The 57177-nt window shown below is 59.3% G+C and carries 51 protein-coding genes and 2 riboswitches; of the genes, 27 read left to right on the top strand and 24 right to left on the bottom strand.

Translation table 11 applies throughout. The features are described 5' to 3' along the window. The first annotated feature begins 126 nt into the window (after window positions 1-126). From dnaQ to GIR22_RS21030, 3 genes are all read left to right on the top strand, one after another. Window positions 127-873, top strand: coding sequence for a DNA polymerase III subunit epsilon (dnaQ, locus tag GIR22_RS21040; RefSeq protein WP_154745195.1), 747 nt, complete (start codon window positions 127-129; stop codon window positions 871-873). Between the two features lie 124 nt (window positions 874-997). After that, window positions 998-3253 (top strand): Orn/Lys/Arg family decarboxylase, encoded by a 2256-nt coding sequence (locus tag GIR22_RS21035; RefSeq protein ID WP_154745194.1) that lies wholly within the window; start codon window positions 998-1000, stop codon window positions 3251-3253. Window positions 3254-3261: 8 nt separating this feature from the next. Continuing rightward, a complete protein-coding gene (locus GIR22_RS21030; protein ID WP_154745193.1) occupies window positions 3262-3843 on the top strand; it encodes a GNAT family N-acetyltransferase in 582 nt (193 codons plus the stop codon). On the opposite strand, the gene GIR22_RS21025 is transcribed toward GIR22_RS21030, so the two are convergent. Continuing rightward, window positions 3844-4737, bottom strand: coding sequence for a LysR substrate-binding domain-containing protein (locus GIR22_RS21025; RefSeq protein WP_154745192.1), 894 nt, complete (start codon window positions 4735-4737; stop codon window positions 3844-3846). Between the two features lie 88 nt (window positions 4738-4825). After that, window positions 4826-5062: a hypothetical protein gene (locus tag GIR22_RS21020; RefSeq protein ID WP_154745191.1), complete on the bottom strand. Its 237-nt coding sequence runs from the start codon at window positions 5060-5062 to the stop codon at window positions 4826-4828. Window positions 5063-5289: 227 nt separating this feature from the next. Between GIR22_RS21020 and GIR22_RS21015 the strand changes: the two genes are divergently transcribed. Continuing rightward, window positions 5290-5847, top strand: coding sequence for an NADPH-dependent FMN reductase (locus GIR22_RS21015; RefSeq protein WP_154745190.1), 558 nt, complete (start codon window positions 5290-5292; stop codon window positions 5845-5847). Window positions 5848-5960: 113 nt separating this feature from the next. On the opposite strand, the gene GIR22_RS21010 is transcribed toward GIR22_RS21015, so the two are convergent. The 4 genes from GIR22_RS21010 to metH all read right to left on the bottom strand — a co-directional run bounded on the left by GIR22_RS21010 (window position 5961) and on the right by metH (window position 12601). Then, window positions 5961-6455, bottom strand: a complete 495-nt coding sequence (locus GIR22_RS21010; RefSeq protein WP_154745189.1) for a DUF934 domain-containing protein — start codon at window positions 6453-6455, stop codon at window positions 5961-5963. Continuing rightward, window positions 6439-8097, bottom strand: a complete 1659-nt coding sequence (locus tag GIR22_RS21005; protein WP_154745188.1) for a nitrite/sulfite reductase — start codon at window positions 8095-8097, stop codon at window positions 6439-6441. The genes GIR22_RS21010 and GIR22_RS21005 overlap by 17 nt, the downstream gene beginning before the upstream one ends. Window positions 8098-8512: 415 nt before the next feature. Next, window positions 8513-8731, bottom strand: a complete 219-nt coding sequence (locus tag GIR22_RS21000) for a DUF2970 domain-containing protein (RefSeq protein ID WP_154745187.1) — start codon at window positions 8729-8731, stop codon at window positions 8513-8515. A 159-nt stretch (window positions 8732-8890) separates the two neighbouring features. After that, window positions 8891-12601, bottom strand: a complete 3711-nt coding sequence (gene metH / locus GIR22_RS20995) for a methionine synthase (RefSeq protein WP_154745186.1) — start codon at window positions 12599-12601, stop codon at window positions 8891-8893. A gap of 162 nt (window positions 12602-12763) precedes the next feature. Between metH and GIR22_RS20990 the strand changes: the two genes are divergently transcribed. Both GIR22_RS20990 and nfuA read left to right on the top strand, forming a co-directional pair. Continuing rightward, window positions 12764-15055 (top strand): fatty acid cis/trans isomerase, encoded by a 2292-nt coding sequence (locus GIR22_RS20990; protein WP_154745185.1) that lies wholly within the window; start codon window positions 12764-12766, stop codon window positions 15053-15055. A gap of 789 nt (window positions 15056-15844) precedes the next feature. Continuing rightward, window positions 15845-16429: a Fe-S biogenesis protein NfuA gene (nfuA, locus tag GIR22_RS20985; protein ID WP_003190728.1), complete on the top strand. Its 585-nt coding sequence runs from the start codon at window positions 15845-15847 to the stop codon at window positions 16427-16429. 126 nt (window positions 16430-16555) lie between these two features. Here the strand turns inward: nfuA and cobM are convergent, their stop codons facing one another. The 4 genes from cobM to GIR22_RS20965 all read right to left on the bottom strand — a co-directional run bounded on the left by cobM (window position 16556) and on the right by GIR22_RS20965 (window position 18686). Then, the gene (gene cobM, locus GIR22_RS20980; RefSeq protein ID WP_154745184.1) at window positions 16556-17302 is read right to left on the bottom strand and encodes a precorrin-4 C(11)-methyltransferase; all 747 of its coding nucleotides are present in this window, start codon (window positions 17300-17302) and stop codon (window positions 16556-16558) included. A gap of 81 nt (window positions 17303-17383) precedes the next feature. Next, the gene (locus GIR22_RS20975; protein ID WP_154745183.1) at window positions 17384-17788 is read right to left on the bottom strand and encodes a cobalamin biosynthesis protein; all 405 of its coding nucleotides are present in this window, start codon (window positions 17786-17788) and stop codon (window positions 17384-17386) included. After that, complete coding sequence (locus GIR22_RS20970; protein WP_154745182.1) at window positions 17785-18486, bottom strand: CbtA family protein; 702 nt, start codon at window positions 18484-18486, stop codon at window positions 17785-17787. The genes GIR22_RS20975 and GIR22_RS20970 overlap by 4 nt, the downstream gene beginning before the upstream one ends. Before the next feature lie 11 nt (window positions 18487-18497). Next, a complete protein-coding gene (locus tag GIR22_RS20965; RefSeq protein ID WP_154745181.1) occupies window positions 18498-18686 on the bottom strand; it encodes a CbtB domain-containing protein in 189 nt (62 codons plus the stop codon). Between the two features lie 96 nt (window positions 18687-18782). Next, a riboswitch (cobalamin riboswitch) is annotated at window positions 18783-18996 on the bottom strand. Between the two features lie 42 nt (window positions 18997-19038). Then, window positions 19039-19240, top strand: a riboswitch (cobalamin riboswitch). A 94-nt stretch (window positions 19241-19334) separates the two neighbouring features. Between GIR22_RS20965 and cobW the strand changes: the two genes are divergently transcribed. The 4 genes from cobW (at window position 19335) to GIR22_RS20945 (ending at window position 25962) form a co-directional block, all read left to right on the top strand. Further along, window positions 19335-20402, top strand: a complete 1068-nt coding sequence (cobW, locus tag GIR22_RS20960) for a cobalamin biosynthesis protein CobW (protein ID WP_154745180.1) — start codon at window positions 19335-19337, stop codon at window positions 20400-20402. Window positions 20403-20405: 3 nt separating this feature from the next. After that, the gene (gene cobN / locus GIR22_RS20955) at window positions 20406-24179 is read left to right on the top strand and encodes a cobaltochelatase subunit CobN (RefSeq protein WP_154745179.1); all 3774 of its coding nucleotides are present in this window, start codon (window positions 20406-20408) and stop codon (window positions 24177-24179) included. A gap of 128 nt (window positions 24180-24307) precedes the next feature. Beyond that, a complete protein-coding gene (locus GIR22_RS20950) occupies window positions 24308-25306 on the top strand; it encodes a magnesium chelatase ATPase subunit I (protein WP_154745178.1) in 999 nt (332 codons plus the stop codon). A 53-nt stretch (window positions 25307-25359) separates the two neighbouring features. Continuing rightward, window positions 25360-25962 (top strand): vWA domain-containing protein, encoded by a 603-nt coding sequence (locus GIR22_RS20945; RefSeq protein ID WP_154745177.1) that lies wholly within the window; start codon window positions 25360-25362, stop codon window positions 25960-25962. Between the two features lie 732 nt (window positions 25963-26694). Here the strand turns inward: GIR22_RS20945 and GIR22_RS20940 are convergent. Further along, window positions 26695-27642 carry a DUF1853 family protein gene (locus GIR22_RS20940; RefSeq protein ID WP_154745176.1) on the bottom strand — a complete coding sequence of 316 codons (948 nt, stop codon included), beginning with the start codon at window positions 27640-27642 and terminating at the stop codon, window positions 26695-26697. 214 nt (window positions 27643-27856) lie between these two features. On the opposite strand from GIR22_RS20940, the gene GIR22_RS20935 reads away from it, so the two are divergent. From GIR22_RS20935 to chrA, 11 genes are all read left to right on the top strand, one after another. Then, window positions 27857-28747 (top strand): NAD(+) kinase, encoded by an 891-nt coding sequence (locus GIR22_RS20935; protein WP_003217892.1) that lies wholly within the window; start codon window positions 27857-27859, stop codon window positions 28745-28747. Beyond that, window positions 28744-29718 carry a metallophosphoesterase gene (locus GIR22_RS20930; protein ID WP_178122388.1) on the top strand — a complete coding sequence of 325 codons (975 nt, stop codon included), beginning with the start codon at window positions 28744-28746 and terminating at the stop codon, window positions 29716-29718. The genes GIR22_RS20935 and GIR22_RS20930 overlap by 4 nt, the downstream gene beginning before the upstream one ends. After that, complete coding sequence (locus tag GIR22_RS20925; protein ID WP_154745174.1) at window positions 29715-30584, top strand: rhomboid family intramembrane serine protease; 870 nt, start codon at window positions 29715-29717, stop codon at window positions 30582-30584. The genes GIR22_RS20930 and GIR22_RS20925 overlap by 4 nt, the downstream gene beginning before the upstream one ends. 27 nt (window positions 30585-30611) lie before the next feature. Continuing rightward, window positions 30612-30872 carry a YeaC family protein gene (locus GIR22_RS20920; protein WP_124367263.1) on the top strand — a complete coding sequence of 87 codons (261 nt, stop codon included), beginning with the start codon at window positions 30612-30614 and terminating at the stop codon, window positions 30870-30872. After that, window positions 30869-31699, top strand: a complete 831-nt coding sequence (locus GIR22_RS20915) for a DUF2797 domain-containing protein (RefSeq protein WP_154745173.1) — start codon at window positions 30869-30871, stop codon at window positions 31697-31699. Before GIR22_RS20920 ends, GIR22_RS20915 begins: the two co-directional genes overlap by 4 nt. A gap of 13 nt (window positions 31700-31712) precedes the next feature. Beyond that, window positions 31713-34370 carry an aminopeptidase N gene (pepN, locus tag GIR22_RS20910; RefSeq protein ID WP_154745172.1) on the top strand — a complete coding sequence of 886 codons (2658 nt, stop codon included), beginning with the start codon at window positions 31713-31715 and terminating at the stop codon, window positions 34368-34370. Between the two features lie 71 nt (window positions 34371-34441). Then, on the top strand, window positions 34442-35158 hold the full coding sequence (locus GIR22_RS20905; protein ID WP_178122385.1) for an HTH domain-containing protein: 717 nt from the start codon (window positions 34442-34444) through the stop codon (window positions 35156-35158). A gap of 53 nt (window positions 35159-35211) precedes the next feature. Continuing rightward, window positions 35212-35553: a nuclear transport factor 2 family protein gene (locus GIR22_RS20900; RefSeq protein WP_154745170.1), complete on the top strand. Its 342-nt coding sequence runs from the start codon at window positions 35212-35214 to the stop codon at window positions 35551-35553. 299 nt (window positions 35554-35852) lie between these two features. Then, complete coding sequence (gene zapE / locus GIR22_RS20895; protein WP_154745169.1) at window positions 35853-36965, top strand: cell division protein ZapE; 1113 nt, start codon at window positions 35853-35855, stop codon at window positions 36963-36965. Between the two features lie 164 nt (window positions 36966-37129). Next, window positions 37130-37618, top strand: coding sequence for a GNAT family N-acetyltransferase (locus GIR22_RS20890; RefSeq protein WP_154745168.1), 489 nt, complete (start codon window positions 37130-37132; stop codon window positions 37616-37618). A gap of 12 nt (window positions 37619-37630) precedes the next feature. Continuing rightward, window positions 37631-38830, top strand: a complete 1200-nt coding sequence (gene chrA, locus GIR22_RS20885; RefSeq protein ID WP_343039661.1) for a chromate efflux transporter — start codon at window positions 37631-37633, stop codon at window positions 38828-38830. Here the strand turns inward: chrA and GIR22_RS20880 are convergent. The 6 genes from GIR22_RS20880 to GIR22_RS26020 all read right to left on the bottom strand — a co-directional run bounded on the left by GIR22_RS20880 (window position 38820) and on the right by GIR22_RS26020 (window position 44898). Continuing rightward, the gene (locus tag GIR22_RS20880; protein WP_154745167.1) at window positions 38820-38987 is read right to left on the bottom strand and encodes an ATP-binding protein; all 168 of its coding nucleotides are present in this window, start codon (window positions 38985-38987) and stop codon (window positions 38820-38822) included. The two genes, chrA and GIR22_RS20880, sit on opposite strands and share 11 nt — an antisense overlap. Further along, window positions 38984-39658 carry a heavy metal response regulator transcription factor gene (locus GIR22_RS20875; RefSeq protein ID WP_154745166.1) on the bottom strand — a complete coding sequence of 225 codons (675 nt, stop codon included), beginning with the start codon at window positions 39656-39658 and terminating at the stop codon, window positions 38984-38986. The genes GIR22_RS20880 and GIR22_RS20875 overlap by 4 nt, the downstream gene beginning before the upstream one ends. A gap of 427 nt (window positions 39659-40085) precedes the next feature. Continuing rightward, on the bottom strand, window positions 40086-40307 hold the full coding sequence (locus GIR22_RS20870; protein ID WP_154745165.1) for a hypothetical protein: 222 nt from the start codon (window positions 40305-40307) through the stop codon (window positions 40086-40088). Window positions 40308-40450: 143 nt separating this feature from the next. Further along, window positions 40451-42694, bottom strand: coding sequence for a TonB-dependent siderophore receptor (locus GIR22_RS20865; protein WP_154745164.1), 2244 nt, complete (start codon window positions 42692-42694; stop codon window positions 40451-40453). 157 nt (window positions 42695-42851) lie between these two features. Beyond that, window positions 42852-44594: a phosphoethanolamine transferase CptA gene (locus GIR22_RS20860; protein WP_154745163.1), complete on the bottom strand. Its 1743-nt coding sequence runs from the start codon at window positions 44592-44594 to the stop codon at window positions 42852-42854. Between the two features lie 163 nt (window positions 44595-44757). Further along, window positions 44758-44898: a DUF6026 family protein gene (locus GIR22_RS26020; RefSeq protein ID WP_178122384.1), complete on the bottom strand. Its 141-nt coding sequence runs from the start codon at window positions 44896-44898 to the stop codon at window positions 44758-44760. Between the two features lie 90 nt (window positions 44899-44988). On the opposite strand from GIR22_RS26020, the gene gnd reads away from it, so the two are divergent. From gnd to GIR22_RS20845, 3 genes are read left to right on the top strand one after another with little or no spacing between them, the layout of a single operon-like run. Beyond that, entirely contained in the window at window positions 44989-45993 is a 1005-nt protein-coding gene (gene gnd / locus GIR22_RS20855) for a phosphogluconate dehydrogenase (NAD(+)-dependent, decarboxylating) (RefSeq protein WP_154745162.1), read from the top strand. Beyond that, window positions 45990-47513, top strand: coding sequence for a glucose-6-phosphate dehydrogenase (gene zwf / locus GIR22_RS20850; RefSeq protein WP_154745161.1), 1524 nt, complete (start codon window positions 45990-45992; stop codon window positions 47511-47513). The genes gnd and zwf overlap by 4 nt, the downstream gene beginning before the upstream one ends. After that, on the top strand, window positions 47510-48334 hold the full coding sequence (locus GIR22_RS20845; protein WP_154745160.1) for an HAD family hydrolase: 825 nt from the start codon (window positions 47510-47512) through the stop codon (window positions 48332-48334). Before zwf ends, GIR22_RS20845 begins: the two co-directional genes overlap by 4 nt. A gap of 36 nt (window positions 48335-48370) precedes the next feature. On the opposite strand, the gene nhaB is transcribed toward GIR22_RS20845, so the two are convergent. The 3 genes from nhaB to GIR22_RS20830 form a co-directional block, all read right to left on the bottom strand. Further along, the gene (nhaB, locus tag GIR22_RS20840) at window positions 48371-49873 is read right to left on the bottom strand and encodes a sodium/proton antiporter NhaB (RefSeq protein WP_154745159.1); all 1503 of its coding nucleotides are present in this window, start codon (window positions 49871-49873) and stop codon (window positions 48371-48373) included. 316 nt (window positions 49874-50189) lie between these two features. After that, window positions 50190-50453: a hypothetical protein gene (locus tag GIR22_RS20835; RefSeq protein WP_154745158.1), complete on the bottom strand. Its 264-nt coding sequence runs from the start codon at window positions 50451-50453 to the stop codon at window positions 50190-50192. Window positions 50454-50800: 347 nt separating this feature from the next. Then, on the bottom strand, window positions 50801-51802 hold the full coding sequence (locus GIR22_RS20830) for a FecR family protein (protein ID WP_154745157.1): 1002 nt from the start codon (window positions 51800-51802) through the stop codon (window positions 50801-50803). A gap of 231 nt (window positions 51803-52033) precedes the next feature. Between GIR22_RS20830 and GIR22_RS20825 the strand changes: the two genes are divergently transcribed. Next, a complete protein-coding gene (locus GIR22_RS20825) occupies window positions 52034-52303 on the top strand; it encodes a PepSY domain-containing protein (protein ID WP_154745156.1) in 270 nt (89 codons plus the stop codon). A 223-nt stretch (window positions 52304-52526) separates the two neighbouring features. Then, a complete protein-coding gene (locus tag GIR22_RS20820) occupies window positions 52527-53564 on the top strand; it encodes an Ldh family oxidoreductase (RefSeq protein ID WP_154745155.1) in 1038 nt (345 codons plus the stop codon). 33 nt (window positions 53565-53597) lie between these two features. Here the strand turns inward: GIR22_RS20820 and GIR22_RS20815 are convergent, their stop codons facing one another. Further along, complete coding sequence (locus GIR22_RS20815) at window positions 53598-53918, bottom strand: ElaB/YgaM/YqjD family protein (protein WP_154745154.1); 321 nt, start codon at window positions 53916-53918, stop codon at window positions 53598-53600. 164 nt (window positions 53919-54082) lie between these two features. Between GIR22_RS20815 and GIR22_RS20810 the strand changes: the two genes are divergently transcribed. Then, a complete protein-coding gene (locus GIR22_RS20810) occupies window positions 54083-54334 on the top strand; it encodes a hypothetical protein (protein ID WP_154745153.1) in 252 nt (83 codons plus the stop codon). 108 nt (window positions 54335-54442) lie between these two features. Here the strand turns inward: GIR22_RS20810 and GIR22_RS20805 are convergent, their stop codons facing one another. From GIR22_RS20805 to GIR22_RS20795, 3 genes are read right to left on the bottom strand one after another with little or no spacing between them, the layout of a single operon-like run. Next, window positions 54443-54991 (bottom strand): GNAT family N-acetyltransferase, encoded by a 549-nt coding sequence (locus GIR22_RS20805; RefSeq protein ID WP_154745152.1) that lies wholly within the window; start codon window positions 54989-54991, stop codon window positions 54443-54445. A 20-nt stretch (window positions 54992-55011) separates the two neighbouring features. After that, window positions 55012-55482: an LEA/WHy family protein gene (locus tag GIR22_RS20800; RefSeq protein ID WP_154745151.1), complete on the bottom strand. Its 471-nt coding sequence runs from the start codon at window positions 55480-55482 to the stop codon at window positions 55012-55014. A gap of 8 nt (window positions 55483-55490) precedes the next feature. Then, complete coding sequence (locus tag GIR22_RS20795; protein ID WP_154745150.1) at window positions 55491-56918, bottom strand: nucleobase:cation symporter-2 family protein; 1428 nt, start codon at window positions 56916-56918, stop codon at window positions 55491-55493. Window positions 56919-57177: the final 259 nt, after the last annotated feature.

The raw sequence follows: 57177 nt of genomic DNA, 5'->3' as shown, positions 1-57177 counted from the left end.
TGCGTAGTGGAGGGGATGTCAATTGCTGCTTGCAGGCCATCGCCATTTGTTGCGGTGTTTTTTTGACGATATGTTAAGATTTGGCGCGTATTTACAGATGACTTAGTGATGACGGGTTACAAAAATATGGCTGACAGGAAGGTAGTACTCGATACCGAAACCACCGGCATGCCGGTGACCGACGGCCACCGGATCATTGAAATCGGTTGTGTCGAATTGCTGGGTCGCCGCCTCACCGGTCGCCACTTCCACGTGTACCTGCAACCGGACCGGGAAAGTGACGAAGGCGCCATTGGCGTCCACGGTATTACCAACGAATTCCTGGTGGGCAAGCCGCGTTTTGCCGAAGTGGCCGATGAGTTCTTCGAATTCATCAACGGCGCGCAACTGATCATCCATAACGCCGCGTTCGACGTCGGTTTCATCAATAACGAATTCGCCCTGATGGGGCAGACGGACCGTGCTGATATCACCCAGCATTGCACGATCCTCGACACCCTGATGATGGCGCGTGGGCGTCACCCGGGCCAGCGCAACAGCCTCGATGCGTTGTGCAAGCGCTATGGTGTCGACAACTCCGGCCGTGAGTTGCACGGCGCCTTGCTCGACTCCGAGATTCTGGCTGACGTCTACCTGACCATGACCGGCGGCCAGACCAGCCTGTCCCTGGCGGGTAACGCTTCGGATGGCAACGGTTCGGCGGAAAGCTCGGGTAATCGCGCTTCGGAAATTCGTCGCCTGCCGGCTGATCGCAAGCCCACCACTATCATTCGCGCCAGCGAGCAGGACCTGCTGGAGCATGCGGCGCGCCTGGAAGCCATTGCCAAGTCAGCCGGGGCTCCCGCGCTATGGACACAATTGACCGAGCAATAGGTCTATTGAGTCGATTAAATTTAAATGCAGGGGCGTGGCACTCCTAACTCGCACATTCGCGCCAAGCTTCTACCCTGAGTGTATTGGCGGACAGCCTTCCGCCGCCTCAGGACAACCTGCCCTCATGTACAAAGACCTGAAGTTCCCCGTCCTTATCGTGCACCGCGACATCAAGGCCGATACCGTCGCCGGTGACCGGGTTCGGGGTATCGCCCGGGAGTTGGAGCAGGAGGGCTTCAGTATCTTTTCTGCGGTGGACTACGCCGAAGGCCGCCTGGTTGCCTCGACCCATCACGGCCTCGCCTGCATGTTGATCGCCGCTGAGGGCGCTGGAGAAAACACTCATCTGCTGCAAAACATGGTGGAGCTGATTCGCCTGGCGCGAGTGCGAGCACCCAACCTGCCGATCTTTGCCCTGGGTGAGCAAGTTACCCTGGAAAACGCTCCGGCCGATGCCATGAGTGAACTCAACCAACTGCGGGGCATTCTCTACTTGTTCGAAGACACGGTGCCCTTCCTTGCCCGGCAAGTGGCCCGCGCCGCGCGCAGCTACCTCGATGGCCTGCTGCCGCCATTTTTCAAGGCCCTGGTGCAGCACACCGCCGACTCCAACTATTCCTGGCATACCCCCGGCCATGGTGGTGGCGTGGCCTATCGAAAGAGCCCGGTGGGGCAGGCATTTCATCAGTTTTTCGGAGAAAACACCCTGCGCTCGGACCTGTCGGTGTCGGTACCGGAACTGGGGTCGCTGCTGGACCACACCGGGCCCTTGGCCGAAGCTGAAGCGCGGGCGGCGCGTAATTTCGGCGCTGACCACACCTTCTTCGTGATCAATGGCACGTCCACCGCCAACAAGATTGTCTGGCACTCCATGGTCGGGCGTGATGACTTGGTGCTGGTAGATCGCAACTGTCACAAGTCGGTGTTGCACTCGATCATCATGACCGGCGCCATTCCGCTGTACCTGTGCCCGGAGCGCAATGAACTAGGGATCATCGGGCCGATTCCCCTGAGCGAGTTCAGCCCCGAATCCATCCGCGCCAAGATCGATGCCAGCCCGTTGACCCGTGGCCGTCCCGCAAAGGTCAAGATGGCGGTGGTCACCAACTCCACCTACGATGGCCTGTGTTACAACGCCGAGCTGATCAAGCAGCAACTGGGGAATAGCGTCGAGGTACTGCACTTCGATGAAGCCTGGTACGCCTATGCGGCATTTCATGAGTTTTTTTCCGGTCGCTATGGCATGGGCACGTCGCGTACGCCGGACAGCCCGCTGGTGTTCACGACGCACTCCACCCATAAACTGTTGGCGGCTTTCAGCCAGGCATCGATGATCCATGTGCAGGATGGTGGTGCCCGGCAACTGGATCGTGACCGTTTTAACGAAGCGTTCATGATGCATATTTCCACTTCGCCCCAGTACAGCATCATCGCTTCCCTGGACGTGGCATCAGCGATGATGGAAGGGCCCGCAGGGCGTTCGCTGCTGCAGGAAATGTTCGATGAAGCGTTGAGCTTTCGTCGCGCCCTGGCCAACTTGCGCCAGCACATTGACGCCCAAGACTGGTGGTTTTCCATTTGGCAGCCACCGCTGGTGGCCGGCATTGATCGGGTAGCCACGGCCGACTGGCTGCTGCAACCTGAAGCCGACTGGCACGGTTTTGGGGACATTGCAGAAGACTACGTGTTGCTCGACCCGATCAAGGTGACGCTGGTGATGCCGGGGCTGAGCGCCGGCGGGGTCTTGAGCGAATGCGGAATTCCCGCCGCGGTGGTCAGTAAATTTCTCTGGGAGCGCGGATTGGTGGTGGAAAAGACCGGGTTGTATTCTTTCCTGGTGCTGTTTTCCATGGGCATTACCAAAGGCAAGTGGAGCACCCTGCTTACGGAGTTGCTGGAATTCAAACGCAACTACGACGCCAATGTCAGTCTCGCAAGCTGTTTGCCTTCGGTGTATCAACAGAGCCCGGGACGGTATCAGGGCTTGGGTCTGCGGGACTTGTGCGATCAATTGCATGGCTGTTATCGCAGCAATGCCACGGCCAGGCACCTCAAGCGGATGTATACGGTGTTACCCGAGATTGCGATGAAGCCCGCGGATGCCTACGACCAATTGGTACGAGGTGAGGTCGAGGCGGTGCCCATCGATGCCTTGCCAGGACGTATCGCAGCGGTGATGCTGGTGCCTTATCCGCCGGGCATTCCGTTGATCATGCCTGGGGAGCGCTTTACTGAGGCGACTCGCTCTATCATCGACTACCTGGCCTTTGCGCGGGAGTTCGATAGCAGTTTCCCAGGTTTTATTGCTGATGTTCACGGGTTGCAACATGAAGACGACGGCAAGGTTCGTTGTTACACCGTCGATTGCATCAAGGTTTAGGGATAGCTATGCAAGTTGTGATGAATCCGAAGTACCCGGGGCTCAGTGTGCGAGTCGCCGACGAGGGGTTTGAAGCTTACGTGTGGGGCAATGATTTCAGCTTTGAAGTCAGCGCCTACGGTGTGCCGCAGATGGGCGCGCAGGTCGAACAGTGGGCACTCGAGCAGGTCTTGCCGTATCGCAAGTGCTATGGCATCGACCCGCAAGAGTTCGCCAGTTACCGGGGCGCGGTCGACAGTGCGGTGTTTATGGCCTACCTGGATGACCGGCCTGTGGGGCATGTCGTGGTCAGCACCAACTGGAACGGTTTTGCCCATGTGGATGAGTTGGCAGTGGTGTTGCCCGCGCGTCGCCATGGCGTGGCCAAGGCGCTGCTGGATGTGGCGCAGTTCTGGAGTCGCAAGAAAAACCTGCCGGGCATCATGCTGGAGACCCAGAACAACAACCTCGGCGCGTGTCGCTTGTATGAGCGTTGCGGGTATGTGATGGGGGGGATTGATCACTTGCGCTATCGTGGGATTGATCCGCAGACCAGGGAAGTGGCGATCTTTTGGTATCGGCTGTTCAAGTCTGAGCTGGAAGCGGCCTGATCAGAGAGTCAGCAGGTTTTCGGCTTTTTCCGTGACAATCTCCAGCAAGGCATTCAAGGCAGGGGAGGTCGTGCCTCCCTTCAGCGTCAACGCATACAACGTCACCAGGATCGGTGGTGATAAGGGGCAGGCATCCAGCCCGGCCTCCCGTGCGCCCGTGGCTGTGAACGGGTCGACAATCGCCAGGCCTTCCCCGGCCTCCACCATGCTGCGCATCATCTGATAGGTCTGCACGCGTGTCTGAATCACCGGCAGTGGGCGCAGGGCCTGCAACTTGCTGTCCAGCAGGCTGCTCAATGGGTCCTGGCCTTCCAGGCCAATCATTGATTGCCCGGCCAACTCTTGCAGCGCGATATATTTCTGCCGAGGCTTGAGCCAGCCATGGGGTGCCAGCAGTTGCAGCTTGCCCTGGGCCAGCGCGGCGCTGTGGATTTGTGGGTGTTCGGGGTCGTGCAGGCTCAGGCCCAGATCGGCTTCGTGCAACAGCAGGCTTTTGACGATCTCACGGGTTGGCTGGCTCGACAGGTTGCATGGCGTGTCCTGGAAACGACGGCGCAGCAGGGCCATGCTTTGCGGCAACAGTTGATTGGCCAGCGGCGCTGTGCAAAGCGTGCGAAGGGGTGGGGCGTGATGATGTTTCAAGCTGCTGGCCAGGCGTTGCACCGGCTCCAGGGCTTCATAAAGATGAGCGATTTGGCCTTGCAGTTCGAGGGTTTCGCGGGTGGCTTGCAGCCTTCCCCGGACGCTGGCGAACAGCATGAACCCCAGCTGTTGCTCAGCATCCTTGAGGGTAGTGTCAACATCAGCCACCGACAGTTGCAGCCACTCGGCAGCGGTGCCGAGATGACCGGTCTGCAAGATGGCCTGAATCACTTCGATATGACGTAGACGCATGTGTGAAGTCCATGTTCAGCGGGTAAAAGATTCAACACTTGAATCCTAACCCAAGTCCGTCCATATGACGTCTGCCTGGAGCATAAGGTTATGACGCGTAGGATGTTTGCGATTCGCGGACGATAATGGTCCCTGACTGAATCAACCGGAACTCGTCGCCGTCCATTTTTTCTACGCGGTCGCCAATGGCCAACTTGTAAGTGGTGGTAGGCGCCGATCCAGCCAGGTCGCTTTGCGCCGGGTTGGATTCCTGGAACTCATGCACGGAATAAATGCGGCCTTCCGCATCTCTGGCATGGAACTGTCCGACAAGTACTGCTGCCATCTGTTTAAAACCTCTGGGGATAAACACTCAATTTGCGGTGCTGTAGACCGTCATGGAGCGGGGTAGTTTGCCTACGCAAAAAAAATACTATTCGTTGACTTTTTCAGATGTTGCTTACGCTGCATGGCATACCTTGAATGCCATGGGTGTTGTAAAAACCTGTTGGCGGCAGGGCCGCGAAAACTCTATAACTACAAGCTCCTTTGGTTAGAAGTCAGGAAATCCCAATGAGCAAGGTCTACACGGTCGCCGTCCTGGTCGGCAGCTTGAGAAAAGAGTCGATCAACCGCAAGGTTGCCTTGGCATTGGCCGAGTTGGCGCCTGCCAATCTCAAGTTGAACATTGTCGAAATCGGCGATTTGCCGCTCTACAACGAAGACCTCGACGGCCCTGTCCCGCCGGCAGCCTACAGTACTTTCCGTCAGCATGTGGGTTCATCCGACGCGGTGTTGTTCGTGACTCCCGAATACAACCGCTCCATGCCCGCTGCGTTGAAGAACGCGATTGACGTAGGTTCCCGCCCGTATGGCCAGAGTGTCTGGGGTGGCAAGCCGGGTGCGGTGATCAGTGTGTCCCCTGGCGCTATCGGCGGTTTTGGCGCGAATCACCAGTTGCGCCAGTCCCTGGTATTTCTCGATGTACCGTGCATGCAGCAGCCGGAAGCTTACCTGGGTAACGCCGGCAGCGCATTTGATGAGTCGGGCAAGGTGTCACAAAGAACCCGGACGTTCTTGCAGGCGTTTATCGATGCGTATGGCAAGTGGGTGGAAAAGCAGAAGGCGTAATGTCCACGCACTGACGTGCCCCGGCTTCTGCACAGCCTGATCAGTGCCCCATGAAAAAGCCCCGACTCTGTGAACCAGATGTCGGGGCTTTCATTTGCCGCTCAACCTCAGTCTCAGCGTCGGCGGAACAGTGGCAACGGCTCGTCGGTTGCTGCCTGGTAGGTCACCGAGAAATCCTTGAGGCTTTCCAGGGCTTCATAGGGGTCTTTGTCGGCGCGCAAGGCGTAGGCATCGAACCCGCAGCGGCGCAGGTAGAACAACTGGTCGCGCAATACATCGCCAATGGCCCGCAATTCACCCTTGTAACCGTAACGGTCACGCAACAGGCGGGCGTTGGAGTAGTTGCGGCCGTCGGTAAAGGCCGGGAAGTTCAGGGCGATAACCTGGAAGTGCTCAACAAAGTCACCGATTTCTTCGGCTTCTTCATCGGCGTCCAGCCACACCCCCAAGCCACCGTCGCGGGCCTTGAGGGCGTGAGCGTGGTCGCGCCACAAGGCCAGTGGCACGATCAGGTCGTCGCAGTTGGAAATGCCATCGAAGCTCGCGTCCTTGGGCAGCAGGTGCCAGGTTTCGTCGATGACCTCGTTGTGTTTAATGATTCGCTGCATAGACACGCTCCTTGAACAGGTCGATGCCGATGCGCTGGTAGGTGTCGATGAAACGCTCATCTTCGGTGCGCTGTTCAACGTAGACGTCGATCAACTTACCGATCACCTCCGGCATGGCTTCCTGGGCGAAGGACGGGCCGAGGATCTTGCCCAGGCTCGCGTCGCGGCTGGCGCTGCCGCCCAGGGACACTTGATAGAATTCTTGGCCTTTCTTGTCCACCCCAAGAATGCCGATATGGCCAACGTGGTGATGACCACAGGCGTTCATGCAGCCGGAGATGTTCAGGTCCAGTTCGCCGATGTCGAACAGGTAGTCCAGGTCGTCGAAGCGGCGCTGGATCGATTCGGCAATCGGGATCGACTTGGCGTTGGCCAGGGAACAGAAATCGCCACCCGGGCAGCAGATGATGTCGGTCAACAGGCCAATGTTTGGCGTGGCGAAACCTTGTTCGCGCAGTTCGCCCCACAGGGTGAACAGTTGGGCTTGCTCGACGTCCGCCAGGATAATGTTCTGCTCGTGGGAGGTACGCAACTGGCCGAAGCTGTAACGCTCGGCCAGGTCGGCGATGCCGTCCAGTTGTTTGTCAGTGACATCACCCGGCGCCACACCGGTAGGTTTGAGCGACAGGGTCACGGCAACATAACCCGGTTTCTTGTGGGCTAGGGTATTGCGCACACGCCAGCGGGCGAAACCCGGGTGCTGTTGGTCGAGCTCGGCGAGTTCGGCGTCCAGCTTGCTCAGGGCCTTGTAGTCCGGATCGACGAAGTGCTTGGCGACACGGTGCACTTCGGCTTCGGTCAGCGTGGTTTGGCCGCCGCGCAGGTGTTCCATCTCGGCGTCGACTTTTTGGGCGAAGACCTCGGGGGTGAGGGCCTTGACCAGGATCTTGATCCGCGCCTTGTACTTGTTGTCACGACGACCATAGCGGTTGTACACACGCAGGATGGCGTCGAGGTAGCTCAACAGGTCCTGCCACGGCAGGAACTCATTGATAAAGGCGCCGACCACCGGGGTACGCCCCAGGCCGCCACCTACGAGTACACGAAAGCCCAGTTCGCCTGCGGCGTTATGCACCGGCTCCAGGCCGATATCGTGGACTTCAATTGCCGCACGGTCCGAGGTCGAGCCATTGATGGCGATCTTGAACTTGCGTGGCAGGTAAGCGAACTCGGGGTGGAACGTCGTCCATTGACGCACGATTTCACACCAGGGGCGCGGGTCGATCAGCTCATCGGCGGCAACACCGGCGAACTGGTCGGTGGTGACGTTACGCAGGCAGTTACCACTGGTCTGAATCGCGTGCATCTGCACGGTGGCCAATTCAGCCAGGATGTCCGGCACGTCTTCCAGGGCCGGCCAGTTGAACTGAACATTCTGGCGGGTGCTGATGTGGGCGTAGCCCTTGTCGAAGTCGCGGGCAATCCTGGCCATCATTCGCGTCTGGCGCGAGGTCAGTTGGCCATAGGGCACGGCCACCCGGAGCATCGGCGCAAAGCGCTGAATATAAAGGCCATTTTGCAGGCGCAGAGGGCGGAACTCTTCTTCGCTCAGTTCACCTGCCAGATAGCGTCGGGTCTGATCACGGAACTGCTTGACGCGGTCCTCGATGATGCGCTGATCGTATTCGTCGTATACGTACATATAGGTCCTGTTCTCGGCAAATCTGCGCGCACGGCCGCGCACTCCCAACGGAGCCGGCGCACGATACCAGTTTGCGTTTATGCGCAAAAGTGATGTTTGAGTATATGCAAAGAACCAAATCGACTAATGAGACTGGTTATCGTATTACCCACATTTGTCATGCGGGCAATCATGGACTTTACTGTGGTCGAGTCTTGATGCAATCACCTATAAAACCGACAAGAGGCGATGCGATGAGCAATCCAACCAAAGCCCGCAAAAGCGACAGTGCCGTGGACGCGTGGGCGATTCTTTTCCTGATTATCCTGGTGGTTTCAACCGCTGTGTTCTGGGTCAGTCATCAGTAGGACGAGGGTGAGATCTTGAGGTAAGGCAAATGAGGGAGCCGCGGGGCTGCTCCCTCATCCTGCATGGGCTACACCCCCGCCAGGTGCAACACCAGCTTGACGATGCCAAACAGCGTTAGCGCGAACACCGCCGTGAACAGGATGCCCAGGATCACAAAATGGCTGGGCTTGCCGTGGGTGAAGTCGCGGGCGCGGTTCTTGCCGCTTTGCACGCCAAAGGCGGCAGCCACCACGCTGTGAAGCATTTGCCAGAAGGTTGGCGGCTTGTTGTCGGCTGGATCGTCCATGCATCCCTCACTACAAGGTGTGTGAGGACAGCATAGTCAACTTCTCCTCTCATTGTAGGTGCGGGCTTGCCCGCTAAGGACGTCAACGATAATGCGTGCTACCTGAATACACGCGGGGTCCTTGAGTCCTTCGCGGGCAAGCCCGCTCCTACAAGGGGATCAGTTGTCGTAACCCAGGTTCGGCGCCAGCCACCGCTCGCTTACGGCCAAGTCCTGACCTTTACGGGCGGTGTAGCTCGTCACCTGATCCTTGTCGACCTTGCCCACGGCAAAGTACTGCGCCTGTGGGTGGGCGAAATACCAGCCACTGACTGCTGCCGCCGGGAACATCGCATAATGCTCGGTGAGGAACACGCCGCTGCGTCCGGCCTGCATTTCGCTGGCCTCGGGGTCCAGGAGCTTGAACAGCGCGCTTTTCTCGGTGTGATCCGGGCACGCCGGGTAGCCGGGGGCAGGGCGGATGCCGCTGTATTGCTCCTTGATCAGCGCATCGTTGTCCAATTGCTCGTCTTTGGCGTAGCCCCAGTAGTCCTTGCGAACCTGCTGGTGCAGCCACTCGGCGCAGGCCTCGGCCAGGCGGTCGGCCAGGGCCTTGACCATGATCGAGTTGTAATCGTCCCCTGCGTCCTGATAAGCCTTGGCCACTTCTTCGGCACCGATGCCGGCGGTGGTGATGAAGCCGCCGATGTAGTCGGCCACGCCGCTGTCCTTGGGGGCCACGAAGTCGGCCAGGGAAAAGTTCGGCTTGCCGTCGGTCTTGATGATCTGTTGGCGCAAGTGGTGCAGGCGAGCCAGCGGCTGGCCGTCGTCGCCGTAGACTTCCAGGTCATCGTCCTGCACCTGGTTGGTCGGCCAGAAGCCAAACACGGCGCGGGCACTGATGAGCTTTTCGTCGATCAGTTTTTTCAGCATTTCCCGGGCGTCGGCGTACAACGCGGTGGCGGCTTCACCGACGACTTCATCGTCAAGGATGCGTGGGAATTTGCCGGCCAGGTCCCAAGAGATAAAGAACGGCGTCCAGTCGATGTACTCGGCCAGGACGTTGAGGTCGATATTGTCCAGTACCTTGGCGCCTGTGAACGTCGGCTTGACCGGCGTGTAGTGGCTCCAATCGAACTGCGGCTTCTTGGCGATGGCCGCCGGATAACTCAAGCGCTCGGTACGGGCGCTGCGGTTGGCGGTGCGCTCGCGTACGTCGATGTATTCCAGGCGGGTTTTCTCGACAAAACCGGCTTTCAGCTCCTTGGACAGCAACTGCGTGGCCACGCCCACCGCGCGGGAAGCGTCGGTGACGTAGATCACAGCGTCATTGCTGTACTTGGGTTCGATCTTCACTGCCGTGTGCGCCTTGGACGTCGTAGCGCCACCGATCATCAACGGCAGGTGGAAATCCTGGCGTTGCATCTCGCGGGCCACGTGGACCATTTCATCCAGGGATGGGGTGATCAGGCCGGACAGGCCGATGATGTCGCATTTTTGTTCCTTGGCCACTTGGAGGATCTTCTCTGCCGGTACCATCACGCCCAAGTCGACGATGTCATAGCCGTTGCAGCCGAGCACCACGCCGACAATGTTCTTGCCGATGTCATGCACGTCGCCTTTCACGGTAGCCATCAGGATCTTGCCCTTGGCTTCAGGCTTGTCGCCTTTTTCCAGCTCGATAAACGGAATCAAGTGGGCCACGGCCTGTTTCATCACCCGGGCGGATTTCACCACCTGGGGCAGGAACATTTTGCCGGCGCCGAACAGGTCGCCGACGATGTTCATGCCAGACATCAGTGGGCCTTCGATCACCTCGATCGGGCGGGCGAAGGACTGCCGGGATTCCTCGGTGTCTTCCACGATGTGGGTGGTGATGCCCTTGACCAGCGCGTGTTCCAGGCGCTTGTTGACGTGCCAGCCGCGCCATTCCTCGGTCTCGGCTTCCTTGACGCTGCCATCGCCCTTGTATTTGTCGGCGATGGCGAGGAGGGCGTCGGTGCCTTCCGGGGTGCGATTGAGGATCACGTCTTCAACGGTGTCACGCAGTTCCGCCGGGATCTGGTCGTAGATCTCCAACTGGCCGGCGTTGACGATACCCATGGTCAGGCCATTGCGGATCGCGTACAGCAGGAACACCGAGTGGATCGCCTCACGTACCGGGTTGTTGCCGCGGAACGAGAACGACACGTTGGACACGCCGCCCGAGGTCAGGGCGTAAGGCAGTTCGTCACGGATATAGGCACAGGCGTTGATGAAGTCGACGGCATAGTTATTGTGCTCTTCGATACCGGTGGCGATGGCAAAGATGTTCGGGTCGAAAATGATGTCTTCCGGTGGGAAGCCCACGTCATTGACCAGGATGTCGTAGGAGCGTTTGCAGATTTCCTTTTTACGCGCCTCGGTGTCGGCCTGGCCGGACTCGTCGAACGCCATCACCACCACCGCGGCGCCGTAGCGCTTGCACAGTTTGGCGTGGTGAATGAACTGCTCTACGCCTTCCTTCATACTGATGGAGTTGACGATGCCCTTGCCCTGGATGCACTTCAGGCCGGCCTCGATCACTTCCCACTTGGAGGAGTCGATCATGATTGGCACGCGGGAGATGTCCGGCTCGCCGGCAATCAGATTGAGGAAGGTCACCATGGCCTTCTTCGAATCGAGCATGCCTTCGTCCATGTTGATGTCGATCACCTGGGCGCCGGCTTCCACCTGTTGCAGGGCGACTTCCAGGGCTTCGGTGTAGTTGTCTTCACGGATCAGCCGGGCGAATTTGGCGGAACCGGTGATGTTGGTCCGCTCGCCGACGTTGACGAACAACGAGCTGCGATCAATGGTGAACGGCTCCAGGCCCGACAAGCGACAGGCCTTGGGAATGTCCGGAATCTGGCGCGGGGCATAGCCGGCCACAGCGTTGGCAATGGCTTCGATATGCCCCGGTGTGGTACCGCAGCAACCGCCGACAATGTTGAGGAAGCCGCTCTGGGCGAATTCCTCGATGACCTTGGCGGTTTCGGCTGGCAGTTCGTCGTACTCGCCGAATTCGTTGGGCAGGCCGGCGTTCGGGTGGGCGGAAACGTAGGTGCTGGCCTTGTTCGACAGCTCTTCCAGGTACGGTCGCAGTTCACTGGCCCCAAGGGCACAGTTCAGGCCTACGGAAATCGGCTTGGCGTGGCTGATGGAGTTCCAGAACGCTTCAGTGGTCTGGCCCGACAGGGTGCGGCCGGAGGCGTCGGTGATGGTGCCGGAAATCATGATTGGCAATTCGACGCCCAACTCCTCGTACACGCCCTGCACGGCGAAGATCGCGGCCTTGGCGTTGAGGGTGTCGAAGATGGTTTCGATGAGGATCATGTCCGCACCGCCTTCGATCAGGCCTTTGGTGGCCTCGGTGTAGTTCTCCACCAGTTCATCGAAGGTCACGTTGCGGTAGCCGGGGTTGTTCACGTCAGGCGACAGTGAGCAGGTACGGCTGGTAGGGCCGAGGACGCCGGCGACGAAACGCGGGCGATCCGGGGTCTCGAGGGTTTTTGCGTCAGCGACCTTACGCGCCAGGCGGGCACCCTCTACGTTCAATTCGTAGGCCAGCTCTTGCATGCCGTAGTCGGCCTGGGACACCTGGGTGGCGTTGAACGTGTTGGTTTCGAGAATGTCGGCGCCGGCATCCAGGTAGGCCTTTTCGATCCCGCCGATCACGTCCGGACGGGTGATGATCAACAGGTCGTTGTTGCCCTTGACGTCGCTCGGCCAGTCAGCGAAGCGTTGGCCACGGTAATCTCCTTCTTCCAGTTTGTAGCTCTGGATCATCGTGCCCATACCGCCATCCAGGATCAGGATGCGTTCCTTGAGAGCTTGGTGGAGGGCTTGCAGACGAACGCTACGATCGGACATGGGACTACTCTGGTCAGGCGATTACGAAGGGTATGGATCATAACAAACCTGTGCGCTTTTTGAGTATGTTCGGGGTTTGCATGAATATCGCTCATGTTGGTGGTGGCAGTACCTCGGTAGAATCGCCCGGTTTATCACACGCATTGAATCGGGACCGGGAACATGTCGCATCGCCTCATCATCAGCACTTTCCTATTGCTGATTGCCAGCAGCACCCAGGCCCAGGGTCCTGCCCCGGCGATTTCCTATGCCCGGGACATTCAACCGATCTTTACCCAGAAGTGCGTGGCTTGCCACGCCTGCTACGATTCGGCCTGTCAGCTCAACCTGGGCAGCGGTGAAGGGGTTGCGCGAGGGGCCACCAAGGTTCCGGTCTACGACGGCGAGCGCGGCAAGGCAACGCAGCCCACCCGTTTGTTCTATGACGCTTTCGGCAAGGCCGCCTGGCAGCGCCAGGGCTTTGGCTCGGTGCTCGACGCCCAGGGTAGCCAGGCGGCGTTGATGGCGCGGATGCTGGAGTTGGGGCATAAGGTGCCCCTGCAGCCCAATGCCAAGTTGCCAGACGACATCGTCCTGGGCCTGAATCGCGAGAATATGTGCCCATTGCCTGGAGAGTTCGAGGCCTATGCCGGCGCTCACCCCAGGGAAGGCATGCCCCTGGCCGTCACCGGGCTGACCGACCAGCAGTACCAGACCCTGCAACGCTGGCTGGCCTCCGGAGCCCCGATCGACGAACAAGGCCTGGCACCCAGCGCGAAGGAAGCGCTGCAGGTCCAGCAGTGGGAAAACCTGTTCAACCAACCTGGCGCCCGGGAAAGCTTGGTGGCGCGCTGGCTGTACGAGCATCTGTTCCTGGCGCATATCTATTTTGAAGGCAGCGAGCCGGGGCATTTTTTCCAGTGGGTACGCTCCAGAACCCCCAGTGGCCAGCCGATTGACTTGATCAACACCCGTCGCCCCAATGATGATCCGGGGACTCAGGTGTACTATCGCCTGTGGCCGGTTCAAGGGGTGATCGTGCACAAGACGCACATCACCTATCCGTTTAGTGCCGAGAAAATGGCCCGGGTCAAGTCGTTGTTCTACGCCGGCGACTGGCAGGTCAATGCACTGCCGGGCTACGGGCCAGGGCGCCGGGCCAATCCCTTCGAGACCTTCGAAGCCATCCCGGCCAAGGCCCGTTACCAGTTCATGCTGGATAACGCCGAATACTTCGTGCGCACCTTTATTCGCGGCCCCGTGTGCCGCGGACAGATTGCCACGGATGTTATTCGCGACAACTTCTGGACCCTGTTCCAGGATCCTGAGCATGACCTGTACATCACCGATGCGCGCTACCGTGGCCAAGCCACGCCATTGCTGGCGATGCCGGGGCAGAACGATGACGTGGGCAGTGTACTGAGCCTGTGGCTGGCTTACCGCGACAAGCGCAACGCCTATGAGGCTCTGCGCCGCGACAGCTACACGGACTTATCGCCGCCCGGCTGGTCAACCTTGTGGGCGGGTAACGATAATGCGTTGTTATCGATCTTCCGTCACTTCGACAGCGCTGCGGTGAACAAGGGGCTGATCGGCGAAGTCCCGCAAACGATGTGGCTTTTCGACTACCCGTTGCTGGAGCGCACTTATTACCAGTTGGCGGTCAACTTCGATGTCTTTGGCAACGTCTCCCATCAGGCGCAGACTCGGCTGTATTTCGACCTGATCCGTAACGGTGCCGAACAGAATTTCCTGCGCCTGATGCCCGCCGACACCCGGGAGGGTTTCCTCGACGATTGGTATCAGAATAGTGGCAAGGTCAAGCTGTGGCTGGACTATGAAGCCATCGACGATAACAAGCCCACTGGCCTGGCGCTGGATGAAAAGGACCCCAAGCGCGACTTTGCCAACCAACTGCTGGCCCGTTATGGCGAGCTGAACGTCAGCCCGGACCCGATCAACCGGTGTGTCAGTGCCTATTGTTCACGTCCAGGTATTGATCCGGTGCTGCGGGATGCTGAACAGGCCTTGAGCCGATTGACCTCGCGACCGGCGGCTGGGCTCAAGGTGATTGAGCAACTGCCGGAGGCTACGATGCTACGGATCGAGACTCGCAGTGGTAAGCGTGAGGTCTATAGCCTGTTGCGTAACCGGGCGCACAGTAATGTGGCGTTTATGTTGGGTGAGGCTTATCGCTATCAGCCGGGGCTGGATACGGTGACGATTTATCCGGGGGTGCTGAGTAGCTATCCGAATTTCATGTTCAATATTCCGGCTGAGGAAGTGCCGGAGTTTGTGGCGGCGATGGAAAATGCCAAGGATGCGAAGCGGTTTGAGGCAATTGTGGATCGGTGGGGGATTCGCCGTAGTCATCCGCAGTTTTGGCAGTATTTTCATGACTTGTCGCGGTACATCCGGGAGTCCACGCCGGTGGAAGAGGGGGTGTTGGATATGAATCGGTATGAGAATTTGTAGGTGGTTGTTGGGGGTGGGATTGGGGGCATATCCGTTGCTGCGGTCACGGCGGCTATTGGTTTCGCTTTTACAGCGACTCACTTTGGAAAAGCCCCAAAGTAAGCAAAGGGCTCTTGCCCCACCACTTGGTGCCTCGCTGTGGCTCGGCATGCCCGCAGTCCGACATTGATCCGGGGGGCCGCCGCAATGGGCCATCCCTGGCCCAGTGCGGCTAAACCGGCGTCCTGCCGGTTTACCCCCCGAATCAATGCCGGACTCCGGCCATCGTGGTTTAACGGGGCGCCTAGATCAAGATCAACAGCCAGATCAAGAGAGTGCTGACTTCGTCAGCGAATAAGGACGTCAGGGCAAGAGCAACAGCGCGTACGCTTCAGAGGATAGGTCGGCTGTCAGGCCGCCTCGCTTTTGCTCTGTTTTTGATCTAGGCGCCCCGTTAAACCACGCTGGCCGAACGCAGGTATTACGCAGTGGGCAAACCGGCAGGACGCCGGTTTAGCCGTGTTGGGCCATGGATGGCCCGTCGCGGCGGCCCACGGAGTAATGCCTGCGTTCGGGCATGCCGAGCCTAGGCGAGGCACCGAGTGTTGGGGCAAGAGCGCTTTGGTTACTTTCGCGCTTTTCGAAAGTGACCCGCCGTAAGGGCGGAACCATACGCAGCCGTAACCGCAGCAACGGATATGCCCCCCCAACCCCACCCCCCAAAAAAACCGTATCCCGACAAAAACACTAGGACTTTGTACCTCCGTAATAATTTGGCGTAAACTGCGGGCAAGCCTGTGAGGAGTTTCCATGACTGCCATAACCATTACTGACGCCGCCCACGATTACCTGGCTGATCTGCTGTCCAAGCAGAACACCCCGGGCATCGGGATTCGCGTCTTTATCACCCAGCCCGGCACCCAGTACGCCGAGACGTGCATTGCCTACTGCAAGCCGGGGGAAGAAAAGCCCGAAGACACCGCCCTGGGGCTGAAAAGCTTCACCGCGTACATCGACGCCTTCAGCGAGGCCTTCCTGGACGATGCCGTAGTCGACTACGCCACCGACCGCATGGGCGGCCAACTGACCATCAAGGCGCCGAACGCCAAAGTGCCGAACGTCAACGCCGACAGCCCGGTCAACGAGCGCATCAACTACTACCTGCAAACCGAAATCAACCCGGGGCTGGCCAGCCACGGCGGTCAGGTCAGCCTGATTGATGTGGTTGATGACGGCATCGCGGTGCTGAAGTTCGGTGGTGGCTGCCAGGGCTGCGGCCAGGCGGACGTGACCTTGCGCGAAGGCATCGAGCGCACCCTGCTGGAGCGGATTCCCGAGCTCAAGGGTGTACGTGACGTGACCGACCACACGCAGAAAGAAAACGCCTACTACTAAGTAAGGTGTTCGCTGCGGACAAAAAAACGGCGCCCGTGAGCGCCGTTTTTTATGCCTGGATGATCGTGGATGATCGTTCCCACGCTCTGCGTGGGAACGCATCCCTGGACGCTCTGCGTCCGCTTTTCAAGGTCGATAAAGGTGGGCATGTCCTGCACGATACAGCGATGACTCGCTGAAGCTGTCGCTGGCCAACACCCGGCCCACGACGATCAACGCGGTACGCCTGAAGCCCTTGGCAGCAACCTTCTGGGCAATATCCGCCAACGTCCCGATAGCCCAATCCTGATCCGGCCATGTGGCTCGATGCACCACGGCGATCGGGCAGTCTGCGCCATAGTGCGGCAGCAGTTCGGTGACGATCCTTTCCAGGTGATTGACCCCCAGATGAATCGCCATGGTGGTGCCATGCTGCGCCAGGCTGTTGAAGGCTTCACCCGCTGGCATTGTGGTTTTATCGGCATAACGGGTCAGGATCACGCTCTGGGCGATGTCCGGCAGGGTCAGCTCAGTTTCCAGCAGTGCCGCGCAAGCAGCCACCGCTGTCACGCCCGGGATGATCTGGAATGGAATGCCTCGCGCCCTCAAGCAGCGGATTTGCTCGCCAATCGCGCCATACAGGCTCGGGTCGCCGGAATGCACCCGCGCTACATCCTGGCCTTTTTCATGGGCGGCCCGCATCAGCTCGATGATCTGTTCCAGGTGCAGCTCAGCGCTGTTAACCACCTGTTCAGCTTGATGGCCTTCCAGTACGGCTGCCGGGACAAGGGAGCCGGCATAGATGATCACCGGGCAGCGATGAATCAGCCGTTGACCCTTGACGGTGATCAGTTCCGGGTCGCCGGGGCCGGCACCGATGAAAAAGACAGTCATGGTTACTTTCCTGTGCAAACGCGTGCGAGCAAGGCTTCAGATGAAGATCGCTCATGATCAAGGGGCACGATTATCGGGGGTTTAGCCGGTGCACGCCAATGCGAAGGTCGCCCGGGCGATTTTTTGGCGGGTGATCAGCAGTGTGGCGGGGAGTTGGCCCAATTGCTCGGCCAGGGCCAGGGCAGCGCTTTCGGCGACTCCATGGCAACCGGTATGGGCGTAGGCGGCAGCCGATTTATGGCTCAGTCGCGACGTATAAGCCATCAATTGCTCGGCACTGAAAAACCGCAGTGGCAGGTTCAGGAGCTTGGCCAGCGCCAGTAATCCTGGCTCAGCTTGCTTGCGGTCGATACTGGCAAGTGCGCTGATACGCTGGCGATCGATCCCATGGGCCTTGAGGGTGGTATTGAACAGGTCCAGCAGGGTGTCGACGTCGCACCCCCGCTGGCACCCCAGGCCGACCACCAGGGCCGGCGCGGTATTCATGCCGAGTACTGCTCGTCGCGGTTGCGGCGAAACAGCCAGGCGCTGATCAAGCCCAGCGCCAGCCAGAACGCCACGTTAGTCAGTTGCGAGGCAATCTTGAACTGCGCTTCCAGGGCTTCAGGCGCGAGCATCGAGTGGACTTCCGGCTGCGGCGCGCCAATTACGTGAGGTACCACCAGAATCGCCACGCCGAACACTTTCAGCAACCAGTTGCGACCGAACACAACCAACGCAATACCGGCAGCGGTGGAGGCCGCAGTGCCGACCCACCAGATTTGCCGTTGCGCCAGGTCAGCCGCAGCGGTACCCGGAAGCTCAGGAGGCAAGCCAAGGGTTGGCGCCAATACGAAGGTGGCATAGCCAGCCAAGCCCCACAACAGGCCCTGGGCAGTACGGGTCGGGGCACGCAAGGTGTAGAGCCCGGCCAGCATCAGGGCAAAACCTACCGCGACCACCAGGTTGCCGCCGGTGGTGGACAGCACGCGCTGCCAGCCGTCTTCGGGCTCCCATGCTTCCGCGTCGTGGCTGTGAGCGGCGGCCGCGCCATCGGCATGTTCATGCACTTGGGTGGCCGGGGCCTTTTCGAAGGCTTCCGCCTGGAGAATCAGTGGCGCGACCCAGAAGCTTTGCAGCAGGGTCAGCAACAAGGCTGCCAGCAGGCCGGTAAAACCTGCGGTTTGCACAATACGCTTGATCATGTCGGCAGGTCTCAATGGCATGGAAACGCGGCGCTATGACGGGTGTCGTGGGCGGCATTGTGCACCGCTTCGATATGGGAAAAACCGGCGAAATACACAAGGCTGGCACCCAGGATCGATGCACCGATGGCGCCAATCAGGCGTTGGCTCAAGGTGGCGGTGTTGCTGGCGGTGTGTGAGGTGCTGCTGATGATTGACATGGCGCGTCCCTTTCGAGTGTCAGGGTGAAACGAGCGCATGAAAGCCCTGCGAGCCGGGCACGCAGAGTCTTAACAGCGCCCGCCCACCGCGGGTTTGTTATCTGGTTTTTTCGGGCCGGTCTCCGGGCTTGCGAGGGGCTGCTTGTAGAAAAAGCATCCAAAAAGCATCGCCTTCCCATGCCGTAGGCACAGTGGCTCTGATGCTTCGCTCGCTTACCGTTGCGGGGGCAGCACCGGACTGATCATGCGCGCATGACTCACCGGTTTCCCGTTTCACCCTGTGAAGGGCACCCGAAACAAGATGTGTAGGAGAGCATGGGCGAGGGACGGTAGTCAAATTGACTGAGCCCCTGTAGCCTTGCACCCTCGAGGTTCTTCGGCCCAGGCCGAAGCTAAGAAGGGAACGCGGTCGATGCCGCGGCTGCCCCCGCAACTGTAAAGGGTTTATCTGACTGCCACGCCACTGCCTGAACAAGGCGGGAAGGCGCAGTCAGCGCCGGTCCCTGGACCTGCACGCCCTAAGCCAGGAGACCTGCCTCGCAACTGTTTCTCAACTTTCAACCGGGCGGGGTGATCCGGTGGCGAAATGGGCTGCTGCGCACCGTCGCAGGGCCTGTCGTCCCGTATGCCCGCCTCCAAGGGCATCCGATGAAAACACTGGCCAAACTCCCCGTCACCATCGTTACCGGCTTCCTCGGTTCGGGCAAGACCACCTTGCTGCGCCACATGCTCGACAATGCCCAGGGTCGCCGCATTGCGGTGATCGTCAACGAGTTTGGCGAGTTGGGCATTGACGGTGAAATCCTCAAGCAATGCGCAATCGGCTGTACGGAAGAAGAAGCCCGCGGCCGCGTCTACGAGTTGGCCAACGGTTGCCTGTGCTGCACGGTCCAGGAAGAGTTCTTCCCGGTAATGCGCGAATTGGTGGCCCGTCGCGGCGATCTCGACCACATCCTTATCGAAACCTCGGGCCTGGCCTTGCCAAAGCCTTTGGTCCAGGCCTTCCAGTGGCCGGAAATTCGCAGCGCCTGCACCGTTGACGCGGTGATCACTGTGGTCGACAGCCCGGCCGTGGCCGCAGGTACGTTCGCTGCGTTTCCGGATCAGGTGGACGCCATGCGTAAACTCGATCCGAACCTGGACCACGAGTCACCGCTGCACGAGCTGTTCGCCGATCAACTGGCCAGCGCCGACCTGGTGATTCTCAACAAAACCGACCTGATCAGCCCCGAATACCTGGCCCGGGTGCGCCTGGAAGTCACCGAGGAACTGCCGCCAGCGGTGAAAGTCATCGAAGCCAGCAGTGGTCGTTTGCCCCTGGATGTGTTGATTGGCCTGGGTGCCGGTTCCGAAGAGCACATCGATGGCCGCCACAGCCATCATGATCATCATCATGAAGGTGAAGATGACCATGATCACGACCACGATGCCTTCGATTCGATCTCCATCGAACTGCCCCAGGCCGACGAAAGCCTGTTGCTCGATGCCCTGACCCAATTGGTGGTCCAGCACGGCATCCTGCGGGTCAAGGGTTTTGCGGCGATCCCCAACAAACCGATGCGCCTGCTGATCCAGGGCGTGGGCAGCCGTTTCGACAAACACTTCGACCGCGCATGGCGTGCCGATGAACCGCGCGCGACCCACCTGGTGCTAATTGGCCAGGAGCTGGATGCCGGCCTGCTTGAAGCGCAACTGCGCGCCGCGCTCAGCGTTTAAGCCATGCACCTGCTCAGGACTCAACCCGGCGGTTTTGTTTCGGATGACAACATTGCCGACCTTGGGCAAACCCCGGCCGACCTGGTGGTCCTGTGCAGTGGCGACTCCAGCCTGGCGTTGCTGGCCCAAGCGCTCCAGCAGTTGCCTGAGAACTACCCGAGCCTGCGCCTGGCCAACCCGATGCAGGTGCAGAACCACGCCTCTGTCGATTTGTATGTCGATGAAGTGCTGCGCCATGCCAAAGTCATCTTGATCTCGCTGCACGGCGGGATCGGTTATTGGCGTTATGGCATCGAACGTTTGGTGGAGTTGGCAGGGCGGGGCGTGCAACTGATTCTGGTGCCGGGTGATGATCGCCCAGACCCGGAACTCAGCGGCCTGAGCACGGTTGGCATCGAAGAACGCGACCGCCTCTGGCACTTCCTGCGCCAAGGCGGCCTGGGCAACGCCCTGAACTTTTACCGTTGCCTGGCCACGCGCTACCTGGGACGCGACTACCCCTGGGGCGAGCCACAGAGCTTGCCGCGCACGGCGATTTATCATCCACATAAAGCCAATGCCAGCCTGGGTGATTGGCAGGCCGACTGGCAGGCTGAAAATCCGGTGGCAGCCGTGCTGTTCTACCGCTCTCACTTGCAGGCGGCCAACACGGCGTTTATCGATGTGTTCTGCCAGCGCTTGCAGGCCGCAGGGCTCAACCCACTGCCCATTGCGGTGGCCAGCCTGAAAGAGCCCGGCTGCCTGATGTTGGTCGAGGATTGGCTGGACGAGGTGCAAGCCTCGGTGATTCTCAACACCACCGGCTTTGCCCAATCCAGTCCTGAAGCGCCGCACCTGCGACCATTTCGCCGCAATGTCCCGGTGATCCAGGCCATCTGCGCCCAGGATAACGAGTCGGGCTGGCAAGCCAGCGAGCAAGGCCTTGGCCCGCGCGATCTGGCGATGCACATTGCCTTGCCGGAGCTGGACGGGCGGATCATCAGCCGCCCGATCAGCTTCAAGGACTTGGCCTGGCGCAGTGAGCGCAGCCAGTCTGACGTGGTGTGCTACCGGGCTCAACCCGAGCGCATGGGCTTTGTCGCCGAACTGGCGCGACGCTGGGTAGACCTGGCGCGGTTACCCAATGGCGAAAAGCGCGTTGCACTGATTCTCGCCAACTACCCGACACGAGACGGTCGCATCGGCAACGGCGTTGGGCTTGACACCCCGGCAACCGCGCTGAATATCCTGCGGGCGTTAAAAGCTGAAGGCTACCCGCTGGCTGACGCGTTGCCGGACAGCGGCACGGCCTTGATCCAAGAGCTGTTAGGTGGCGTCACGAATGATCCGGATGGCCTCGACCTGCGCCCCTGCCATCAAAGCCTGGGGCTGGACGATTACGAGGCAATGTTCAAACGCTTGCCCGAAGCCAACCGCCAAGCGGTGCTGGAGCGTTGGGGCGCGCCTCACAGCGACCCGATGTGCCGTGACGGTCGCATGATGATCGCCGGTTTGCGCTTTGGCCTGACCTTTGTCGGCATCCAGCCGGCCCGGGGTTATCAGGTGGATGCCAGCGCCGTGTACCACGACCCGGATTTGGTGCCGCCCCACGGTTACCTGGCGTTCTACTTCTGGCTGCGCCAGACCTATGGCGCGCACGCGGTGATCCACGTTGGCAAGCACGGTAATCTGGAGTGGCTGCCAGGCAAAGGGGTTGGGCTTTCCGAAAACTGCTGGCCCGACGTGCTGCTGGGGCCGCTGCCGAATATCTATCCATTTATCGTCAACGATCCAGGCGAAGGTGCCCAAGCCAAGCGTCGCACCCAGGCGGTGATCATCGACCACCTGATGCCGCCACTGACCCGTGCCGAAACCTACGGGCCGCTGCGCAACCTGGAACTGCTGGCGGACGAGTATTACGAAGCGCAGTTGCTTGATCCACGGCGTGCCCAAGAGCTGCAAAAGGATATTCTCAAGTTGGTGCGGGAAACCCGTATCGACCAGGAACTGGCGCTGGACGCCAACCTCGACAGCGCCGCCGATGCCGCCATCTGGCTGCCGCGCCTCGATACTTATCTGTGCGACTTGAAGGAATCGCAGATCCGCGACGGCCTGCATATCTTCGGTGAGTCGCCGGTGGGCCGCTTGCGTATCGACACCTTGCTGGCTTTGCTGCGCATCCCTCGAGGCGATGGCCGTGGGCCGCAGTCGAGCCTGCTGCGGGTGCTGGCCAAGGCCTTCGAACTGGGTTTCGACCCGCTGGATTGCGCCCTGGCCGAGCCTTGGGCTGGGCGCCGTCCGAGGGTGCTGCAGAAGATCGACCCACAATTGTGGCGCACGGCGGGCGACACCCGTGAACGCCTGGAACTCTACGCCACACGTTTGATCGAGCAGTCCCTGGAGGGCGCGGTCGAACAGCTTGAAGAGCCGGGTTGGCAGGACGTCAAGGGCGTGATCGAGAGTTTGCGGATGGTCGTCGCTCCGCGCCTGGATGCCTGCGGCCCGGCGGAGATGCGCGGTTTGCTGGATGCCGTGTGCGGGCGTTTCGTGCCAGCCGGTCCCAGTGGGGCGCCCAGCCGTGGGCGCCTGGATGTGTTGCCTACCGGGCGCAATTTTTTCTCGGTGGATGTGCGCAATCTGCCCACCACCACCGCTTGGCGTATTGGTTTCCAGTCGGCGAACCTGATTCTTGAGCGGCATCTGCAGGACCACGGCGACCACCTGCGCCAGCTTGGCTTGTCGGTGTGGGGCACCGCCACCATGCGTACCGGTGGTGACGATATTGCCCAGGCCATGGCGCTGATGGGCGTACGCCCGGTGTGGGCCACTGGCAGCCAGCGGGTGGATGACTTTGAAATCCTGCCCCTGAGCCTGCTGGATCGCCCGCGTGTGGATGTGACGCTACGGGTATCGGGGTTTTTCCGGGATGCCTTTGCCAACCTGATCCGTTTGTTCGATGCTGCCGTACACGCTGTGGCCGCGCTGGATGAACCAGCCGATATGAACCCGTTGGCCGCCAAAGTGCGCAGCGAATGCGAAGCCCTGCGCCAGTCCGGCTTGAACGAGGAAGACGCCGCGAAGCAGGCGGGCTGGAGGATCTTCGGTGCCAAGCCCGGGGCCTATGGCGCGGGTGTGCAAGGTGCGATTGACGGTCGCCTGTGGCAGAGCCGCGAAGACCTGGCCGAGGTCTACCTCAACTGGGGCGGCTATGCCTATGGCGGCGGTGATGAAGGCACCGCTGCCCGTGAACAGTTTGCGCAGCGTTTGAGCCAGGTCCAGGCGGTGTTGCAGAACCAGGACAACCGCGAGCATGACCTGCTCGATTCCAACGATTACTACCAGTTCCAGGGCGGCATGCTCGCTGCCGTGGAAACCCTGAGTGGCGATAAAGTCGCCAGTTATCACGGCGATCACAGCCAGCCAGACCTGCCGAAAATCCGCACCTTGAAGGAAGAGCTGAACCGGGTGATCCGTGCCCGGGCGGCCAACCCCAAGTGGATCGAAGGCGTCAAGCGTCACGGCTACAAAGGCGCGTTCGAGATGGCCGCTACAGTGGACAACCTGTTTGCCTTCGACGCCACCACGGCGCTGATCGATGATCATCAGTATGCGTTGCTGGCCGATGCTTATTTACTGGATCCTGACACCCGCGAGTTTGTGCAACAGCATAACCCGGCCGCCTTGCGGGATATGGCTGAACGCATGCTGGAAGCTCAGCAGCGCGGCCTGTGGCAGGAGCCAGGGACGTATCGCGAGGCATTAGAAAATTTGTTGCTGGACATAGAAGAAGAGGGCTGAGCGATCATCCCCGCGCTCTGCGTGGGGATGCAGCCGTGACGCTCGCGTCACAACAGCGGACGCCGAGCGCCCAGTGTGGCATTCCCACGCGGGAGCGTGGGAACGATCAATATGGAAGAAGACAGTTGATGAACGATACCCCCCATTTCCCGTTGTCCGCGATCGTCGGTGCCGATGCGCTGAAACTGGCCCTGTGCCTGACCGCCATCGACCCGAAAATCGGCGGTGTGCTGATTGAAGGCCCTCGTGGCATGGCCAAGTCCACCCTGGCCCGCGGCCTGGCGGACGTGTTGGCCAGCGGGCAGTTCGTCACGCTGCCCCTGGGCGCCACCGAAGAGCGCCTGGTGGGCACTCTCGATCTGGACGCCGCGCTGGGCGAGGGCCGGGCGCAGTTTTCCCCCGGTGTGTTGGCCAAGGCCGATGGCGGCGTGCTGTATGTCGATGAAGTCAACCTGCTGGCGGACCACCTGGTGGACCTGCTGCTGGATGTGGCCGCCAGCGGCACCAACCTGATTGAGCGCGACGGTATTTCCCACCGGCATTCGGCGCGTTTTGTGCTGATCGGCACCATGAACCCGGAAGAGGGCGAGCTGCGCCCGCAACTGCTCGACCGTTTTGGTTTCAACGTTGTGCTGAGTGGGCAGACGCTGCCTGCCGAGCGTGTGCAGATCATTCGTCGCCGGCTGGATTTTGACAGCGACCCTCAGGGTTTCTGCTCACAATGGGCCGATCCGCAGAGTGCGTTGCGCGAGCGCTGCACCGAGGCACGCGCACTGCTGGAAAGCATCCCGCTGGATGACCAGGCTTTGGCGCAGATCACCGAGCGTTGCTTTGCCGCCGGCGTCGACGGCTTGCGTGCCGACCTGGTCTGGCTGCGGGGCGCCAGGGCGCATGCGGCATGGCGTGGGGCAAGGGCCATCAGTGAAGAAGATATCGACGCGGTGGCGGAGTTCGCCCTGCGGCATCGGCGTCAGGAACATTCCCCACCGGTCACTCCGCACAGTGGCGGCCAATCAACAAAACCGCTTGACCCCTCGCCGGGCCAGGGCCAGTGGGGTGATATGCCTGCGCCAGCGATGCCGGTGGGCGCTCGGCGAGAACTTCCCACCTGGCCAAAAAAGCCCTAGGCATTCGCCCTCGACCTGACGCGGGGGCGGATGCCCGGCCCAAGGCGGGCCGACTGGACAAGGGCAGGCAAGGGCAGGCATACGCCGCCGCCGAAGGTACGGTCAACTGGCCCGGCACCTTGTTGGGCGGGCGGCCACAGCGCCGTGAAGACTTGCTGTATCGACTGCGCAGCCGTTCGCCCCACGAATTGTGGCTGGTGGTGGTCGATGCGTCGGCGTCTACTCGGCGGCATCAGGCGCTGAGGGATGCCAAGGGCTTGCTGGCACAGCTGTTTGATGATGCCTACCGGCAGCGGGCGCGGATGGCGTTGTTGACGGCCAGCGGGCAGTCACCCAAGTGGCAGGTGCAAGGCCTGAAGGCGGCGAAAGGCTTGGTCACTTGGCTCGATGGGCTCGGAGCTGGCGGTGGTACGCCATTATTGGCGGCGTTGAGCGAGGCGAGGCATTGGCTGGTAGCGCGACGCAAAGGCTATCCGGCGGAGCAGCAGCGGTTGCTGGTGATCACGGATGGACGACTTAAGGATGTAGCTGGGCTGCCACTGCTGGACTGCCCGGGGTTATTGGTGGATATCGAACGCGGGCCGATTCGATTGGGTCGAGCGCGGGAGCTGGCTGCCGGGTTACAGGTTGATTATCGGCATATCGATGACTTGTAGCCGCTGGCGCAGCCTGCGATCGGCTGCGCAGCAGTCGTTTGGGGCTTTGAGATTGTTGAAGGTCCTGCGGCCCTTATCGCAGCCTCGTGCCTCGACAGCGGCTACAAAAGCCGATCAGTGATCACTTGTAGCCGCTGGCGCAGCCTGCGATCGACTGCGTAGCAGTCGTCTGGGTTTTGAAATTGCTGAAGGTCCTTCGGCCCTTATCGCAGCCTCGTGCCTCGACAGCGGCTACAAAAGCCGATCAGTGATCACTTGTAGCCGCTGGCGCAGCCTGCGATCGGCTGCGCAGCAGTCGTTTGGGGCTTTGAGATTGTTGAAGGTCCTGCGGCCCTTATCGCAGCCTCGTGCCTCGACAGCGGCTACAAAAGCCGATCAGTGATCACTTGTAGCCGCTGGCGTAGCCTGCGATCGACTGCGTAGCAGTCGTCTGGGTTTTGAAATTGCTGAAGGTCCTTCGGCCCTTATCGCAGCCTCGTGCCTCGACAGCGGCTACAAAAGCCGATCACCGATCAACTGTAGCCGCTGGCGTAGCCTGCGATCGGCTGCGTAGCAGTCGTCTGGGTTTTGAAATTGCTGAAGGCCCTTCGGCCCTTATCGCAGCCTCGTGCCTCGACAGCGGCTACAAAGGATCACCGATCAACTGTAGCCGCTGGCGTAGCCTGCGATCGGCTGCGCAGCAGTCGCCTGGGGCTTTGAGATTGTTGAAGGTCCTTCGGCCCTTGTTGCAGGTTAACTACTTCCCGGTACATTCGGCCAAAGGTCCGCGACCAGGAACAAGCGTTCGGCTTCTTCCCAGTCCTCACCTGCCAGCACCAGCCGCACCAGAAGCTGTGCTGGGGCCAGAGGGTCAAGATCGACCAGCCAACGGTGCAGTTGTTCTTCACTCCACACCTGTTCCGCCGGATAGTGCGCCGGCGCCAGCCAGGCATGGCGGGGCAGGGGTTGCCAGCGGCCCTGGGGCGCCTGGCTGACAAAACTCAACCAATCGCGTTGATGCAACCAGCGACCATTCAGGTGCTGCGGATGCGCGCCGACCGGTGGCAGGGCCTTACCGGGCCATGGGTACAACAAATACCCGCCCAGCCACAGGTGAGCATCAAATTGCTGGATATCCAACGCCGCAAGCACCTCGCGGCTTTCCGGGCGCGTGGAAATTGGCAACTGATGCCGGGTCAGGTGGGCCAGCTTGCGGTCCAGGCGGTCGTGACAGCCTGGGCCCAACCACTGAGCCGCGTCCTGTCCATCGCCGTCCTGAGGGCCGAGATAAAGTTTGATCGCCAGTTCCAGGTGGTGCACGCCGTCGCGGTCGCGCAGCAACATATCCAACTCACCCAAGGTATGCCCGGCCTGGCGGATTGCCAGGTTGGCCGCCAGCAGTTCAACTCCCGGGGCATGCTGTATGGCAAATTGCCACAGGCGCTCGTAATACAGGCCCAGGCGCCGGGTGCGAGCCAGGCTCAACCAGTGTTGCAAGGCGGCGCTGTCCTGGTCCAATTGTCGCAGCCAGCACTCAAGCTGATGGGGTGCTTGCACCCAGTCGCTGCCCGCCAGCGGGTGGCGTTGCGGCCAAGGCGTTTGCATCAGCATCGGTGGGGCAACAATCACCCACGCCAGGTCGCGCACCTCGGGGTGGTGCAGTTGGCGGGGCAGGCTGGCAAGTTCCGGGAACAGAGTCATACGTGCGAGTGTAGCCGCTGCCGAGGCACGAGGCTGCGATGGGTTGGGTGCAGCATTCCGACGAAGCGACCCCCCGATGGCGGTCCTGTGGACACACATTGCAGCCTCGTACCTCATCAGCGGCTACTGGGTTTGGCGACAAAGCATTTTGTGTAACGCCGCCTTTCGCCCATAATCGTTCCTTTGTCTCGACGCAAACCCTCGCAGGAGCCCCATGGAGCAATTTCGCAATATCGGCATTATCGGTCGCCTGGGCAGCACGCAGGTCCTGGACACCGTCCGCCGGCTGAAAAAGTTTCTGCTCGAGCGCCACCTGCATGTGATCCTCGAAGACACCATCGCCGAGATTCTGCCAGGCCATGGCTTGCAGACCTCGTCGCGCAAGATGCTTGGCGAAGTCTGTGACATGGTGATCGTGGTCGGTGGCGACGGGAGCCTGCTGGGCGCCGCCCGGGCATTGGCCCGGCATAACGTGCCGGTGCTGGGGATCAACCGTGGCAGCCTGGGTTTCCTCACCGATATTCGCCCCGATGAGCTGGAAGTCGAAGTGGCGAAGGTGCTGGATGGTCATTACCTGGTGGAAAACCGCTTTCTTCTGCAGGCTGAAGTGCGTCGCCATGGCGAAGCCATCGGCCAGGGCGATGCCCTCAACGACGTGGTACTGCACCCTGGCAAATCGACGCGAATGATCGAGTTCGAGCTGTACATCGACGGCCAGTTCGTCTGCAGCCAGAAGGCTGACGGCTTGATCGTCGCTACGCCTACCGGTTCCACCGCGTATGCGTTGTCTGCTGGTGGCCCGATCATGCACCCCAAGCTCGACGCCATTGTGATCGTGCCGATGTACCCCCATATGTTGTCCAGTAGGCCCATCGTAGTCGACGGCAACAGTGAGTTGAAAATCGTGGTTTCCAAAGACATGCAGATCTACCCACAAGTCTCCTGTGACGGGCAGAACCATTTCACCTGCGCCCCCGGCGATACCATCACCGTGAGCAAAAAGGCGCAGAAGTTGCGGCTGATCCACCCGTTGGACCACAACTATTACGAAGTCTGCCGGACCAAGTTGGGCTGGGGCAGCCGCTTGGGGGGTGGAGGCGACTGATGCTTGATCCCGCGCGTAGCTACGACCTGATTGGTGACGTGCACGGTTGCGCTCATACCCTTGAGCACTTGCTCGACCGGCTCGGTTACCACAAGCAGGGCGGCACCTGGCGCCACCCGTCACGCATGGCGGTGTTCCTGGGCGATATCATCGACCGTGGGCCGCGCATTCGCGAGGCGCTGCATATCGTTCACGACATGACCGAGGCCGGCCAGGCACTGTGCATCATGGGCAACCATGAGTTTAACGCCCTGGGCTGGAGCACGCCGGCACCGCCCGGCAGTGGCAAGCAGTTTGTGCGTGAGCACACGCCACGCCATGCCCGGCTGATCCACGAGACCTTGACTCAGTTCGAGCAGCATCCAGCAGACTGGCACGACTTCCTCGGTTGGTTCTACAACATGCCGCTGTTTGTCGATGCCGGGCGTTTTCGCGTGGTGCATGCCTGTTGGGATGAGGGCTTCATCGAGCCACTGCGCTCGAGTTTCCCCGACGGCTGTATCGACCAGCACTTCCTGCAGGCCGCCGCCGTGCCCGGCAGTTTCGCCAGCAACGCCTTTGACCGCTTGTTGCGGGGTACCGACATGCGCCTGCCGCACGGCTTGACCCTGACCGGCGGCGATGGCCTGACACGCTCGTTCTTTCGCACCAAGTTCTGGGAAGACGACCCGAAAACCTACGGCGATATCGTGTTTCAGCCCGATGCGTTGCCGGAGCCGGTGGCCGCGACGCCGTTGTCGTCTACCGAAAAAAACTCCCTGCTGCGCTACGGCGTCGACGAACCGTTGTTGTTTGTCGGCCATTATTGGCGCAGCGGCAAACCGGTGCCAATCCGCCCGAACCTGGCCTGCCTGGATTACAGCGCGGTGCTGTATGGCAAGTTGGTAGCTTATCGGCTGGACCAGGAAACTCGCCTTGATCCGCGTAAATTTGTTTGGGTGGATGTCGAGCGCCCCGAGGTGATTTCATGAGTAGCGTTGCGGTATTGCGCCTGCCTCTGAGCGTGGACCTGGCGGGTTTCGTCAAGCTGTTGCAGCGTATGCAAGTGCCCCATCGCGTCAGCGAAGATGCGGGGGAACAAGTGCTGTGGGTGCCCGACGCCATCAGCGAGGATGTGCGGGTGTTGTATCAACGCTTCCCTGCGGGCGATCCGGACCATCAACTGGATATTCCAGCGCAACAGGCCACCAAGCGTCCCGGCTTTGTCCAGCAACTGCGCCATAGTCCGATGACTGCACTGGTTCTGCTGCTCAGCATGATCGTCGGCGCCGTGACGATGCTGGGGGAAAACCTGCAAGCCATGAGCTGGCTGACCTTCTTGCAGTTCCAGGTAGTCGGTGAGTACATCCACTTCACATCGTTGGCCGACAGTCTCGCGGCGGGACAATGGTGGCGCCTGGTGACGCCGATGCTGATCCACTTCGGCATCCTGCACCTGGCGATGAACGGCATGTGGTACTGGGAGCTGGGACGCCGTATCGAGATGCGCCAGGGCAGTATCAACCTGCTGGGCCTGACCCTGTTGTTCAGCTTGGTGTCCAACTACGCTCAATACTATTTCGGTGGCCCTGGTCTGTTCGGTGGCTTGTCCGGCGTGCTGTACGGTTTGCTCGGGCATTGCTGGATCTATCAATGGCTTTCGCCAAACCCGGTTTATCACCTGCCCCGTGGGGTGCTGGTAATGATGCTGGTGTGGCTGCTGCTTTGCTTGTCGGGCCTGGTCTCGATGATTGGTTTCGGCGAAATCGCCAATGCCGCACACGTCGGCGGGCTGGTGGCCGGTTGCCTGACGGGCTTGTTGGGCGGCTTGTATAACCGCCGCAAGCAAGCCCTTTGAATCTCCTATTCGTTAAGGAAGAGTCTCATGTCCTCTTTTGCTGAAATGATCGAAAACATCACCCCGGACATCTACGAGAGCCTCAAGCTCGCCGTGGAAATCGGCAAATGGTCTGATGGCCGCAAACTCACCGCCGAGCAGCGTGAACTGTCCCTGCAAGCGGTGATTGCCTGGGAGCTGCAGAACCTGCCGGAAGACCAGCGCACTGGCTACATGGGGCCGCAGGAATGCGCCTCCAAGTCGGCTCCGGTGCCGAATATCCTGTTCAAGTCGGATGCTATCCATTGATTGAGATTGGCCGTGGTGCAGTCAGCAAGATGTCGGCGCAGTTGGGTGAGCCGACCGTTCAATACGCCTTTCGCCTGGGCGATACCGAGGTGCCGGTCAACCCGCTGATCGGCTCCAGCGTGCGCCTGGAGTATCTCGGTGCAATCCATTGCAGTCATTGTGGTCGCAAGACCAAGACCAGTTTCAGCCAGGGGTATTGCTACCCGTGCATGACCAAGCTGGCCCAGTGTGACCTGTGCATCATGAGCCCCGAGCGCTGCCATTACGACGCTGGTACCTGCCGTGATCCGGCCTGGGGCGAGAAGTTCTGCATGACCGATCACGTGGTCTACCTGGCCAATTCGTCGGGGGTCAAGGTCGGCATCACCCGTGCCAGTCAGTTGCCAACCCGCTGGCTGGACCAAGGCGCGAGCCAGGCATTGCCGATCATGCGGGTGTCTACCCGTCAGCAATCGGGCTTTGTCGAAGATCTGTTCCGCAGTCAAGTGGCCGACAAGACCAACTGGCGTGCATTGCTCAAGGGTGATGCTCAGGCCGTTGACCTCAAGCAGGTGCGCGATGAACTCTTTGCTTCCTGCGCCGAAGGCTTGCTTGGGCTGCAAGAGCGCTTTGGCCTGCAGGCCATTCAGCCAGTGACTGATATCGAACCACTCGAAATCCGTTACCCGATCGAGCAGTATCCGACCAAGATCGTCAGCTTCAACCTGGACAAGAACCCGATTGCCGAAGGCACGCTGATGGGGATCAAAGGCCAATACCTGATCTTCGACACCGGTGTGATCAATATTCGTAAATACACGGCTTACCAGCTCGCCGTGCATCAGTAGAAGGATTCGACGCATGCGCACCGAACAACCGAAGATGATTTACCTTAAGGACTATCAGGCGCCGGAGTACCTGATCGACGAGACGCACCTGACCTTCGAGTTGTTCGAGGACCATAGCCTGGTCCATGCGCAACTGGTGATGCGCCGCAACCCTGCACGTGGCGCAGGTCTGCCGCCTCTGGTGCTGGATGGCCAGCAGTTGGAGTTGCTGTCGGTCAACCTGGCCGATCAGGAACTGACGGCGGCCGACTACCAGTTGACTGAAAACCACCTGACACTGCACCCGGCGAGCGACAGCTTCAGCGTCGACATCAGCGTCAAGATCCACCCGGAAACCAACACTGCGCTGGAAGGCCTGTATAAATCCGGCGACATGTTCTGCACCCAGTGCGAGGCCGAGGGTTTCCGCAAGATCACCTATTACCTCGACCGCCCTGACGTGATGAGCAAGTTCACCACCACGGTGATCGCCGAACAGCACAGCTACCCGGTGCTGTTGTCCAACGGCAACCCGATTGCCTCCGGACCTGGTGAAGAAGGCCGGCACTGGGCGACCTGGGAAGACCCGTTCATGAAACCGGCTTACCTGTTCGCGCTGGTAGCGGGTGACCTGTGGTGCGTTGAAGATACTTTCACCACCATGACCGAACGCACCGTGGCGTTGCGTATCTATGTCGAGCCAGAGAACATCGACAAGTGCCAGCACGCCATGACCAGCTTGAAGAAATCCATGCGCTGGGACGAAGAGGTCTATGGTCGTGAGTACGACCTGGACATCTTCATGATCGTCGCGGTCAACGACTTCAACATGGGCGCCATGGAGAACAAGGGCCTCAATATCTTCAACTCCAGCGCCGTGCTGGCCCGTGCCGAAACCGCCACCGACGCCGCACACCAGCGGGTCGAGGCCATCGTCGCCCACGAATACTTCCACAACTGGTCGGGTAACCGCGTGACCTGCCGTGACTGGTTCCAGCTGTCGCTCAAGGAAGGCTTCACCGTATTCCGTGACTCAGGCTTCTCTGCCGACATGAACTCGGCCACGGTCAAGCGTATCCAGGATGTGGCCTACCTGCGCACCCACCAGTTCGCCGAAGACGCCGGCCCCATGGCCCACGCCGTGCGCCCGGACAGCTTTATCGAGATATCCAACTTCTACACCCTGACCGTATACGAAAAGGGCTCGGAAGTGGTTGGCATGATCCACACCTTGCTCGGCGCCGAAGGCTTCCGCAAAGGCAGCGACCTGTACTTCGAGCGCCATGACGGCCAGGCCGTGACTTGCGACGACTTCATCAAGGCCATGGAAGATGCGAATGGCGCTGACCTGACCCAATTCAAACGCTGGTACAGCCAGGCCGGTACGCCACGGTTGGCGGTCAGCGAAGCCTATGACGGCGCAGCAAAAACCTACAGCCTGACCTTCCGTCAGAGCTGCCCGGAAACCCCGGACAAGGTCGAAAAACTGCCATTCGTGATTCCGCTGGAGCTGGGCCTGCTGGACAGCAAAGGTGCGGGTATTGCCTTGCGCCTGGCGGGTGAAGCGAAGGCGGGCGCTACGTCCCGAGTGATTTCGGTGACAGAAGCCGAACAGACCTTCACCTTCGTTGATGTCGCCGAACAGCCATTGCCTTCGTTGCTGCGTGGTTTCTCGGCCCCGGTGAAGCTGAGCTTCCCCTACAGCCGCGACCAGTTAATGTTCCTCATGCAGCACGACAGCGACGGTTTCAATCGCTGGGAGGCCGGCCAGCAACTCTCCGTGCAGGTGTTGCAGGAACTGATCGGCCAACATCAGCAGGGCAAGAAACTGGTGCTCGATCAACGCCTGATCACAGCGCTGCGTAGTGTGTTGAGCGATGAGAGCCTGGACCAGGCGATGGTCGCCGAGATGCTGTCGCTGCCGAGCGAAGCCTATTTGGCTGAAATCAGCGAAGTGGCCGACGTCGACGCTATCCACGCCGCCCGTGAGTTTGCCCGCAAGCAGTTGGCCGACAACCTGTTTGAAGGTTTGTGGCTGCGCTACCAGGCCAACCGCGACCTGTCGAAAAAAACCCCGTATGTGGCAGCTGCCGAGCATTTTGCCCGGCGCGCCTTGCAGAACATCGCCTTGTCGTACTTGCTGCTCAGTGGCAAGCCCGAAGTGCTGGCGGCAACCCTGGAACAGTTCGACACCTGCGACAACATGACTGAACGCCTGACGGCGCTGGCGGTGCTGGTCAATTCACCGTTCGAAGCAGAAAAGGCTACGGCCCTGGCGGTGTTTGCCGAGAACTTCAAGGACAACCCGCTGGTCATGGACCAATGGTTCAGTGTCCAGGCTGGCAGCGGTTTGCCGGGCGCGCTGGAGCGGGTCAAGGTGCTGATGCAGCATTCGGCCTTCAACCTCAAGAATCCGAACAAGGTCCGGGCTTTGGTGGGGGCGTTTGCCGGGCAGAACCTGATCAACTTCCACGCGGCCGATGGTTCTGGGTATCGCTTCCTGGCGGATCTGGTGATCCAGTTGAATGCCTTCAACCCGCAGATCGCTTCGCGGCAGTTGGCGCCGCTGACTCGCTGGCGCAAATACGACAGCGCCCGCCAGGCCCTGATGAAAGCCGAACTGGAGCGGATCCTCGCGTCTGGCGAACTGTCCAGCGATGTGTTTGAAGTGGTCAGCAAAAGTCTCGCGTAATACTCCCCTCATACGGCCCGTTCTTTACACAACGGGCCGTTCGGCTTATTTCCTTTGCGAGCGTGATGAATGTGTCGCGTACCAGCCGCCTGTTAACCTTGTTACAACTTATGAGGGGCAAGAAACGCCCGGTAACCGCCGCCGTACTGGCGACGGAGCTGGGGGTTTCCGAGCGCACGCTCTATCGCGACATTGCCGAGCTGACAGCCCTTGGCGCGCCGATCTTTGGTGAGGCCGGGGTAGGTTATGTGTTGCGCAGTGGGCTGTTCCTGCCGCCGCTGATGCTCAACGCCGACGAGACCGAGGCTATCGTCCTGGGCTTGCGCTATGTCGATCAGCGGGGCGACGAGGTGTTGAGCCATGCCGCGGCCAATGCGCTGGCAAAAATCGCGGCAGTTCTAGACCCCATCGCCCAGGATGCAATGCGCAATCCCACATTGCTACCGGGCCCGCCAGGGTATGGTTACCCGGAAAACCGCGTGCCGTTGAGTATGTTTCGCGACGCCATTCGTAGCCAGGCCAAGATGCATATTGATTATACCGATGCCAGCCAGGCCCCCAGCCAGCGTCTGATCTGGCCTCTGGCCCTGGGTTTTCTCAATGACGCGCGAGTGATCGTGGCCTGGTGCGAGTTACGTGGCGCCTATCGCACCTTTCGTACCGACCGCATTGCTGCTGCCGGTGCCCAGGGCGAGCGGTATCCTGGAAGGCGCAGCGATTGGCTACGAGCCTGGCGCAAGTTGATGGAGCAAAATGAATCAGGACCTTTCACTCCTGACAAGAACTGACATGACACTGGCTTAAGATGGCTCTGGAAAATCACTAACAAGGAGTTGTCAGCATGTCCCAACCCACCCTTGGCCTAGCCCCGGCGATTGCGGCTTATATCGCGGCAGCCAATGCCGGAGACACCTCGGCAGTGATTCACTGTTTCGCCGAAGATGCCAATGTATTCGACGAGGGTGAGCATCAAGTCGGCACGGCCGCCATCGTTCGTTGGATGGAGGAGACGGGGCGTCGATATCAGCCGAAGGTCCAGGTGCTGGATGTCCAGCACCGCACCGGCAAGGTACTGGTCCGCAACCTGATATCCGGTAGTTTTCCAGGTAGTCCGCTGGAATTGCGATACACCTTCCGGCTTAACGAAACAGGGAAAATTTCCCGCCTGGATATTTCCCTGTAGCCGCTGTCGAGGCACGAGGCTGCGATAAGGGCCGCAGGACCTTCGGCAATTTCAAAACCCAGACGACTGCTACGCAGCCGATCGCAGGCTACGCCAGCGGCTACAGGTGATCGCTGATCGGCTTTTGTAGCCGCTGTCGAGGCACGAGGCTGCGATAAGGGCCGCAGGACCTTCGGCAATTTCAAACCCCAAACGACTGCTACGCAGCCGATCGCAGGCTGCGCCAGCGGCTACAGGTGATCGCTGATCGACGGTCCCTTGCCGCTGCCGAGACACAGGGTCATGGCATACTGCTTCCCATGACTTTTGAATCGCCACTCGCCGCTTACCAAAACGCCATCAGCCAGAACGGGTTCGTCGCCGACGACGCCCAATGGCAGGCGGTGCAAGCCTTGCAACGTTGTCACGAGGTCTTGCACCAGGGCCGCGTCTCGCCTCCCGGCGTTTACCTATGGGGGCCGGTTGGTCGCGGCAAGACCTGGTTGATGGACCAGTTCTACCGGAGCCTGCAAGTGCCGGCGCGGCGTCAGCATTTTCATCACTTCATGGGTCGGGTGCACCAGCGCTCCTTCCAACTGACGGGCACCCATGACCCGCTGCAGGCGTTGGCCCGGGAGTTGAGCCAGGAAGTGCGGGTGCTGTGTTTCGATGAATTGTTCGTCAATGACATCGGCGATGCCATCATCCTTGGCCGGTTGTTCCAAGTGATGTTCGAAGAAGGGGTGGTGATGGTCTGCACCTCCAACCAGCCGCCGGAACAGCTGTATGCCGAGGGTTTCAACCGTGACCGGTTCCTGCCAGGTATCCAGGCAATCCAGCAGCACATGCAGGTGGTGGCGGTGGACGGCGGTGAGGATCATCGCCTGCACCCGGGCGCGGGGCTACAGCGTTACTGGGTCGACCAGCCCCAGGCGCTGGCCGGAGTGTTCAAGCAATTGAGTGACGGGCAGCCAGCCAGCGGTGCGCCACTGGCCGTCGGTTACCGCTCCATTGTGGTGGTGCAGTCCAGCGATACGGTGCTGTGGTGTCGCTACTGCGATCTGTGCGAACAGCCCTTGGCGACGATGGATTTCATGCTGCTGTGTGATCGGTTCAAGGCGATATTGCTGGGAGAGGTTCCCAACCTGAGTGCACAAAAACGCCCGGGACGCATCGCTCGTGGCACGGAGGATGCCGCTCTGCGGGTGGAGGCCGGTGATCGGCAACTGCCCGAACTGTCCGTACACGACGACAGTGTTCGGCGCTTCATTGCGTTGGTGGATGAGTGTTACGACCGCAAGGTCCCCCTGTATATCGAGGCCAGGGTTGCGCTGGAGAGTCTTTATACGCAAGGCTATCTGGAGTTCCCGTTTCGCCGCGCCTTGAGTCGTTTGCAAGAAATGCAGTTGCAGCGTTTCGTCGATCCTCTGTAAGAAAAAGTGCCGTGGCTCAGAGAAGATGGGCTTCCTGGCGCGACAAATTCGCGCTTTCATGCAGGAGTATCTCGTTAATCTCCTTCATCTAATGTCGACGCCCCCTTACAATTGATCCCCTTTGAGGGGAAGTGATCCCCGCTCAGTCGCTATCGAGGAAGGAAATGGACGCCGAGATACTGGTGCTGCAAGCCAGCTACAGCAACCCTGTACACGCTGAGGCCATCGGCCTGTTGCTCAACCATTACGCACAAGACCCGATGGGTGGTGGTCATGCACTGCCTGCCGACCGTTTGCTGCAACTGCCTGCCGAGTTGGCCAAGCGTCCCCATGCTTTCAGTGTGCTGGCATTTGTCGGCGGAGAGCCGGCTGGGCTGGTCAACTGTTTTGAAGGCTTCTCGACCTTTGCCTGCCGGCCACTGGTCAACGTCCACGATGTGATGGTGATGGACCGGTTCCGTGGCTTGGGGTTGAGTCAGAAAATGCTGCAAAAGGTCGAGGAAATCGCCCGCCAGCGTGGCTGCAGCAAGATCACCCTGGAGGTACTTGAAGGCAATGACGTTGCGCAGGCGTCGTACCGCAAGTTTGGTTTCGACGACTCGATCTTCGACCCCGCCTATGGCCGGATGCTGTTCTGGAGCAAGGCCTTATAAAGGACCGACAATGTGATCAGCGCCACTGTAATCAAGACAGCTCAGCCAGAGAGTGCCTGGCGCGTGTTGTTGATTTTCCTGCGCCTGGGTTGTATTGCGTTTGGCGGACCGGTGGCCCACCTGGGTTTTTTTCGTACTGAGTTCGTCGAGCGTCGTCGCTGGTTAAGCGAGGCGTCCTACGCTGAACTGATCGCCTTATGTCAATTTCTCCCAGGACCTTCCAGCAGCCAGGTGGGCATGGCGCTGGGACTGTCCCGAGCCGGGTATCGTGGTGCGCTGGCAGCATGGCTCGGTTTTACCTTGCCCTCGGCAGCTGCGTTGGGGGTGTTGGCCATGGGCCTTACAAGCTGGGGCAGTCGCCTGCCGGACGGGCTGGTTCATGGGCTTAAGGTCATGGCCGTGGCCGTTGTGGTCCAGGCGGTCTGGGCCATGGCGCGCTTGCTCTGCACCGACAGTCGGCGCTGGGCCCTGGCGATCATGGCGGCCTGCGTGGCGGTACTCTGGTCGGCACCTGTCAGCCAAGTGCTGATCATGATCGTGGCGGCCGGGTTGGGTGTCGCTTTACTCAAGCCCAGCGCGTTGGCGCATGAGCAGGGCCTGGTGATTGGCGTATCAAGGCGGGCGGGTGCCGCCATGCTAGCGCTGTTTGTGATCTTGCTGCTTGGTCTGCCGGTGTGGGCGCAGCACTCCGGAGCGGCGCTGCTGGAGGTGTTCGCCGGTTTTTATCGCTCGGGAGCCTTGGTGTTTGGCGGCGGTCATGTGGTGCTGCCACTGCTGGAGCAGACGGTGGTGGCGAGCGGTTGGGTTGACAGTGATACGTTCCTCGCCGGGTATGCAGCGACCCAGGCGATGCCAGGGCCGCTGTTCAGCTTTTCGGCGTTTCTGGGCGCGGTCGTTCACGGTTGGACCGGCGCGTTGCTGTGTGTCCTGGCGATCTTCCTGCCGTCGATGCTATTGGTCATCGGGGTCTTGCCGTTCTGGCAGTCACTGCGCACCAACCCCAGCGTCCAGGCTGCTTTGGCGGGAGTCAACGCAGCGGTAGTGGGTTTGTTGTTGGCGGCGCTGTATCAACCACTATGGACCACGGGGATCCTGGCGCCGATGGATTTTGCCTTGATGCTGCTGGCGTTGCTGGCCCTGATGATCTGGAAATGGCCGCCCTGGCTGGTGGTGGCACTGGGCGGTGCCGCCGGCGTGCTTATCAGTTTGTGAGGGGGCAGGGGAACACCAGTCGAAACAGGGTAAAACTGCCTTGCAGGCTGCTGACTTCGGTCTGGCCCTGATGCAGGTTCATGATCGACCGCACGATGGCCAGCCCCATCAGGCTGACAGTCAGTCCCAGGCGCATTGACAAGCTGGAGGACTTCACTGGTGCGCCTCCAGTACATAACCGACGCCGCGAATGGTATGGATCAGCTTGACTTCGCTCAGGTCGTCGATCTTGGTCCGCAGGCGGCTGATGGAAACTTCCACGACATTGGTGTCGCAATCAAAGTTCATGTCCCAGACCAGTGAGATAATCTGGGTACGGGTCATTACTTCGCCACTCTGGCGCATCAACACTTGCAAAAGTGCGAACTCCTTGGTGGTCAAATCAATGCGCCGCGTGCCGCGATATGCCCGGTGACGACGCGGATCAAGTTCGAGATCGGCCACCTGAAAAACTTCAGGCAACGGAATATGCTCACTACGCCGCAACAGTGTCCGGACGCGCGCCAGCAACTCCGGGAACTCGAAAGGTTTGACCAGATAGTCATCGGCGCCCATATCCAGGCCCTTGATTTTATCCGTCAGCCGACCACGGGCCGTTAACATCATCACGCGGGTGGAAGTGCTTTGATGTAGCTCAGAAAGCACTTGCCAGCCATCTTTCGTCGGAAGATTCACATCAAGAAGCACCAGCTCATAGGGGTATTGGTTCGTCAGGTGCAATGCGTCTATACGGTTAGCTGCGTAGTCAACGGCATAACCAATTTCTGTCAGGCCTTGATGTAAATAATCGGCCGTTTTAGGTTCGTCCTCGACAACAAGAATGCGCATTAAAGTTCATCTTTAAAATATGCAAAGTAAAAATAGTTACAGGGCGTGTAGTCCCGGTATGTAGGAAAATTGTGAGCCTTGAAGTGGCTTTAGGGCCAAGGGCTTGGGGCTCTATTATGCGACCTATAGCAATCTGCGACAATCAGTCGCGGTACTGTGGACCACCGCTCACAAGGTGATCAGTCCTACAAGAGGAAGCGGGCGGAAAGTCTATGTTTAGTCATTTTTGATATTTCCTCGTTAATGCTACGGATACCTTGATCATTAACGGGATATTAATACTGAGCAGTCATGCCAGGGCGCGAATGGCTGATGTGTAATAATGCAGAAAGTTTATTGAAAAAAACCAGCCACAAAAAAGCGCCCTTAATGGGCGCCCTGTATTTTTTTGCTGGCGATGTGGACTCGCGCAGAGAGTACGGATACGTCAGGACTCAGGTTGTTGTGAAGTACCGTTATTGTCGACGGAATCCGAACCTGTTTTTTTGGTAAGCGCCGAAGCGATTTTTTCGGTCGGGCCGTGGGTTTTTTCCTGGATGAACGTAAAATTGTTGTAGTACTCCTTCGAGCGCTCAGATCCACCTTCTGCAAAAGCGGCTATAGATGTTAAGGGCATTAGGCTGGCCAGTATCAAAGTCGAAAGTTTCATTGTATGTCTTCCCATTAAAAGTGATCGGGGTCTGCCTCGTCCTTGATCAGACCATGTGCAGAGAGTGAGCCGATCATATTAAGTGGGAGTTAACGTAAAACAGACCCGAAGTTAATACGTGGTTAGCTTCGGTCGCAGTGTTTTTACAGCTTCCAGTCCATGCTCAGCGCCACGGTGCGTGGGTCGCCCCAAAAAACGCCGTTGTAGAAGCCGACGTTGTTGTAGTACTGCTTGTCGAGCAAGTTGGTGACGTTCAGTGAAGCTGACAGGTGCTCGTCGAACTCATAACGCGACATCAGATTGACCAGACTGTAGGCTTCCTGGCGAATCGCGGTGCTCTGGGTGATGAACTTCCCATCGGGGTCTCGCCCGATGGGACGCTTGGCGAAACGGTAGATATCGCTCTGCCAACGGACTCCTGCACCTACTGTCAAGCCTTTCCAGGCGCCCGGCAGGCGATAGGTGGTGGAAGCGCGCAGCAAGTTCAGGGGTTGGGCAGTATTGTTGCGCTGGTTTTCTCCGTTCACCGAATGGGTGTAGGTATAACCCGCCGTCAGGTTCCAGTCGGGCAGTACTTCACCCGCAGCCTCCAACTCGAAGCCCTGCACTTTGTTGCCCTTGCCGCCGGACGTGTAATATTGCTTGCCGTTCGGGCCCAGCGGCACGGAGTCGTCGACTTCTGCGACGTTATCCTGGGTGCTCCAGAACACGGCGCTGGAGAGGTTCAGGCGGTCTTCAAACACGCTGCCCTTGAGGCCCAATTCGTAGCTTTTGCCAACAATCGGCTCCAGGTATTTGTCACTGACATCTTTTTGCGTCTGCGGGTTGAAGATGTCGGTGTAGCTGACATACACCGTGAAATCCTGGTTGATGTCATAAAGCAGCCCTGCATAAGGGGTCCAGACATCATTGTGGGTCTGGCTGCTGGACTGAATGCGCGACAGTTGGTGATTGTCATCGTAGGTGTAATTGGAACTGCGGGTCTCCCAGCTGCCATAGCGGCTACCCAGCACGGCGTGCCAGTTATCGCTCAGGCTCAGGCGTGTCGCCAGGTAGCCGGCTTTTTGATAGGTGCTGCTGTTATTGGCATCCAGATGGGTTTTTTCATCGGCAAACTCAGGAATGCCGCCGGTGTTTGCCCAGTCGGCAATCTTGTCGTAGTCGGCAGTCACGGGCCCAGCAATGATATAGGGCGAGGAGTCGCGATGGCGGGCCTGGCCATAGCCGATCATGGCTTGATGTTCACGCCCGAACAATGAATAGGATCCGGCGACGTTGAAGTCCACCGCGTCCATTTTGTCTTCACCGGAGAAATGGCTGCGATAGGCGCTCACCCCACTGCGGTCGGCATTCGGATAACCGCCACCACCGTAGTAGACCTTGCCGTCGGACTCGCTTTCCCGGTGGGTATAGGCGGCCTTGAGATGCCAGTCGTTGGCGAGCCGCTGATCCACTGTGGCAAACGTCGTACGGTCGGTCAGCGGCCAGTTGCTCCAGGGCGTGGTGATGTTATTGGAGCGCGGCATATTGGCCTTGCCGCCTGACGAATTCCAGTAAGGTACGCTGCCCCAGGTCGCGCCTTGGACCTGCTTGTCCTGATAGTCATAACCCACTGCCAGTATCGTGTCGTCGGTCAGGTCGGCTTCAAGGATGCCGTAGCCCACCTTGCGCTCAAGGGCATAGCGGTCGCGGAAGGATTTACTGTCGCGATAGGCCAATACCGTGCGCCCACGCAGGCGTCCATCGAAGCCAAGCGGGCCACCAACGTCGAGGTAGCTGTAGTAGTTGTCATGGCTGCCACCGCTGACGCCAACCTTGCTTGCCCATTCATGGGTGGGGCGCTTGCGCACCATGTTGATGGTGCCCGAGGGATCGCCCGCGCCCGTGGTCAGGCCGGTAGCACCGCGCACCACTTCGATACGGTCATAGATGATGGTGTCGGAATCGGACTTCAAGCCGGAGAAGGTATTGAGCATCCCGTCGATCTGGAAATTCTGGATGCTGTAGCCGCGGGAATAGAAATTGAAGCGTTCGGAGTCGGTGCGCTGCACCACCACCCCGGTGGTCTGGTTCATCACCTCGGTCAAGGTGCCCAGCTTGAAGTCGTCCATTTGCTGGCGGGTAATGACCGATACGGACTGTGGGGTCTCCTTGATCGACAGGTTCAGCCGCGTCGCGGTACTCATGGCTCCGGTGGTATAGGCTCCGGTGTCTTCGGTATCGCTGCCCAGGTTTTGGGCGCTGACGTTGGTACTGGCCAGTTCCAGTACCGGGGCAGGTGCTTCGAGGCTCTGGCCAACTTTGGTTTCAGCCAGCAAAACCGGGCTTGCGGTCAGGCCAAGAAGGCCTGCGGTCAGGGTCATGGAACGAGTGATGGGCGCGAACATCGCGGCGGACTCCTTGTCGTCTTTGAAAAAATGCCATTGGCTCAAAGACGAAAGGAGGCGGGGAACTTTAGCGGTAAACGAGAATAATTATTATCTTAATGCTTCGGCCGAATCGGGTTTCACGCACATTGCGCAGGTGAAACCCAAGAGGTACTGGCTATTTGGCGAGCGCTTCGGCCACGTCGACTTTCTTCGGTTTCAGCAGGCTGAAATCGATCAAGGCCTTTTGCGGGCGGGCATATGGGTCGCCAATCATCCGCGGTCGGGGCTTGAAGCTGTCGCTGATCAGGCTTTTGCTGTGGTCCAACTCATCAAAGCTGATACCGGCCATGTCCGCCCAAGTATGGATCAGTTGCGAGCTCTGATAGGGCCGTTGCAAGTCGCCGGCGAAATTCCAGTCATGGCTTTCACGCCATTTTGGCGAGGCCCAGGCCATGAATGGAATGGTGTACATCGGTGTAGTTGGCTTGCCTTCGTTACGGCCCAGGGTGTTGTGACCTGGGGAGTCGTAGACGTCTTCGCCGTGATCGGAGAGGTACAGCAAGAAGCCGTTGGGGTCGGTCTTGGCGTAATCCTTGATCAGGCTGGAGACCACGAAGTCGTTGTACAGCACCGCGTTGTCGTAGCTGTTGTAGGTCGGCAACTGATCATCACTGATACCCGGCGGCACGCCCTGGCGATCGGTGAATTTATCGAAGGTCGACGGGTAGCGGTATTGGTAGCTCATGTGGGTGCCCAGCAAGTGCACGACGATGAACTTGCGTTGGGCGGTGTCGGTCATGGCCTTGGCAAACGGCTGCAGCACATCGCCGTCGTATTGACGGGCATTCTGGTTGCGGTTGTTGTTCAGGTACACCTGCTCGTCGGCCTGTTCGGAAAAAGTCGTGAGCATGGTGTTGCGCTTGGTCATGGTCTGCTGGTTGGTGATCCAGAAGGTTTTGTAGCCGGCCTGTTTCATCATGCTGACCAGGGACGGTGTCTTGAGGTACAGGTCTGGATTCTCTTCGTCGGCGAAGGTCAGTACCTGTTGCAAGGCCTCGATGGTGTAGGGGCGCGGGGTGATGACGTTATCGAACACTGCCAGTTGGTCGCGCAGCTTGTCCAGCTCCGGCGTGGTGTTGCGCGGGTAGCCATAAAGGCTCATGCGCTGGCGGTTGGTAGACTCGCCAATCACCAGCACGAGGGTTGAAGGCTGGTTGGCCATGCTGTCCTTGAGGTTGGTCAGGGGCGGGATCTTGCTGACGCTGGCCAGCATGCCCTGCATGTTGTCCAGTTGTTCGGTGTAGCGGCGATAGGCGACGATCATTTGCCACGGCACTGCAGGCTCGATGCGCGTTTCGAAGCGGTCGATGGCCACTTCCATGGTGTCGTTCTTGGCAATCTGCTTGACCAGTGGGTAACCGACAACGGCCAGCACGATGGCCGTGGCGGCCAGCATGGCCTGGCCTCGTGGCAAGTAGACCGAGCGAACGCGGGTCCACAGGAAAATCGACATGGCCGTGTGAGCCAGGAACGCCAGGACGATCCACCAGGCAAAATATTGGGTCGCATATTCGCCGGCTTCAGAGATGTTCGATTCGAACATGATGAAGATGACGCTTTGGGAGAATTCCTGCTGGTAAATGAAGAAATAACCCAGGCTGGCCATGGAGCAGGCCCACAGCACCACGCCGATCAACGCTGCGAGCAATCGTGCGCGTCGTGGGAACAACAGCATGGGCGCCAGCCACAGGGCACTCATGAAAAACGCTTGGCGGAAACCGCTGAAGCCGGAAGTGCCGGTCAGTTGGATCAGCAGTTGGGTGATACCCGAGAAGTACCAGAAAAACAGGAACGACCAGCCAAGGCCGGCCCAATCAAACCCTTTCGCAGACGTAGTGCTGCGTTTAAACATCGCCATCCAGTGCCCCATCCAATGATTTTTTACCGTTGCCGCACGCGCACGACAGAAGGGCTCCCGCCTGTGGGAGCCCTTTGGCGCGGGATTATCGGCAAGGGCGTGTGAAAACTTTGTGAGTTAAATCAGGTACAAATGGGCTGGCGGCTTATCGACAGCGGTCGAGTTAGCCCTGCACTTGCACGCGCAAGGCGTCCTGTTGCAGTGGGTTGCGTTCTTCCTTGATTTGGCGCAATTCATCGCGGTGGGTGCCGACATAAAGGGTTTTTAGGGGCTTTTGCCAGGGTGGAAGCGAAAGAATAGCCATTATTTGTCATGAAACTATGCCAATCCGCTCTGGACTAACCCTCATTAGCCTCATTGCGCTATAAACTATGTCACACATTTTTTTGTATTTATGAGCAGTAAGGAGCATCAGCACATGCAACTGGGGATTATTGGACTAGGCCGCATGGGTGGCAATATTGCGCGGCGCCTGATGCTCAATGGGCATACCACTGTGGTCTACGACCGCAATGAGGCTTTCGTCAAAGGCCTGAGCGAAGAGGGTGCCACCGGCGTTGCTGATTTACCTGCACTGGTCGCCGGGCTGCAAAAGCCGCGAGCTGTCTGGGTCATGCTACCGGCAGGCGCTCCAACAGAAGAAACCATCGAGGCATTAAGCCAATTGCTTGAAGACGGTGACGTGATCATCGACGGCGGCAACACGTTTTATAAGGATGACATTCGTCGGGCCAAGACCTTGACGGATAAAGGCCTGCATTACGTGGACGTTGGCACTTCTGGCGGCGTCTGGGGCCTGGAACGTGGCTATTGCATGATGATCGGCGGCGACGCCGAGACCGTCCAGCGCCTGGACCCGATTTTTGACAGCCTGGCCCCAGGCTTGGGTAACATCCCGCGTACCAAAGACCGCACCGCCACTGACGACCGTGCCGAACGTGGCTATATCCACGCCGGCCCTGCCGGTTCCGGACATTTCGTCAAGATGATCCACAACGGCATCGAGTACGGGATGATGCAAGCCTTCGCCGAAGGTTTTGACATCCTCAAGACCAAGTCTTCGGAAAACCTGCCGCAAGACCAGCGTTTTGATCTGAATGTGGCCGACATTGCTGAAGTCTGGCGCCGTGGCAGCGTCGTATCGTCGTGGTTGCTTGACCTGACCGCCGACGCCCTGGCCACCGATCCCAAGCTCGACGGTTATTCCGGTTCGGTCGCCGACAGTGGTGAAGGGCGCTGGACCATCGAAGCGGCCATGGAGCAATCGGTGCCGGTCCCGGTGTTGTCCAACTCGCTGTTCGCGCGTTTCCGTTCCCGTCAGCAGAGCACCTACGGTGATAAATTGCTCTCTGCCATGCGCTTTGGCTTTGGCGGCCATGTGGAGACTTCCAAAAAATGACCGCCAACGGCAAGAAATCCAAGGCCGAACCTGCTCCACCGACCACGCTGTTTCTGTTTGGCGCCCATGGCGACCTGGTCAAGCGCCTGCTGATGCCGGCGCTGTACAACCTCAATCGCGACGGTTTGCTGGGTAACGGTTTGCATATTGTCGGTGTTGATCACAACCCGATCAGCGATGCCGACTTTGCCAGCAAGCTCGAGGACTTTATTCGCGCCGAGGCCGCCAGCAAGGTCAAGGGCAATGCCGAAAACGCGCTGGACCCCGAATTGTGGGGCCAGTTGGCCAAGAGCATCAGCTATGTCCAGGGCGACTTTCTTGACGACAGCACCTACACCAAGCTGGCGGCGAAAATCGCCGCCAGCGGCACCGCCAATGCGGTGTTCTACCTGGCCACGGCCCCCCGCTTCTTTAGCGAAGTGGTGCAGCGCCTGGGGCGTGCGGGATTGCTGGAAGAAGCTCCCGAGGCATTCCGTCGAGTGGTGATCGAGAAGCCCTTCGGCTCCGACCTGGCCACCGCCGAAGCGCTGAACGCTTGCTTGCTCAAGGTCATGAGTGAAAAGCAGATCTACCGTATCGACCATTACCTGGGCAAGGAGACGGTACAGAACATCCTCATCAGCCGTTTCTCCAATGTGCTGTTCGAGGCGTTCTGGAACAACCACTACATCGATCACGTGCAAATCACTGCCGCTGAAACCGTTGGCGTGGAAACCCGTGGCAGTTTCTTCGAGCACACCGGCACTCTGCGCGACATGGTGCCCAATCATCTGTTCCAGTTGCTGGCGATGGTGGCCATGGAGCCACCGGCCGCCTTTGGTGCCGATGCTGTGCGGGGGGAAAAGGCCAAGGTGATCGGTGCGATACGGCCCTGGTCGCTGGAAGACGCCCGGGCCAACTCGGTTCGCGGCCAGTACACCGCAGGTAGCGTCGGCGACAAACAACTGCCTGGTTACCGCGAAGAGGCCAATGTCGCGTCCGACAGCAGCACCGAGACCTTCGTTGCCCTCAAGGTGATGATCGACAACTGGCGTTGGGTCGGCGTGCCGTTCTACCTGCGCACCGGCAAGCGCATGAGTATTCGCGATACCGAGATCATCATCTGTTTCAAGCCCGCGCCTTATGCACAGTTTCGTGATACCGAGGTAGATGAACTCAAGCCCACGTACCTGAAGATCCAGATTCAGCCCAACGAAGGCATGTGGTTCGACCTGTTGGCGAAAAAACCCGGACCTACCCTGGACATGGCCAACATCGAGTTGGGTTTTGCCTACAAGGACTTCTTCGAGATGCAGCCGTCGACGGGATATGAAACCCTGATCTATGACTGCCTGACCGGTGACCAGACCCTGTTCCAGCGTGCCGATAACATTGAGAACGGCTGGCGGGCAGTACAGCCATTCCTGGATGCGTGGAAGGAAGATGACGGTATCCAAGCCTACAAGGCTGGCGAAGATGGCCCAGCAGCGGCCGATGCCTTGCTGGCCCGCGATGGTCGAACCTGGCACAGCCTCGGATGAGTGACACACCGATTCATCCCATCCGGTTTGTCCTGAGTGATATGGATGGCACGTTGTTGCATCCGGATCACAGTCTCAGCCAGCGCACCATTGATACGGTCCGCGCCCTGCGTGAGGCCGGGGTGTTTTTCAGCCTGGCCAGCGGACGGCCACCCAAAGCCATGTTGCAGCAGATCGAGGCCCTGGGCGTCGATGTGCCGGTGGCGGGTTTTAATGGCGGCACGCTGGTCAACCCCGATGGCAGTGTGCTGGTTTCCCACCACCTGCCGGCCGAAGCCGCACTGATTGCCCTGGCATTGTTTGGCGAGCAGCCGGACGTTGAAGTCTGGTTGTTTGCCGACGGTGACTGGCTGCGCCGTGACCCCGGTGGGCCGATGGCGGTTCGGGAGGAGCACGGGCTGGGTTACGGGCCGATCGTGGTTTCGAGCTTCGAGCCGTTTCTGGGTCGGGTCAACAAGATCGTCGCCGCCAGTACCAATACGCAATTGCTGATCGAGCTGGAAGCGCAGTTGCTGCCCAAGGTTGAAGGACTGGCCCAGGTCTCCCGTTCGCAACCGGTATTTCTGGATGTGACGGCAATGAAGGCTAACAAGGGCGAGGCCCTGAAGACCCTGGCGGCGCATTTGGGCGTGCCGCTGGAGCAAACAGCGGCCATTGGGGATGGTGGCAATGACCCGGCGATGTTTCATGTAGCCGGGTTATCGATTGCCATGGGCCAGGCCGAGGAAGCGGTCAAGCAGCAGGCCACGGTGGTCACCGGCAGTAATGTCGAGGATGGCGCGGCGGAGGCGATTGAGCGGTTTATTCTGTCGCGCCCTTGATCACGAGGCTGTTCGCACAGCCTCGTGATCAAGGGTCTATAACCAATAGGCCACGCCATACCAGCCCAACACCCCCATCACCACCGTATAGGGCAGCGCCATCCACACCATCCGTCCATACGACAGGCGAATCAGTGGTGCAATCGCCGACGTCAGCAAAAACAGAAACGCCGCCTGGCCATTGGGGGTCGCCACACTGGGCAGGTTGGTGCCGGTATTGATGGCGATTGCCAGGGTTTCAAAATGTTCGCGGCTCATGTGCCCGGAAACAAATGCTTGCTTGACCTCGGTGATGTAGATCGTCGCCACGAAAACGTTATCACTGATGGCTGACAACAACCCGTTGGCGATAAACAGCATCCCCGGTTGCTGGTCGGCGGGCTGCGCCAATACCCACTGGATCAACGGCGTAAACAACTGTTGATCGTGAATGACCGCGACGATGGCGAAAAACACTACCAGCAGCGCGGTGAAGGGCAGGGCGTCCTTGAATGCGTTGCCGATGCGGTGCTCTTCGGTAATGCCGGTAAACGCGGTGATCAACACGATGACCAGCAGGCCGATCAGGCCCACTTCTGCCACATGAAGGGCCAGCCCGGCGATCAGTATCAGCGCGGCCAGGCCCTGGACGATCAAGGCTGCGCGCTGGCGCGGGGTGCGTTCGGCGTTATCTTCCTGGGCGTAGTTGGCCAGCACTTGGCGCACGCTGTCCGGCAGCAGCGTGCCGTATCCGAACCAACGCAATTTTTCCAGCAGCACACAGGTGACCAGGCCTGCAGCCAGCACCGGTAAGGCCACCGGGGCGATCCGGATAAAGAACTCGCTGAAGTTCCAGCCCATCTCATGGCCGATCAACAAGTTTTGTGGTTCGCCCACCAGGGTGCACACGCCCCCCAGGGCCGTGCCCACCGCGCCATGCATCAGCAGGCTGCGCAGGAAGGCCCGAAACTGGTCCAGGTCGGCGTGATGCAGGCTGGGTATGTGGTGATCATCGCTGAATTCGCTGTCCTGGCGCGGATCATTGCCTGAGGTAACTCGGTGATACACCGAATAAAAACCCACGGCGGCGCTGATAATCACTGCGGTCACGGTCAGCGCATCGAGAAAGGCCGAAAGAAATGCCGACAGAAAACAGAACATCAGCCCCAGCAATGCCTTCGATTTAACCCCCAGCAGCAATCGCGAAAACAGGAACAGCAGCAGGTCTTTCATAAAGTAGATCCCGGCCACCATGAACATCAGCAGCAGGATCACCGGAAAGTTGTGCAGCAACTCGTCGTACAGTGCTTCAGGTGTCGTCATCCGCAGCAGCAGCGCCTCGACCATCAGCAGGCCGCCGGGCATCAATGGGTAGCATTGTAGTGCCATGGCCAGGGTGAAAATGAACTCGGCCACCAGCAGCCAACCAGCGGCCACCGGGCCGAAGGCCCAGAGCACCAATGGGTTGAGGATCAGGAAGGCAAGAATGCAGGCTTTGTACCAGCGGGGGGAATGACCGAGGAAGTTATGGGTGAAGGCCTGAGCCATTGATTCGGACATGAAGTGCTCCTTTGGGCAGAAGCGCAAGGTGCCGTACGAGAGAGGGAAGATCAAGCAGTTGTTTGCATCGCGATCGAGTGATCCGCCATGAGTGTGTTCGTGACTTCGCAATTACGAAGTATCACTGTAATCACACGTCTATTGGGCATTGATCGGGGGAGGGGAGTTTAAGAAAATGGATCAGCTTCGAACTAATGCTCTTTAGGCAAACATTGATTCTAACGCGCCAGGAAGTGTTCTTTCCTGAGGCAGTTGGTCATTAGAGTTCGGCAGTCGAGTGACGGTGCATGTTCCGTCACTCGATGTCGGCCGTGAGTTACTTGGGCATGGCCCAGGATTGCAGGGCGTAGCCTTCACTGCTCAGTTCGGAGCGTGCTTGATTAAGCAGGTCTTCCAACTGGGCAGGGTCGGAGTAAGTAGTGGAGGAGATCTGTTTGCGGCCAATGCGGGTATTGGTCCGGTCGATCACGGTCAGGCTGAGTTCGCCATTGCCGTCCTGGGCCCAGGCGACACACTGAAAGGGTTTGAAAGCGCGGTCTGCGATCAAAAGTGCTTCGTTGATACGGAGCGGGGCGTTCATGGGGTCTTCTCTCTAAATGCCCAATCAAATGATGTGCCGGCGGTTGGGCTTACCCTTCGGCTTGTACTAGTACTGATGCACGATGAAGGGGTACGGGTCACATCTTAGAACAACAATTTTCAACTTTCCGTGATGGGTGTCATGTAAGGCACTGTTTTGAAAGCCCCATGAACGATTGGACTTAATCGTTTTATTTTTTTGTGGAGTCGGAAAGCCAGCTTTTTCCAGCTTTTATAGTCAAACGGCACAAGGTCTGTATCCAGACTTGGCCGGGATGCCCGACAGCTTTCCCAAGGTGTTGTTTCTAAATAATTTTAATAATTTTTACAGCAAGGATTAGTTGGCAATCAGCCCTTGGGTGTTTTACGCGGTATCGAGTTGAGCACAGGGTTGCCGTCCTGGTTCTGGGTCAGGTAGACCGGCAGGACCTTGGGCAGCGAAAGGACGAGGTTGTTGACCTCGTTGAGATTGTAGATCCCGCCGATACGAATGGCGCCGGTGCCGGCATCGGCCAGCATCACCGGCTTATTCAGGTAGCGGTTGATCAGCGGCAGGGCATCGGCCAGTGCCAGGTTGTCGAGGATCAGCTTGCCATTGCGCCAGGCCAGGGCGGTGTCGTTGGGATCGATAGGCTTGACGTGGGGGCTGGTGTCACCCCGGTTGTAACTGGCCTGCATGCCGGGTGACAGTGGCTCTGCGCCGTGGACCTTATCGCTGGCGATCTGTACCGAGCCCTCCAGCAACATGACCCGCACCTGGTCTTCGTATTTCCAGACGTTGAACTGGGTACCCGTCACACGGATTCGCCCTTCGCCGGCACGCACCACGAAAGGGTGCTCGGTGTCATGGCTGATCTTGAAAAACGCTTCGCCCTTGCGCAGGGTCACTTGGCGTTGGTCTTTGTAATTGCTGTAGACCAGTTCAGTACCCAGGTTCAGTTCCACCTGGCTGCCATCGTCCAGCGTGACCTGGCGCAGACCGTTTACGGCCTCGAAATGCTGGTATGAACTGGGCAGCCAGCCCGCTTTCCAGCCGGTGAATGCCGCCAGCGGCAAGGCTAGCAGGCAAACGGCTGCTGCCACTGCATAGCGGCGCAACCGGCTACGAGGCGTAAACGGGGCGACGGCCGCCAGCGACGCCGTGTCGACGCGGGGCAGGTGATCGGCGACGTCCCAGATTTCGAGCATCGCCGCATATTCAAAAGCGTGCAATGGATGGGCGTTATGCCATTGCTCAAAGGCCTGACGTTCGACAGTCGTGCAATCGCAGGCGTGCAAGCGCATGCACCACTGTGCGGCTGCATCGGTGATCGCGTCATATTCGGCTTCTGAAAGGGACTGTTCTGTCATTGATCCATCCTGATTTCTTACATTCTAACCTTCGCGAACCCGTGACGAGAACAACCGTCATGGCAAATGCCTATCAATTGGAACTAATTCTCGTCGCCTCCGCCCTAAAACACAGAAGCAGTTCCTAATGCCAATCAGTTAAGCGAACCCCGACCCTCGCTCCTACAAAAAGGCTTAACTGGTCGGCATTAGAAGCAGTTCCTGTCTTTTCTAAACAAAGGAAGTACGACAATGCTCAAGAAAACCCTGGCTGCCATAATTGCTACCACCGCCATGCTCAGTGCAGGCGTCGCTCTGGCGGATCGCCCTGGCGCCGGCTGGATCACCATTGAAAAGGCCATTGAGACCGCCAAGACCAAGGCCGGTTATATCGAGGTCTACAAGATCGAGGCGGATAACGACGGTTATTGGGAAGGCGAAGGGCGCAAGTCTGACGGTGTGGTGTATGAATTCCGTATCGATGGCGCCTCCGGCAATGTGTTGCGTGACCAGAAGGACTGACCGTAGTACCTCCGGGGCCTCGTCAGGCCTCGGGCTCCCATCTTCCGGCGTGTGTCGGCGTTACCCATTAAACCTTTCCGCGTGTCGCTGAGTTTTCTTGCTCCGAGGGGGTATCGAACTTGAGTTCACACGCAGATTGACAGCAGACGCTGGTCGCGTTGTTAATCGACAGTCTGGATGTCCATGCTTGTTGCCCCTTCCAATCATAAAAGCGGAGCTTCAAATGTCTGTGCAGTCTCCGGTAGTTGACAGTTCTTCAACCTACATTGGTTTCACCGAGTTGGTGGCGTTGCTGCAACAGGTGTTTGTCAAACACGGTACGTCACCGCAGGTGGCCGCCATCCTGGCGAATAATTGCGCCAGCGCCGAACGTGATGGCGCTCATAGCCATGGGGTATTTCGTATTCCCGGCTATGTGTCAACGTTGGGCAGCGCCTGGGTCAATGGCTCTGCGGTGCCGGTTGTCGAAGATGTTGCGTCAGGTTTCGTTCGGGTAGACGCTTGCAATGGTTTTGCCCAACCCGCCTTGGCGGCAGCGCGACCGTTGCTGGTTGAAAAAGCCCGCAGTGCCGGGATCGCCGTATTGGCTATCCGCAATTCCCACCACTTTGCCGCGTTGTGGCCCGATGTCGAACCGTTCGCCGAGGAAGGGTTGCTGGCCATCAGTGTGGTCAACAGCATGACCTGTGTGGTGCCCCATGGCGCCGACCGGCCTGTATTTGGCACCAACCCGATAGCGTTTGCCGCACCGCGGGCCGATGGGCCGCCAATAGTCTTTGACCTGGCCACCAGCGCTATCGCCCATGGTGACGTGCAGCTCGCTGCCCGCAAGGGCGAACGCGTGCCGCCGGGAACTGGCGTCGACAGCCTGGGGCAGCCGACCCAGGACCCCAAGGCGATCCTCGAAGGAGGTGCGCTGTTGCCGTTCGGTGGGCACAAGGGCTCGGCGTTGTCGATGATGGTCGAGTTGTTGGCGGCGGCGCTGACTGGGGGCAATTTTTCGTTCGAGTTCGACTGGTCCAATCACCCTGGCGCCAAGACGCCCTGGACGGGCCAGTTGCTGATTGTGATCGACCCGAGCAAAGCTGCCGGGCAAAACTTTGCCGAACGCAGCCAGGAACTGGTGCGGCAGATGCATGCGGCGGGGCTTAAGCGTTTACCGGGGGACCGTCGCCATCGCGCGCGGGCGAAGGCCGAGGTGGAAGGGATCGCTATTGATGCCCAAGAGTTGAGTCGGTTACGGGTATTGGCGCAGGGTTGATTGCCGGGGGGGCAATCAACCCTTGCCACCATCTCAGTTACGACGGCCCAGCAGCAAGCCAACCACCAGGCCGAAGCCTGCGGAGATAGCCACGGTTTGCCACGGGTGGCCACCAATGTAAGTCTCGGTGGCATCCACCACCGGCTTGCTGCGTTCACGTACGTTGGAGACCGAGTCCAGGGCTTGCTTGAGCTTGATGGCCACCTGTTCACGCAGGGTTTCACCTTCTTCGCCCACCAGGCTGGCGCTGCTCTTGAGCAATTTGTCTGACTCTTCGATCAGGGCCTGGAGCTCGCTGAAAGCTTGATCCTTGATTTGATCCTCGACAGCTTGCGCGGCGGTTTTACGGGCCATTGGGTAGCTCCTTGAGTGGATTTGGCGATGCACAATGGAGTCGTGGAACGCGGCAAAAGTTGCAGTTTTTTTTCGTGCCATGGCCAACCCGATGATAAATCCGAACTCAGACATTTCCACTCGCGGTGTAAGATGTCAGCTATTTACGTAGCAGGTAATTCCACATGAGCTTCAACCTGGCCAACAAACCCCACGCCGAGCGCGCCGCGCTTGAAGATGAAAAATCCCGCCTGTATGACCTGTGGCAAAGCAACCTGGGCAAGGCCAAGGGCGAAGGCGCACGCTTGTTCGGCGAACGCTCCAAGCGCAAGGGCAAATGGGCCGAGTGGGTGCGCTCGGAACTGGACAGCATGTCGCCACCGGAATTTGCCAACATGGTGCGCAGTGAAGTCAATCGGCTGATGGCGGCGAAGTAAAGCAGGCGAGCACGGCTTCTTGAACCTTGAGCAGCATTGAGTCCAACACGCCCGTCCGGATGTATTTGAGCTGAGGGTGGATGAGCGGGCACAAACCAGGTGTGCGGTTTATCGCTGACTGAGCAGCCATTCCTCGCGGGTGATTTCCCAGATATCCCGAGGGAAATTGCCTTCGACAAAGCGGCCTTGATCCGTTCTGACCAAACGCATCCCCGTGCGCTCGGAGATCCGTCGCGACGCCATATTTGGTGCGGCCTTGGGCACCCGCATCAGTGGTCGCTTGAGCACCTCGAACCAATATTCGGTCACCGCCACGCTGGCCTCGGTCATCAACCCCTGGCCTTGCCACTGCGGCCCGAGCCAGAAGCCACGGTTATTGTCGGCCTCATCCATCAGGCTGACGTTGCCGATCAACTGCTGCGGCGCGCTTTTGAGGCGAATCGACCAGTGCCATTCCTCACCCTGGGCAATGGCCGGCAGCGCGACGTTTTCCAGGTAGGCACGAGCACCGTCGGCCGGGTAGGGCCAAGGCACCATGGCATTGAGGTAGCGCACCACTGCCCAGTGGGGGAATTGCTGCTGGATACCCTCGGCATCGTCCAGGGTCAGCGGGCGCAAAATCAAGCGCTCGGTGTACAGCGTCGGTAACGTGTCCATGTCCGCACGGTTCTCCGTATTTACCAGGTGGCGGCAGCGTTCGGCAGGTCCAGGGTGCCGCGATCCACAAAACGCATGGTCCCGAACAGGCCTCCCGCCAGTTTGCCGCGCAAGACGTAGGGCAGGTTGTCCAGGCTTTGGGTTTGGCTCAGGCCGAGGGTCTGGCGCAACACAGAGAATGCAGAAACACTCACTGGAATCATCAACACCGTCTCGGAAAACCGTGGGATGGATCCCTGCTGATCGCTGACCCCAGATGCCAACGGCCGGCCATTGACCTCCAGGTCCAGCGCCACGCCGTTGTAGTCGATCGCGGTTTCATTGGGGTTCTGCACCCGCAGTTTCACCGCGAAGCGCACTTCCAGGTCCTGGCTTTGCAGCGGCTCGATGCCCACTACGTTGATGTTCACCGGGTCGCGATTGGGGAACAGGGCGCAGGCGCTCAGTGTGAGCAACAGCAATGCAAGGGTCAGGCCTGTGAGTCTGCGCATAAGGGTTCCTATTTTATGACGTCCGGGTCTTGCATGACCTTGAGGGTTGCGGCCTCCGGATCAAATTCGTCTTCTTCCAACTCTATGAACTCTTCAGGCAGGAAGACGTTCAGCAAGATAGCGCAGAACGCCCCGACAGTGATCGGTGACTCGAAGATGTTGTGCAGTGCCTTGGGCAGGTCGCGCAGCACTTCCGGCACCGCCGCCACACCCAGGCCCATTCCCAGGGAAATCGACACGATCAGCACATTGCGCCGATGCAGGCCGGCTTCGGCAAGGATCTTGATCCCGGCCACGGCCACCGTGCCGAACATGATCAACGTCGCGCCGCCCAATACCGGCTTGGGCATCAATTGCAACACTGCGCCGATCATTGGGAACAGCCCCAGCAGTACCAGCAAGCCTGCAATGAAATACGCCACATAACGGCTGGCCACGCCGGTCAATTGGATCACGCCGTTGTTCTGGGCGAATGTCACCATCGGCAGGCTGTTGAAGGTAGCGGCCATTACCGAGTTCAGGCCGTCGGCCAACAGCCCGGACTTGATGCGTTTGATGTACAGGGGGCCTTTGACCGGCTGTTGGGAAATCATCGAGTTGGCGGTCAGGTCACCTGCGGCTTCCAGCGGGGAAATCAGAAAGATCACCGCTACTGGGATAAACGCCACCCAGTCAAAGGAAAAGCCGTATTTGAACGGTACCGGCACGCTGATCAGCGGCACTTGAGGCAATGCTGCCAGGTCCACACGACCGAACCACCAGGCGACAATGAAGCCCAGGGTCAGGCCTATCACGATCGAACCCAGGCGCAGGAACGGGTTGTTGAAGCGGTTGAGCACCACGATGGTCAGCAGCACCAGCGCCGCGAGCCCCATATTGCTGGCCGCCCCCAGGTCGTTGGCACCAAAGCCTCCGGCCATGTCGGTGACCGCCACCTTGATCAACGACAGGCCCATCAGGGTAATGATGGTACCGGTTACTACCGGGGTGATCAGCTTGCGCAATTTGCCAATGAATTGGCTGAGCACCACTTCGATAAAGGCTGCAAAGAAGCAGATGCCAAAGATCGTCGAGAGAATTTCATCGGTGCCGCCGCCCCGGGCCTTGACCATAAAGCCGGCGCTGAGGATCACACTGATAAATGAAAAGCTGGTGCCCTGCAGGCACAACAACCCCGAACCCACCGGACCAAAGCGTCGCGCCTGGACAAAGGTGCCCAGCCCGGAAACGAACAGCGCCATGCTCACCAGGTACGGTACTTCGCTTTCCAGGCCCAACACGCCGCCGACAATCAAGGTCGGGGTGATGATGCCGACGAAGCTGGCCAGCACATGCTGCAACGCAGCAAAAATCGCCGCGGTGAAGTGCGGGCGGTCTTCCAGGCCGTAGATCAGGTCGGATTTATAGCGGGGGCGAGGGGCTTGAGCGTCAGACAAAATACGGGCTCGGGTAGGAAAAAGGAGGCGCAGAATGCCAGAAAGTTCTGATGGTCAGAAGTGCGAAAGGATATTTCTCCAGCCTTTGTCTAAAATCCTGGTGTGGAATTCACCATGACCATGGTGCGGCTCGCCATCGGATTTGCAACACGGTTGCTGTAGGCGCTGGGGGAGTTCGTCCCTCGGCAGCCACTTGCCGATCACTGATCACCTGTAGCCGCTGGCGCAGCCTGCGATCGGCTGCGCAGCAGTCGTCTGG

Origin of the sequence: Pseudomonas karstica (genome assembly GCF_009707515.1) — a bacterium.
Lineage (GTDB): Bacteria > Pseudomonadota > Gammaproteobacteria > Pseudomonadales > Pseudomonadaceae > Aquipseudomonas > Aquipseudomonas karstica.
This window is presented reverse-complemented; position numbering and strand designations above follow the sequence as displayed.

Bases quoted from the DNA above. Each gene is read 5' to 3' on its own strand.
- dnaQ (WP_154745195.1), top strand. From the start codon at position 127: ATGGCTGACAGGAAGGTAGTACTCGATACCGAAACCACCGGCATGCCG.
- GIR22_RS21035 (WP_154745194.1), top strand. From the start codon at position 998: ATGTACAAAGACCTGAAGTTCCCCGTCCTTATCGTGCACCGCGACATC.
- GIR22_RS21030 (WP_154745193.1), top strand. From the start codon at position 3,262: ATGCAAGTTGTGATGAATCCGAAGTACCCGGGGCTCAGTGTGCGAGTC.
- GIR22_RS21025 (WP_154745192.1), bottom strand. From the start codon at position 4,737: ATGCGTCTACGTCATATCGAAGTGATTCAGGCCATCTTGCAGACCGGT.
- GIR22_RS21020 (WP_154745191.1), bottom strand. From the start codon at position 5,062: ATGGCAGCAGTACTTGTCGGACAGTTCCATGCCAGAGATGCGGAAGGC.
- GIR22_RS21015 (WP_154745190.1), top strand. From the start codon at position 5,290: ATGAGCAAGGTCTACACGGTCGCCGTCCTGGTCGGCAGCTTGAGAAAA.
- GIR22_RS21010 (WP_154745189.1), bottom strand. From the start codon at position 6,455: ATGCAGCGAATCATTAAACACAACGAGGTCATCGACGAAACCTGGCAC.
- GIR22_RS21005 (WP_154745188.1), bottom strand. From the start codon at position 8,097: ATGTACGTATACGACGAATACGATCAGCGCATCATCGAGGACCGCGTC.
- GIR22_RS21000 (WP_154745187.1), bottom strand. From the start codon at position 8,731: ATGGACGATCCAGCCGACAACAAGCCGCCAACCTTCTGGCAAATGCTT.
- metH (WP_154745186.1), bottom strand. From the start codon at position 12,601: ATGTCCGATCGTAGCGTTCGTCTGCAAGCCCTCCACCAAGCTCTCAAG.
- GIR22_RS20990 (WP_154745185.1), top strand. From the start codon at position 12,764: ATGTCGCATCGCCTCATCATCAGCACTTTCCTATTGCTGATTGCCAGC.
- nfuA (WP_003190728.1), top strand. From the start codon at position 15,845: ATGACTGCCATAACCATTACTGACGCCGCCCACGATTACCTGGCTGAT.
- cobM (WP_154745184.1), bottom strand. From the start codon at position 17,302: ATGACTGTCTTTTTCATCGGTGCCGGCCCCGGCGACCCGGAACTGATC.
- GIR22_RS20975 (WP_154745183.1), bottom strand. From the start codon at position 17,788: ATGAATACCGCGCCGGCCCTGGTGGTCGGCCTGGGGTGCCAGCGGGGG.
- GIR22_RS20970 (WP_154745182.1), bottom strand. From the start codon at position 18,486: ATGATCAAGCGTATTGTGCAAACCGCAGGTTTTACCGGCCTGCTGGCA.
- GIR22_RS20965 (WP_154745181.1), bottom strand. From the start codon at position 18,686: ATGTCAATCATCAGCAGCACCTCACACACCGCCAGCAACACCGCCACC.
- cobW (WP_154745180.1), top strand. From the start codon at position 19,335: ATGAAAACACTGGCCAAACTCCCCGTCACCATCGTTACCGGCTTCCTC.
- cobN (WP_154745179.1), top strand. From the start codon at position 20,406: ATGCACCTGCTCAGGACTCAACCCGGCGGTTTTGTTTCGGATGACAAC.
- GIR22_RS20950 (WP_154745178.1), top strand. From the start codon at position 24,308: ATGAACGATACCCCCCATTTCCCGTTGTCCGCGATCGTCGGTGCCGAT.
- GIR22_RS20940 (WP_154745176.1), bottom strand. From the start codon at position 27,642: ATGACTCTGTTCCCGGAACTTGCCAGCCTGCCCCGCCAACTGCACCAC.
- GIR22_RS20935 (WP_003217892.1), top strand. From the start codon at position 27,857: ATGGAGCAATTTCGCAATATCGGCATTATCGGTCGCCTGGGCAGCACG.
- GIR22_RS20925 (WP_154745174.1), top strand. From the start codon at position 29,715: ATGAGTAGCGTTGCGGTATTGCGCCTGCCTCTGAGCGTGGACCTGGCG.
- GIR22_RS20920 (WP_124367263.1), top strand. From the start codon at position 30,612: ATGTCCTCTTTTGCTGAAATGATCGAAAACATCACCCCGGACATCTAC.
- pepN (WP_154745172.1), top strand. From the start codon at position 31,713: ATGCGCACCGAACAACCGAAGATGATTTACCTTAAGGACTATCAGGCG.
- GIR22_RS20900 (WP_154745170.1), top strand. From the start codon at position 35,212: ATGTCCCAACCCACCCTTGGCCTAGCCCCGGCGATTGCGGCTTATATC.
- zapE (WP_154745169.1), top strand. From the start codon at position 35,853: ATGACTTTTGAATCGCCACTCGCCGCTTACCAAAACGCCATCAGCCAG.
- GIR22_RS20890 (WP_154745168.1), top strand. From the start codon at position 37,130: ATGGACGCCGAGATACTGGTGCTGCAAGCCAGCTACAGCAACCCTGTA.
- GIR22_RS20875 (WP_154745166.1), bottom strand. From the start codon at position 39,658: ATGCGCATTCTTGTTGTCGAGGACGAACCTAAAACGGCCGATTATTTA.
- GIR22_RS20870 (WP_154745165.1), bottom strand. From the start codon at position 40,307: ATGAAACTTTCGACTTTGATACTGGCCAGCCTAATGCCCTTAACATCT.
- GIR22_RS20865 (WP_154745164.1), bottom strand. From the start codon at position 42,694: ATGTTCGCGCCCATCACTCGTTCCATGACCCTGACCGCAGGCCTTCTT.
- GIR22_RS20860 (WP_154745163.1), bottom strand. From the start codon at position 44,594: ATGGCGATGTTTAAACGCAGCACTACGTCTGCGAAAGGGTTTGATTGG.
- GIR22_RS26020 (WP_178122384.1), bottom strand. From the start codon at position 44,898: ATGGCTATTCTTTCGCTTCCACCCTGGCAAAAGCCCCTAAAAACCCTT.
- gnd (WP_154745162.1), top strand. From the start codon at position 44,989: ATGAGCAGTAAGGAGCATCAGCACATGCAACTGGGGATTATTGGACTA.
- zwf (WP_154745161.1), top strand. From the start codon at position 45,990: ATGACCGCCAACGGCAAGAAATCCAAGGCCGAACCTGCTCCACCGACC.
- GIR22_RS20845 (WP_154745160.1), top strand. From the start codon at position 47,510: ATGAGTGACACACCGATTCATCCCATCCGGTTTGTCCTGAGTGATATG.
- nhaB (WP_154745159.1), bottom strand. From the start codon at position 49,873: ATGTCCGAATCAATGGCTCAGGCCTTCACCCATAACTTCCTCGGTCAT.
- GIR22_RS20835 (WP_154745158.1), bottom strand. From the start codon at position 50,453: ATGAACGCCCCGCTCCGTATCAACGAAGCACTTTTGATCGCAGACCGC.
- GIR22_RS20830 (WP_154745157.1), bottom strand. From the start codon at position 51,802: ATGACAGAACAGTCCCTTTCAGAAGCCGAATATGACGCGATCACCGAT.
- GIR22_RS20825 (WP_154745156.1), top strand. From the start codon at position 52,034: ATGCTCAAGAAAACCCTGGCTGCCATAATTGCTACCACCGCCATGCTC.
- GIR22_RS20820 (WP_154745155.1), top strand. From the start codon at position 52,527: ATGTCTGTGCAGTCTCCGGTAGTTGACAGTTCTTCAACCTACATTGGT.
- GIR22_RS20815 (WP_154745154.1), bottom strand. From the start codon at position 53,918: ATGGCCCGTAAAACCGCCGCGCAAGCTGTCGAGGATCAAATCAAGGAT.
- GIR22_RS20810 (WP_154745153.1), top strand. From the start codon at position 54,083: ATGAGCTTCAACCTGGCCAACAAACCCCACGCCGAGCGCGCCGCGCTT.
- GIR22_RS20805 (WP_154745152.1), bottom strand. From the start codon at position 54,991: ATGGACACGTTACCGACGCTGTACACCGAGCGCTTGATTTTGCGCCCG.
- GIR22_RS20800 (WP_154745151.1), bottom strand. From the start codon at position 55,482: ATGCGCAGACTCACAGGCCTGACCCTTGCATTGCTGTTGCTCACACTG.